Consider the following 56,494-nt stretch of genomic DNA (forward strand, 5'->3'; position numbering starts at 1 on the left):
AGCAGGCGCACCGTCTCACCACCGGAGAGGGTGTCGGTGTTCTTCATCCGCTCCTCACCGGAGAAGAGCATCCGGCCGAGCACGCCGGAAATCTCCTCGTTGGTGAGCTTGTCGTGCAGGTCGCGCAGCCAGCCGAAGCAGGTGGTGCCCTTGCGCACGACGCCGTGGTGGTCCTGCGGCAGGTAGCCGACGGTGGCCTGGTGGCCCCAGCCAATCTTGCCCGCGTCCGGCTCCAGCTGGCCGGCGAGCATCCTCACCAGGGTGGACTTGCCCACGCCGTTGCGGCCGATGACGCAGACGCGCTCGCCCTTGCACACCAGCGCGTTGAAGGGGCGGATGACAGGCGTGCCATCGAAGGACTTGCTGATGCCCTCCACCATGAGCGTCTGCTTGCCGCTGACGACCTTCTGGTCGAAGCGGATGAACGGGCGCGCGATGTTGGAGCGCTTGAGGTCATCCGACTTCAGCTTGTCGATCTGCTTGATGCGGCTCTGCACCTGCGAGGCGCGGGTGCCGGCGTGGAAGCGCGCCACGAAGTCCTGGAGCTGGAGGATCTTCTTCTTCTTCTCCTCCGTCTCGGACTCCACGCGCGTGCGCAGCTGGGACTTCTGCCGCACCATGTCGTCGTAGCCACCGTTGTACTGGATGATGGCCTCGTAATCGATGTCTGCGATGTGCGTGCAGATGGAGTTGAGGAAGTGCCGGTCGTGGCTGATGGTGATGAGCACGCCCTCGTACTCGTGCAGGAAGTTCTCCAGCCAGCGGATGGAGTCGATATCGAGGTTGTTCGTGGGCTCGTCGAGCAGCAGCCCCTCGGGCTTGCCGAACAGCGCCTGGGCGAGCAGCACGCGCAGCTTGAGGCCGCCGGTGAGCTGCCGCATGGGGCCCTCATGGAAGGCCTCCTCGATGCCGAGGCCCGCCAGCAGCGTGGCCGCGTCGCTCTCCGCCGAGTAGCCATCCTCCTCGGCGATGACGCCTTCCAGCTCGCCCAGCCGGTTGCCGTCCTCATCGGTGATGTCCGACTTGGCCAGGAGCTTGTTCTTCTCCGACATGGCCGCCCACAGGGGCAGGTTGCCCATGAGCACCACGTCGAGGACGCGGTCCTCCTCGTAGCGGAAGTGGTCCTGGCGGAGGATGCCCAGCTTGCGCGGCCGGACGATGTTGCCCATGTCGGCTTCCTCGTCTCCGGCGAGGATCTTCATGAACGTGGACTTGCCAGCGCCGTTGGGGCCGGTCAGGCCGTAGCGGCGGCCCGGGGAGAAGGTGACGTTGACCTCCTCGAAAAGCTTCTTGGGCCCGTAGGCCTTGGAGACGTTGATGACGTTGAACATGGCGGGCGCGTTGTAGCGGAATTGACGCGGAGCGGCCAAGGAAGCGTGGAATCGCATTCCATCCGTCTCGCGGTGACCGCATTGAACGCCCGGCAGACAACGAAAAATGCCCTGAAATGGCGGGCTCTTGTGGCTCTGCCCGGCCGGCCGGTGGGGGGACGGGCAACACGGGTGGACCGTGGGGCCGGGATGACGGGTATAAGCCCCCGCCCATGGCCGTTCGTTTCGAGCTCGTCACCACCGACCCCACCGGCGCTCGCGCCGGAGTGCTTCACACCCGGCGCGGAGCCTTCCCCACGCCCATGTTCATGCCGGTGGCCACGCACGCCGCCTTCCGGCATCTGGCCATGGAGGAGGTGAAGGAGACGGGGGCCAGCATCCTGCTGGCGAACACCTACCACCTGATGCTCCGGCCGGGCGCGGAGGTCTTCAAGCGCTTTGGTGGCATCCATCCCTTCATGCAGTGGGATGGGGGCGTGCTGACCGACTCGGGCGGCTTTCAAATCTTCTCCCTGCCGGAGGACCGGCTCATCACGGAGAAGGGCGCGCACTTCCGCAGCTTCTACGACAACAGCCGGCAGCTGCTCAGCCCCGAGTCGAGCATCGCCATGCAGCAGGCCATCAACTCCGAAATCATGATGGTGTTGGACGTGTGCATCGACTCGCGCACGGACGAGGCGGGCACGCGCGACGCGATGGAGCGCACGCACCGGTGGGCGGTGCGCAGCCTGGCGGCGAAGGACAAGGTGGACACGGGGCAGGCGATGTTCGGCATCGTCCAGGGCGGCGTCTTCCCGAACCTGCGCGACGAGAGCGCGGAGTTCCTGACGAAGCTGCCCTTCGACGGGTTCGCCATTGGCGGACTGGCGGTGGGCGAGACGAAGGCGGAGCGCGAGTCGATGACGTTGCGCACCACCGCGTCGCTGCCGACGGACAAGCCGCGCTACCTGATGGGCGTGGGCACGCCGACGGACCTCATCGAGGCGGTGCTGCGCGGCGTGGACATGTTCGACTGCATCATCCCCACGAAGATGGCGCAGCAGGGCTACGCGTACACCTTCCAGGGCCTGGTGCGCATCACCCGCAACGTGTTCCGGCTGGCGGACGAGCCGCTCGACGTCGAGTGTGAATGCTACGTGTGCAAGCGCTACACGCGCGGCTATCTCCACCACCTGATGCGCGGCAAGCACCACCTGGGCTCGCGCTTCCTTTCGGTGCACAACGTGTGGCACTACCAGCGGCTGATGGGCCGCATCCGCGCGGGGATTCTGTCCGGCACCTACGAGCAGGTGGCGCGCGAGCTGAAGGTGGCCATCGCCACGCCCAAGGACCTGAAGGAAGGGGCGAGCGCGAACGAGGTGACGTTGAAGGAGGTCGGGTGAGCGACGAGGGCAACCCGCGCGACGGGGACTTCGAGCTCGTCACGCTGCGCAACGGGTCGCGCGCGGTGCGGCACCTGGGCCATGGCGAGGTGATGCACCCCTCGGTGGGCCCGTGGAAGGAGGCCCTGGGCCTCTACGTGGAGCAGCCCCGGCTCGGGGAGCGGCTCTCCCAGGAGGGCCCTCCGCTCGTCATCCACGACGTGGGCCTGGGGGCCGCCACCAACGCGGTGGCGGCGCTGACGTGCGCGCGGGAGCTGGGGGCCGCTCGTCGCCGGACGCTGGAGGTCATCAGCTTCGAGGTGGACCTGGCGCCGCTGCGGCTGGCATTGGCGGACGCGGCGGGCTTCCCGTTCCTGCAGCCGTTTCGCGAGGCGGCGGAAACGCTGATGCGCGACGGTGTCTGGGAAGAGGCGGGCCTGCGCTGGCGGCTGCACCTGGGGGACGCGGTGCCGTACCTGGACGGGGCGCTGCCGGTGGCGGACCTGGTGTATTTCGATCCGTTCTCCCCCGCGTCGAACCCGGACATGTGGACCGAGGGCGTGCTCGCGCGCGTGCGTCGCCACTGCCGCGAGGACGGGGAGGGCGCGCTGCTGTTGACCTACAGCGCGGCGACGCCCACGCGGGTGACGCTGCTTCTCGCGGGCTTCTTCGTGGGCGCGGGCGCGTCCACGGGGACGAAGGGCGAGACGACGGTGGCCTCCACGCGACGTGAATCGCTGGCGGCTCCGCTCGGCACGCGGTGGCTGGAGCGCTGGACGCGCTCATCGTCCCGCGCGCCGCATGGGGCGACGTTGACGCCCGAGGTCGAGGCCCGCGTGCTGGCCCATCCGCAGTGGCGTTGAAGCCATCCACGGGTGATGGGGCCTCCGGCCGTCACGGGACGGCGGGTCGCCCTGACTGGAAGTGCCTTGCACCCGGTCTGCTCGTCCGGGGCGCGAGACAGCGGGCGCGGTTCGCGGTATCCGGAAGGGGCCATGAGCGAGGCCCTTCAACTGGATGACTGGGGCGGCACCGGCCCCGTGTTGCACCTGGCGCATGCCAACGGCTTTCCGCCGGGCACCTACCGCAAGCTCATCGAAGTCTTGAAGACGCGCTACCACGTCGTCACGGTGCGGAGCCGCTGCCTCGTCCCGGGCTCGGACCCCCTGTCCATGCGGACGTGGAACGACATGGCGGACGAGCTGGCCCAGGCTCTTCGAGCCGCCGGACTGAAGGACGTCATCGGCGTGGGCCACAGCATGGGCGGTGTGGCGACGCTGCTGGCGTCCGTGAAGGAGCCGGGCCTCTTTCGCGCCATCGTCACGTTGGACCCTGTGTTGTTCTCGGGGATGCGCAAGCTGGTGCTCGACGTGCTGACGCTGCTGGGCCAGCGAAGTCGAGTGCCTCCCGCGAGTCTGGCGCGCCGTCGTCGCGAGCACTGGCGCTCTCGCGAGGAGGCCGCCGCGAGCTATGGCAAGAAGCCCCTGTTCCAGAGCTTCGACCCGGACTGCTTCCAGGACTACCTCACGTATGGACTCACGGAGGCGGCGGAGGGCGGCTTCAAGCTGACCATCCCTCGCGCCTGGGAGGCCCGCGTCTTCGAGACGACGCCGGAGGGCCTGTGGAGCTCGCTGCGCTCCATCTCAGTGCCCACCCTCATCGTGCGAGGCCGTGACACCCGGACGCTCGCGGCTTCGGCCTTTGCTCACGCTCGGAAGGTCGTTCCGGGGGCCCAGCTCGAGGAGTTCCCCGGCGGGCACCTGTTTCCGCTGGAGGACCCGGAGGGGTGTGCCCGCCGCATCCTCGCGTTCCTCGACACACTGGAGGCGCCCGCCAAGGAAGTCCGGCAGGCGCGCTGACACAGGGAGTGCCCAGGCCCGTGAGGCCCTTGGTGCTCACCGCGCCGTGTCGTCCACCACCGAAGGCGCCGCCGTGGGCTCGGGGGTGGGAACCGCATCCGGCGCCGTGGGTGGCAGCGCGGCCTCCCTCGCGAGGAGCGCCTCGAAGGCATCGACCATGGGGCTCGCGGTGGTGCCGTCCACGACGCGTCGCCACTTTCCACCGGGGTCGCGGTGGGAATACCCACCCCAGAGAATCTTGCCTCGCAGGCCGAGGAAGACCTCGTCGTTGGCGAAGCTCTTGTCCGCTTCCGCCTCCATCAGCTCCAGCAGCCGGATGCGGTCTCCATCGCTTACCTTCTTGAGGCGGTTGGACTTCGCGGAGATGACCCGGATGAAGTGCTCCTTCACGGAGGCGGAGCGGGCGGAGACCGACATCGACTGGTGGCCCATCGCCTCCACCTCGGACTGAATCGTCGCCTCCACGGCCAGGTCCTCGGCCTGGGCCTCGAAGCGCTGGTCGAAGCCGTGCCTGCCTGGCTGCTGCTCCTGGGCGGAGCTGCTCGACTCTCCCGAGACGAGGGCGACCGCGGTGCTGACCAGGGGGGCTCCGACGCAGCAGAACGTCAGCGCGGCGATGGGAAAGAGTCCGCCCATGCGGTGCATCAGCGGCGCCACGGGTACGGGGCCGACCTGCTGCTCCGGCACCTCCGTGTGCAGGTTGCAGCGTCCGCAGACGCGCGTGTACTTCGTTCCCAGCGAGAAGAGGGGGAACCAGAAGACGTGAATCACCCGGTAGTGACGCTGGAGCCGTTGGGCCGTCTCCTGGTGGCAGTCGGGGCAGGGTGCACGTTGCTCGCCGAGCTCCTGCTGCTTCGGCGTACTCCCAGAGATGATGAACATGCACGGCTCCGCGAAGATGAAGGGCGGCTGAATACCCCAGCGATGACAGCAGCGTCCACCGTGACAGCCTGTCTCGGACACACCATTGTTCCGTGACAATCCAGGCTTTCCCTTACGGCCGTGACACCGCGGGCTCGCCTCCTGAGGTTGTCTCAAATGCTGTCGATGCGCATGGCCATCGCCGCACCCAGACTGGCTGGCGAGCATCGCGCAACCTCTGTCTCTACCTTCGAGGCGTACCGTGAATCGGAGCGCCATCTTGTCCTCGACTGACTCCCACCATGGATTTCCCAGACCAGGACCTCCCACCCTCGCACCTGGGAGCCTCATGGACTCCGTCTTCTTCCTCACGGAGGAAGACTGGCGCTTGGAGTGTGGATCGGAGGCCTGTGACTACGTCGTCATCGGCAGCGGTCCCTGTGGACTGGCTTTCGCCGAACGAACCCTCCGGCATGACCCGCATGGTCGCATCCTGATGCTCGAGCAGGGGCCTTTCTTCCTGCCTGACCATGTGCAGAACCTGCCCATTCCCTATCAGCAGGTCCGAGGACAGTTGGTTGAAACCTATCCCTGGACCCTGTCCGCGCGGACCGTGGCTCAGCCGCCCGGGAATATCGGCTTCCAGCATGGGATGGTGTCGTTCTTCGGCGGTCGCAGCACCATGTGGAGCAGCTGGAGCCCTCGCCCCCTTCGCTCGGAGCTCGCCTCCTGGCCCGCTGAGACGGTTCGTGCCATCGAGGCGAACCTGACCGACGCGGAGCGGCTCCTCCACGTCGTTCCCGCGGACCAGCTCGACTCCGACCTGGAGCCGGCGACGCGGGAGAAGCTGTCCAGGCATCGGCCCACCTATGGCGTCATGCAGCGGGAGCTTCAGTCCCTGCTCGCCGCGCGCCTGGACCGCGTTGATTCCGCGACCCGTGTCCTCCCTGCTCCGCTCTCGGTCAACACCAGTGACCAGGAGGACCTCGACTTCGCGAAGTTCTCCACGCCCGCCCCCCTGCTCGAAATCGCCAGCCATCAGGCGAAGCTCTCCGAGACGGGCGAGGGCAGTCCGCTGAAGATCATGACGGACTGCACTGTCACACGCGTGCGACAGCAGGACGGTGTGGCGACGGCGCTCGAGACGTCGCGAGGCCTGCTCCGCCTGGGCCACGCGAAGGTCATCCTCGCGATGGGCACCTTGCCGCCCACCACCTTGATCATGAACTCGTTCCCCCAGGTCCGGAGCGCGGGCGTGCGCTACTCGGCGCACTTCGTCTCCTTCGTGCTCGCCCGGATGCTCCGCGAGGACTTCGCCTTCGCCGACAGCCTGGAGGAGATGGAGCTCGCCGCTCACTACCTGGCCGGCGTGGACGAACAGACGGGCATGCAGTACCACATCCAGCTCTCGGCGCTCTCCGACCGGGAACCCGTGCGCAACTCCCCCAGGGCGGCCAAGTACATGCCCGACTTGATTGCGACGGCGTCGGCTCGACAGTTGACCGGCTCCCAGGACCACATCGTCTTCACCTGCGCGGCGTTGGGCGAGCTGGACTACCGGAACCGTGAGAACTGGCTGCGCCACGACAAGCAGGCGGAGCCCCCCGACAACGTAACGCTCCAGATCCTGGCCAATGACACCGACCACGCGACCTGGGACACGATGGACGAAGCGGCCTTCCAGCTCGTGGAGCGCGTCCTGTCGCCCCGGGGCGCGGCGGGAGTGGAGTACTGGAATGGAACGCCGAGCGACGGCGACTGGGCCCGTGGCCGCCCCGCCCTCGAGCATCGCCGGATGCCCGGCCTGGTGCATGAGGCTTCCACCCTGTGGATGGGTGAAGACGAGGAGGCCGTGGTGGACCCGGACTACCGTCCCCGTGGCGTCTCCAATGTCTACGTCACGGGCGGAGGACTCTGGCCGACAGGCGGCTCCTGGAATCCCACCCTGACGATGGTGGCCCTGGCCCAGGACCTCGCGGACCGGCTCGCCGCGCTTCGCCTGGGCCGCCACCGTGCCGTGGGCCGCACTGTCGACTGCTCTGAGCCACGATTCCGCCGGTAGGCGCAGGTCAGGCGTTGGCGCCGCCTTGGGGCGCCCCGCGCGGCAGGTAGTGCGCGATGACGGGGGGATGGTCGGAGGCCTGGGTGCTGCGGTCCACCTCCATGAGGATGGGTTCCAGTCCGGGGCTCGCGTAGAGGTTGTCGAAGCGCTTGCCGGGGATCACCAGCCTTCCGTTCGTGTCCGCCAACGATGCGAGCGTGGCACTGTCCGCGATGTCCCGCAGGTGCCGCCAGTGACCGCTCTGGGGGCCCACGGCGCCGGAGTGCAGCTCGGCGATGGCCTGCCGAGGGGTCATCACCAGGTCACCCTCCAGGCGCGTGCGAGGGTCGCTGGTGTGGGCCAGGGTCTCCGGCAGCTCCTGCTCCATCATCTGGAGTTCGCGCAGCAGGCGAGGATCCACGATGGTGCCCACGTTCACGCCTCCTACGGTGGACTCCGGGTTGCCGTACCTGGGCGCCGCGCGCTCCGCCGTTGCACTGCCTCGGCAGGTCCGCAGGGACTCCATGAGCTCCCACGCGTGGCCCTTGATGAGCGAGGTGTCCGCGTTGAAGTCGCCCAGCACCACGGCGAGGGGCCACTCTCTCCGGCGCAGCAGCAAGTTGAGCTGATGGAGGTCCCGCGTGTTGATGCCCGAGTCCGCCAGCGCATGGTGCACGTTGTAGAAGAGCACGGGCACTCCCCACACCTCCGCTCGCATCCACAGCACACCGCGGTCCTCGAGCAGGTCGCCCGGCTTGCCCTGTCGTGAGATGGCGTCGCGGCGCTCCTCGTCGGTCACCGTGTACGTGAAGTGGGCCGCGTCTCGCAGGGGATGATGACTGAGGTACGCCTTGCCGTTGATGCGCCGGCTGCCATGGCAGTCATCCTGGCCGAAGTAGGCCAGGTGGAATCCGAAGCGCGACGCCAGCAGCGTGGCGATGGAGAGGTTGGCTTCTTGAAGGCCGATGATGTCTGGCATCCGGCCCGTTTCTTCCAGTCGAGCGAAGTAGTCCAGCAGCGCCTGGCGGCGCAGTCCACCGAGCAGGATGTTGAAGCTCATCACGGTCAGTCGGGTGCCTCGGACCTTGCTCGGCGCGGGATGAAGGATGACGAAGGTGCGCCCATCCCCCAGCGGTTGCTCCACGGCCACGACAGGCAGTGCGGCGAAGCCGGGAAGCAGGACTCCAGAGGCACGGCTGGGTGTTTGCGACGGCGAGGATTTCGTCATGGGGAGGACTCCTTGAATGTGGAGATGGCTGCCCACGGGGTCCACCGGCACGGCTGGGGACGGGCGCCGGAGCGGGTGGCTGCACGCACGGGCTCCTTCGTGAGGAGGGGCCAGGGAGGCAGGCGGTCGCGACCGATGGCGCTCCCTCCGTCGGTACTTATCGTTGCTCCGTTGCGGGAGCGCGCTTCTTGCCGCTTCCTTCAGGGAGACACCCATGAAAGCAGTCGTGCTGAAGGCGTATGGGGACGTGGACAACCTCGTCGTGCAGGAGCTGCCCGAGCCGAAGGTGGGCCCGGGAGAGGTGAAGGTGCGCGTCACCGCCGCGAGCATCAACCCGGTGGACTGGAAGATCCGTCGGGGCGACATGAAGGACGTGATGCCGGTGAAGTTCCCCACCGTCCTGGGGAGAGACGTCTCCGGTGAGGTCGTCGAGGTGGGGCCAGGCGTGAAGGACTTCAAGCAGGGTGACCGGGTGATGGGCCTGGTGTCCGCGGGCTATGCGCAGACGGTGGTCGCCCCCGCTGACGTATGGGCCAAGGTGCCCGACTCGCTGGAGCTGAAGGACGCCGCCGCGCTGCCGCTGGTGACGCTGACGGGCGTGCAGATGATTGAAGAGCAGCTGAAGCCCGCCAAGGGGACCACGGTGCTCATCACCGGCGCGGTGGGTGCGGTGGGTCGCGCCGCCCTGTTCGCGGCGAAGGCGCGAGGCGTGAAGGTCTGGGCCGGCGTGCGGGCCGCGCAGGTGGAAGAGGCGCGGAAGCTCGGCGCGGATGGCGTCGTCGCGCTGGATGATCCGAGCGACGTCGCGAAGCTGCCCACGCTGGACGCCGTGGCGGACACGGTGGGCGGCGAGGCCGTGACGGCGGTGCTGGACAAGGTGAAGCGCGGCGGACTCGTGTGCAGCGTGGTGGGAGAGCCGAAGGGGGCGAAGGAGAAGGGCCTCCAGGTGAGCAGCTTCCTCTCGCACCCGGACGGCCGCCGGCTCGCGCAGCTGGGAGAGAGCGTTGCGAAGGGCGAGCTGCACATCCCCATCGGCAAGACCTTCAAGCTGGATGAGGCGAAGGAAGCCCAGAAGCACGCCGAGAAGGGTGGCGCGGGCAAGGTCCTGCTCGTCAACTGAGCCGAGCCCGCGGAGCGTCAGCCCGGGCGTCTCACGTGCCCGGGCCTGACGCTCCTCCGGCCCCTACAGTTCGTTGAAGATGAGCAGGCCTCGCGACGAGTCGGCGACGTACACGTAGCCGTCGCCGGGGATGCGGACGCCGAAGGCGCCCTCGAAGATGCTGTCACCCCGGAACGGGTCGCTCTCGCGGAAGGTGTGGTGGTGCGCCACCTGTCTGGGTTTGGTGGGGTTGGACACGTCCAGCACGCGCAGCCCTTCGTGGTACCAGGCCACGTAGAGGAGGTTTCCGCGCAGGATGAGGTTGTGCATGGACGTGATGCGGCGCATGCGGAACTCGCCAATCTTCACGATGCGGGACGGGTTGGTGACGTCCAGCACGCGCACGTGAGAGGCGTTGAACTCGCCACCCTCGAAGGCGATGGTCTTTCCGCCGAAGGTGCCCACCGCGCTGTGGTGCGCGTATTCGTCCATGGTGCGTTCGTAGCGGCCCAGGCGGCTGACGTTGTCCAGGTCGGTGACGTCCACCACCGAGTAGCCGCCGAAGGAGCTGCTGATGTACAGGCGGTTCTCGTACGCGAAGGCATCATGCGGACCGCCCAGCTCCGCGTCCTCGGGCAGGGAGATGATGGTGCGCAGGATGGGATTGAGGGGCTCCGTCAAATCATAGACGTGGGTGCCGGTATTGGGGACCATGGCGTAGAGCCGGTCATTGTCGACGAGCACCGTGTGCGCGCCGAAGTCCCCCGTCGGCAGGCTCTTCACGAACGTGGGGAGGGCGGGGTTGGAGATGTCGTAGACGATGGGGCCCGTGCCGTTGCTGGCCACGTAGAGGGCATCGCCCTTGGCCCAGACCCCGTTCCAGGAGTTGTCCTCGGGCAGGGTGATGGACGCCGTGACGACGGGGGTGGTGGGGTTCCTCACGTCGATGACGGTGAGCCCGCCGGCCCGGCCCTTGTCCGGCAGGGAGACGACGTAGGCGTGGCCCTTGGCGACGTAGAGGTCCGCGGGCAGCCCCACCGGAACGAAGCGCTCGGAGACGAGCTGGAGGCCACCCGAGGACTCGGGCTCCCCGGTCGACAGGGCGACCCGGTGTGCCTCGAAGGTGCCCTTGAGGCTGAGCCTCCCCCGCCGGCAGTAGGCGAAGCAGCCGGTGATGACGTTCGGCGAGGGCGCCTTGCAGCCCTGCACGGCGACGGTGAGGTCCGAGCGGGGCAGGTGGCCGGTGATGGAGAAGCGCCCTCCCTGGGTCTCCTTGCGCCGGAGGGGCTGGTCGAACATCGTGCCGCCGTCCTCATTGAGCAGGAAGCCGATGGGGAGGCTGGTGATGCGCACGCCGCCGTCGTCGAAGTGTCGCTCGCCTCGGCCGTCGGCCAGGTAGATGCCCTCCGGTGGAATGGAGGAGAGGGCCTGCGAATCACACTGTGACAGGTCGAAGTGCGACAGGTCCTCGCAGGCTCCCTCCTGCGCGTAGACCGCGCTGGAGGAGCAGGGGGCGAGCGAGCCTGGATCCTCCCAGTCCCCATGGTCCTCAAGCTCCGTGTACGTCCCATCCCAGACATAGGGCCCCGCGTCGGGAGTCGAAGGGGAGGGGGAGTCCTCGCAACCGGAGAGGAGCTGGAGGAGGACGATGGCCAGCGGCGCCCGGAGCGAGCGAAGGGTGACTGTCATGGGGGACCTTTCGAGGTGAGCACCCCGCGAAATTCGCGGGGCACCCATTCAGACAGCTCAGGGTCCCAAGTCCCTCACTCCGGCGGGAATACTTGCGCCGTGACATGCACCCGCGCGGCTGTGTTCAGCCGCGTTGACATGGCTTCGCGCGTCACACTCCCCATCAGCGGTCGGCGATGTCCGTGCCCTGCAGATACTCAGACACCTCGACAATCGCTTCCGCCGTCCAGCCCCTGTTGGCGCCCTTGCCGGACGTATCGCAGTCGCCGTCGGTGTGGACGCCCAGCACGTGTCCCTGGCGGGTGAGTATGCCAGCGCCTGAAGTCCCGACCAGCGTGTCCAGGTCCTTGTAGTAGACAAGCCGGTTGCACGAGTCGAGGTAGCTGCCCTCGGCGATAGCCTTGGGTCGGCCTCGGGGGTGCTGGATGATGGCCAGCCGCTCGCTGCTTCGGGTCGTCAACAGCAGCGGGGGAATGGCGGCGGGGAGCACATCGAGCCGGATGAGCGCGTAGTCAGGCTCCATCGACTGCTCGATGACGGTGCCCTCGACGATGAACTCCTCCCCGTCCGGCTGGTCCTCGTAGTTGAAGACCGCCAGCGACCGGTCCCCGAGTCCCACGCAGTGCCCCGCGGTGAGCACCACCGGCCCCGCGCTCGCGGCGATCAACGTTCCGGTGCAACGTCCGTCGAGCAGGACGACCGCGTCCTCGGTGCCCGGGAGATCGGAGAACTCGCCCCGGTAGCTGTTGATGGGCGTGAGGTCGCTCGTCGGCCCGCACTGCGTGAAGCCGCTCACCTTCGCTTCCGTCGGCTCCTCGCACACGGCGGGCTCCACCTCGGGCGCCGGCTTGCTCCCACAGGCGGCCAGGCTCAGGAGCAGGGGGCCCGTCAACAGCGAGCGCCACATCATCGAACGGGGTGGTCCACGCCTCATCGCCCGGTCGAGGTCGTTCAGCGCGGTGATGCCTCTGCGGGTGGACTCGCCCGTCTCCGTCAACATCGCGTGGTGCCTCGTGCCTTGAGGGGGCCCCCGACGCGCCTTCATGGGCACCTCGGGCGGATCCTGGACTTCTTAGAATGTTTGAGTTGCAGGGTCAATGAACGCAGACTCAGGGCTCATCCACTGAGGGAGCGTCATGCGGTGTCTTGGCATTGCGAGAGAGGTCTGCACCCGGGCCCTCCTGCGAAACGTGAATGGGGCCGTTGTCGTCGGATGTCTCACCGCTGTGCTGACCGCCCTCCCGGCTCGTGCGTCCTCCGAGGACGACCTGGAGGTCTATTCGTGGCCGGTCCTCCTGCTCATCATGTTGGAGGTCTTCTGGCCGGTGTTGCTGGCGGCGGTGGTCTTCGTCGTGGCGGCCGTGGTGCTGTGGCGGGTGTTGCGTCGCCGCGAGAGCCGACGTGCTCCGTCGCGAGCGCGTGTCGTGCGCCCGTCGAAGTGACGAAGACCTGGGGGGCTGGACGGCTCGCTCGATAGCGGTTCGACAGGCCCGAGTTCATCCAGGCGCTCGGAGCCCATGCCGCTGGGCTCCGAGCGCTTTCTCCTACGAGACTACAGTCGAGGCAGACACGCCAGGCCGGGGACCGGCCCGTAGATGTTCGAGCCGGACTGCATCGCGATGTAGCTGTTGACGCCATAGCCAAACGGGCTCGTGTCGCCATAGCAGGTCCGGTAGTGGTAGGTGCCGAAGAGCGGACCGAAGCCAATCATGAAGCTGCTTCCGTCCAACGTGACGTTCAGGTGGTTCGCGCCCGGCGACGCGTTCAGGTAGCCGCTGAGCTGCCAGCTCACGACGAAGGGGCCCTGGAGTTGGTTGCAATCGGACCGGATGAGGCCGTCCTGACACCTGAAGTAGTCCCTGCGGTAGGCAGGGCCGAAGCCGATCCGCGTATAGGCGGTGAAGGCATTGAGGGAGATCTCGATGGCGGAGCTACCGGTGTCGCCCTCCCAGTAGCCCACCAGATGCGCCTTGCTGAAGAAGGGCCCCTCTTCTGACTGGGCAAAGGCGTCCTGGGGCACGGCGATGAGGCACACGAGACCGAGCAACAGCGCGGCGGAACGACTGTTCATCGTGACACTCCTGTGTGGGTGCGAGGCCCGTCGACGAGCCCCAGAGTCATACGCACGGGCCAGGAAAAATTGAGAAGGCGACATCGTTATGTCCTGGGTGTTTGTGATTGAATCCTGCTGGAACCTCTCTTCGTGTAAAAATGCACGAAGCCCTGCCCCTCGAGGTCAGCGTCCGTCGTCGGCGTGACCCGGAGAGAGTGTTCCTGTCGTCTTGGAATGGGAGAAAGGGAGCGGGTCACCGTCGAAAAGTGCCTCCTGGGGCAATCTCAGTGCGAAACAGGGAACTCCAGGAGATGGCATCGGTTAGGGTTCGCCACCTTCAAGAAAGGACTCTCACCAGGCCTTTCGCCGGTGAGTACCCCCCTATGAGCAAGCTTTCTCTATTCGTTGTCACGGTGGCGCTGGGCCTGAGTGCGTGCAAGGACGACGAGGATCCGCCCGTCGAGCGGCCCGCCGAGGACCTGACCCAGGAGCACATGGAGTCCCTGCGCGCGAACCCCACCGCGCTCGCCGCCTTCCTGCGCGACATGCCCAAGGGCGGTGACCTGCACAGCCACACCTCCGGCGCCATCACCACGGAGAAGCTCATCCAGTGGGGCGCCGAGGACGGCGCCTGCGTCAACCCCACCACCTATGTGGCGAGCAATCCCTGTGAGCAGGGCGCCACGCCCCTGTCCAACACCGGGACGGACCGCGCCCTCTATACAGCGGTGATGGGTGCCTGGTCCATGGAGGGGTTCTCCGGCCCCCTGCTCGCCGCGCATCAGCACTTCTTCGATGCCTTCGGCAAGTACGGCGCGGTGCAGACCGACGCGCGCAATGACGACAGCTACGCGGACATCATCTCCCGCGCCGGCCAGCACAATCAGGTGTACGTGGAGCTGATGCAGGGCTTCGGCGCCAGCACCGGCGGCAGGCTCGCCGTGCCGCTGTTCTCCGCCACGGATGTCTGGGATGCCCCGACGCTGCTGGCGAAGCGCGAGCTGCTCATCGCCCTGCCGGACTTCCAGGCGGCCCTGGAGCGTCAGGCCAGCAGCATCGCCAGCACCCTGAGCGGCAGCCGGCAGCTGCTCCAGTGCGGCACGCCCCAGGCGGACCCGGGCTGTGGCGTGGAGGTGCGCCTGCTCGTCTCCGCCAACCGCACGGCGGAGCGGGCCAACGTCTTCGGCCAGTGGGTGTATGCCTTCGAGCTGGCCCAGCGCGTGCCGGAGATCGTCGGCGTCAACCTGGTGTCACCCGAGGAGCACCCGAACTCGCTCGCCTACTACAACGACGAGATGTTCGCCCTGGGCACGTTGGATGACCACAACGACAAGACGGCCGGCCGCAAGGAGGTCCACGTCTCCCTGCACGCGGGCGAGCTGATTCCGGAGGTGCTCAAGCCCGAGGACCAGGGCCACCTGCGCTTCCACATCCGCAACGCCGTCAAGCTGGCCCACGCGGAGCGAATCGGCCACGGCGTGGACGTGCTGGACGAGACGGACGGGGAGGGCGTCGAGGCGCTCCTGCGCGACATGCACGAGGCGGGCGTCCTGGTGGAGATCTGCCTGTCCTCCAACAACGTCCTGCTCGGCATCAAGGGCACCGACCACCCCCTCTCCACGTACCTCGTGGAGAAGGTGCCGGTGACGCTGGCGACCGACGACTCCGGCATCCTCCGCGGAGACATCACCCAGGAGTACATCGCCGCCGCCACCGTCCAGGGGCTCGACTACAAGACGCTCAAGCAGCTGGCGCGCGCCAGCATGGAGCACGCCTTCGTGGAGGGAGACAGCCTCTGGGCCCAGCGCGATGACTTCTCCAAGCGCGTCCCGGCCTGTGCCCAGGACGTGGCTGGCGCGGCCAGTCCGTCCTCCACCTGCCAGGGCTACCTCGGCACGCACAAGCGCGCCGCGCTGCAGTGGCGGCTGGAGGGGCAGCTCGCCACCTTCGAGGACCGCTTCGCGAACTGAGCGAAGCGCCCCCGGTTGACGGCTGTCGAGGAGTCCCGGCTCGAACGTGCGGGACTCCTCGACGCACCACCGTCACGAAGCACGCGAGGCCGTGCCCCGTGCGAGTCAGTGGCTGACTTCGTTCAGCCGGATGCCGTGCTTCTTCGCGTAGGCCTTCTGGGCCTTGTCCAGCTCGTCCATCCGCGTGGAGATCTCCAGGGCATCGCGGTCGAGCTGCGCGCCCAGCGGCTCGAGCTGCGCGTCGGTGAAGCCGTCCGGCAGGGCCGCGACCTGCTGCATCGTCGCGAAGAACGCGATGTGGCTGTTCAGGCAGTCAATGAGCCGGGCCTGCAGCTCGGTGGCGTCCTCGGGGATGGGGTACTTCTGCGTGGCCGCCAGGTGGCTCGACACCAGCCCGTGGAGCTTGCTCAGCTCCGTCTTGTAGCGCCCCATGTTCTTGCGGCTCTGGAGGTCCTTGGAGAACCCCTCGGCGCGCTTGCCGGTCAGCCAGGGCTCCGACGTGGACATCGTGACGTTCCACATGGAGACACTCGCGTCCATGTACTCCTCGGCGTTCATCTTGTCGCGCCCCCCGGAGGTACAGGCGCTGACGAACAGGACGAGCAGGGACGTGAGACACAGGCGCTTCATGAGGGGCTCCAGGAGAAGGACGAAGTGAAGACGTCCGCTATCACAGGTGGCTCTCCGCGCGAGCCCGAAGCCACCTGCGCCCCTCAGCCGAGATGTCTGTGAATTCGCCGGACTTCGGGGAGTCCGGCTCAGCCGGTGAAGTCCTCGGGCTCGAGGAAGGTCAAGGTGTCGATGCCCGCCTCTTCAATCGCGCGGCGGAGCGTGTCGTGAATCACGATGACATTCACTGCCTCCTCCAAGCGGAACAACAGGGCTCCGCCCGGGTCGGCCTTCGGACGCTTGCCCACCAGATTGAAGGCGACGAAGTCGGCGTGCTCCGTGTCCGTCACGGGGTCTCTCAGGATGGCGGGGTAGGTGGCGAGGTTGTCCACTCCCGCCTGAGTCAGCACCGCATGCAGGCGATGGGACATCACGCAGAGGGGCGTCAGCCACAAATCTCCCAGCACCCACCCGTCCTCATCCGTTCCGCGCAGCTCCAGGGGGATGGGCGTGGGCGGGGGGGAAGTGAAGGCCACTCCGGTCATCCAGCTGCGCAAGGGCTGGTCGCGCTTGTAGTGAAGCCGGGCGCGGGTGCCCTCCTCGGGATCCTCCACGCGCAGGACGAAATAGAGGGGCGACATGCGTGCCGTTCCTTCCTGTGCGGTGGGGCTCACCGCTCGCAGCGCAGCGCCACCGCGTGCGGGTTGTCCAGATAGTCCTGCCAGAATTCCCGGCCGTATCGGGCGATTCCCTCGGGGGAGCACTCGGGGCGCGTCCAGGTGAGAGTGTGGAAGCCCGCCTCGCGGAGGGCCTGCTCGTACGTGGCCCGGCTCCAGTAGGAGAAGTGGATGGTGAAGGGCGTCTGCGTGTGCAGCTCCGCGGAGATCTTCTGTCCGTCTCGTGGCGACTCGGAGAAGTCCAGCATGGTGATGCCGTAGCGCGTGCTGTTGGGGCCCTTCGCGCTGAACTCCGGGTTGAAGGAGTAGGTGACGAAGCTGCCCCCCGGCTTCAGGTGGGAATGGATGTTCCGGCACATGCGCAGCATGTGCTCGGGAGAGTTCGCGTAGTGCAGCAGATAGACGGCCGTCACCAGGTCGAAGGTGCCCAGCGGGGGCAGGTCGGCGACGTCGCAGACGTGGTACTCGATGCCTTGCGGTCTCTCCTCTTCCTGTCGCCGCGCGACGCGAATCATCTCCTCGGAGATGTCGACGCCGACCACGCGCCGGGCGCCTCGCGCCTGGAGCTGTCGCGTGTAGAGCCCGTCGCCACAGGCCAGGTCCAGGACGTCCTTCCCCACCACCGAGCCCAGCACCTTGAAGAAGGTGCAGCCCTCGATGTACTCCGAGCGCACCGGCAGCACGTCCCAGTCCGCGATCTTCTCTCCAATCTGGTCATACTGCGCCGACATAGCCCACGACCTTTCCGGGTGGCGTTCGAGCCGTGCATCGTGTCACCGCACCCCGCACCCCGTCGATGTGGAAGGCCTTTCCCGGACGCGGTGAGGGGAATTCCCCGCGACTTTCGTTGATGAGCCGAGGCCGGAGAACGCACGACGGACCGTGTGCGCCCCTCCCGCTGTGACAGGCCCACCAACGACACCCCGCACGGGGGGGAGAGCAGGACCATGAAGCTCCGGAAGCAAACCAGGCAGTGGACGAGCGCGACCCTCACGGGGGCGTTGCTCCTGCCCGCGGCGGCGCTGGCGAATGAGACGCATGTCTACGGCATCGCGAACTTCAACGGCGCGGCGAGCGGGCAGTGCAGCGCCGAATCGCACTCCGTCCACACGAAGACGGCGGGGGAGTTCGCCAGCTACTTCACCTCGCTCGTGAACGCGGGACAGTGGACGGACGTCCGCACGCTCAACAACACCAGCGCGCGCGCGGACCTCTGGACGGATGCGTCGAAGGGGAGCGCGGCGAACGCGAAGGACACCCAGGCCAACGCGGGCGTGGACGACGCGGATGTCCTCTTCGTCCACACGCATGGCGGCCACAACGAGTCGGCCCTCCAGAGCTGGCTGGTGATGGGGAGCAACGCGGACTCGTGCTCGGCCATCACCGATGTCCACATGAGCCTGGGCAACGGGAAGCTGAACATCGCCGTCGTCAAGGCCTGCCAGTCCGGCGACTACCAGGTCTGGAAGCAGGGCGGCTACCGCACCTCGCTCGTGACGAGCACCAGTCAATTCACCATGTGGAACGCCTTCCACGGCAACTCGTCGTGCGGCAACTTCGTGAAGCGCTACGTGAAGCGCTACGTGGCCCACTCCAAGACGACGGGCGTGGGGGAGAACTGGATCGACGAGGCGTACGACCGGGACATCGGCAAGGACAACGACGACTGCCCCGTGTCCATCGTCTTCGGCGACACGAAGGCGAAGCGGGTCGCGATGTTCGAGTCGGGGGGCTGGAAGGACCGCCACAACACCGGCGCCAAGGTCGCCTCCTCCATCTTCTACGTGGGCGGTTGTGACCCCTCCGGCGGCCAGAAGCTGCCGGATTGACCACCGCCCCTTTCGACCCTGTTCAGAGAGAACGAAACGCCATGAAGACCCAACTCATCCGCTTCCTGACCGCCCTTCCACTCACCGCCATGCTCGGCTGTGACAGCGCCGTCCCCGTCGTCGAGCCCGTGGACACCGAGACGCAGGCTGCATCCGCCACGACCACGGGCTTCGTCTTCGACACCACGCTCATCGCCACGCCGCCCACCGGAGGCATCCCCACCGACCTGCTCCCTCGCACCGCGTTCAATGACTCGGTGCTGCAGGGTGCCCTGGTTGGCACGACCGAGACCTTCACCACGACGGCGCAGCTCGGCTCTCGCCGGGACCTCGAGTCGAGCACCTGGACGCTGGAGAACGACGCGTCCGAGGGGCAGGTGCTGGTGATGAACAAGCTCGGCAGCGGCCCCGCCGTGGAGCAGGTGCCCGCGGTGATGCAGCGCACCGCCATCGCCCGGCTGCAGCGCTGGGGCATCCCTACTTCGGAGATAGGGCCGGTGCTCCAGGTGAAGTCCTATCTGGAGACGGAGCAGCCCGGCGTCGCCGCGGTGCCGGAGCTCCACCGCTACAAGACCTTCGTGATGCGCGCCATCAACGGCATCCGCGTGGAGGGTCACCGCGCGGTGGTGTCCCATGGCGTGGATGGCACCTTCCAGCGCGCGCTCATCTCCTGGCCGCCCCTGGCCCGGACCGGCCACCTGCTGCGCACGCGGCTGAGCACGGCGGACATCCAGGAGCGCGCCCGCGCGGCCCTGGTGGCCGAGGGCGAGACCACGGGCGCCGTGCGGCTCTACTGGAAGTACGTGCCCACCCAGCTCGCCACGGGTGAATGGGCGCTGACGCTGGAGGTGGGCGCGTCGATGGCCGCCGGCACTGGCACCACGCACACCGAGGAGCCGCGCATCGTCGACGTGGATGTGAGCCCGGTGCAGTAGTCGCGGGGCGCTGGACCCGGGGGCTTTCCCCCGGGTCCCTGCAAACCCTGGCATGGGCGACGTCTTGCGTTGGCGGGAGAAATGCCAGGGATTGTCCGTGGGAAATAACGCTGTGCGCAGGCCCTCTCCTGGACCAATGGCGGCACCCCCCTGGCGTTCATCGAGGTGAAGCTGCCCTGAGGCGCTGACGTGACGCACCCACGGGGCGCTTCCCCGGAGCGCCTCGTGGTCTCACCCGCGTGACTGCACCACCACCAGCGCGATGGCCAGCAGCGGCAGCGCACCCTGGACGAGGCTGGCCTTGAGGAAGTGGCGGTTGCTCGACACGAGCACCAGCGCCGCCAGCACCATGCACGCGCAGCCGAACACGACGGCCGCCACACCGGAGGCGACCGCGTCCGTGTGCACCAGCACCACTCCCACCAGCACGCCCAGCGCGAGGAACAGGTTGTAGAAGCCCTGGTTCAGCGCCATCGGCTTCACCACGTCCGCGTCCGCCTGCGACTTCAGCCCGAAGCGCTTCCACACCTTCGGCTTCGAGAAGACGACGCTCTCCATCACGAAGAACAACACGTGGATGAGCGCTGCGATGACCGCGAAGACCTGCGCCAGTGACGACATGATGACTCCCCTCCGGGATTCCGGTATTCTGGACCAATCGGTTCCGAATTCATATTGAAACGGTCGGTCCAGAATTGTCAAGGAGGGTGACGTGGCGCGGACGCGTGCGTTCGACGAGACGGAGGCGGTGCGCAAGGCGCTGGGGGTGTTCTGGTCTCGGGGCTACGAGGCCACGTCGTTGGCGGACCTGGAGTCCGCCACGGGGCTGAACCGCTCCAGCCTGTACCAGGCGTTCGAGAGCAAGCGGGCGCTGTTCGCGCGGGCGGTGGCGCTGTACCTCCAGGAGGTGATTGCGCCCCGGCTGACCGTGTTCGCCACGAGCCCCGCGGGGCTCGCGCAGGTGACGACGTACTTCGAGTCGCTCGCGACGACGATGGGCACCGCGCCGCCGACGCTGACGCGGCGGGGGTGCCTGCTCGTCAACACGGCCACGGAGCTGGCCCCGCATGACGCCGAGGCCCATCGCGCGGTGGAGGACTACCGGGCCCTCTTGCATGGGCACCTGACGAAGTCCCTCGACGCGGCGGCACGGGCGGGCGTGATTCCCAGGAAGACGGTGGCCCGGCGCGTGGAACTGCTGGTGGGGTCCGTCATCGGCGTGCTCGTCACCGCGCGGGTGGACCCCTCGGCCGCGGCGAAGCTCGCGCGCGCGGCGGCGAGCGAAGTGGAGGCCTGGTCCGAGGGGTAGGGCGCATGCGCGGTGTCCGCCTGCCGGCCAGGCGGCGGTGGGCCCAGGTGACCAGGCCTCGTGAAATGCCGTGGCCGCGCGTGGCCCCGCGTGGTAGCCAGCCGGCAGCCACTTGACGCTCCGATGGCGGTCCGACGTTTCGTCGTGACCGTAGGGTGTCCTCGGGTGGCTTTTGCTCGAATGGCGCCGCCCGAGCCTCGACCACGTCGTTGCTGGAGGCCCGCATGCCCGCATCCGAAACTCCCGTCCTGGAGTTCGTCCTCACGAACTACAAGAACTTCAACGCCCGCGCGACGCGCGATGCGCTCCTGTCGTACTGGGAGCACGTCGCGAAGGGCGGCCGCATGTTCTGGAGCGTCGCGGGCGCGATGTCTTCGGCGCAGCTCGGCATCACCCTCGCGCCCGCCATCCGGGCGGGGCTGATTCATGGCCTGTCGGTGACGGGCGCCAACCTGGAGGAGTCGCTCTTCCGGCTCGTCGCGCACTCGGCGTACAAGGACTTCCCCGAGTATCGCTACTTCACCAAGCAGGACGACACGCGAATCCTCGAGCAGCGGATGCGGCGAGTCACGGACACGAGCATCCCGGAGGACGAGGCGTTCCGCGCGGTGGAGAAGCTCGTCGTCCCGATGTGGAAGCGCGCGACGGAGCGCGGCGAGCGGCGCTTCTGGCACGAGTACTTCTACGAGTTCATCCAGGCCATCGACCCCTCGGTGTTCGAGGGTGACCCGGAGGCCTGCTGGCTGCTGGAGGCGGCGCGGCGCAAGCTGCCCATCGTCGTTCCGGGCTACGAGGACTCGACGTTCGGCAACATCTTCGCTTCCTACGTGAAGATGGGCGAGTGCAGCGCGAGCATCGTCAAGTCCGGCATCGAGTACATGGCCGACTTCTATGACCGCTACGAAGAGCTCTCCTCGGGCCACGGGGTGGGCTTCTTCCAGATTGGCGGCGGTATCGCCGGCGACTTCCCCATCTGCGTCGTCCCCTCGACGAAGTACGATTTGCAGAAGCCCGTGAAGCCGTGGGCGTACTTCTGCCAGATCAGCGACTCGACGACGTCCTATGGCTCGTACTCGGGGGCCACGCCCAACGAGAAAATCACCTGGGACAAGCTGACGGAGACGACGCCGATGTTCGTCATCGAGTCGGATGCCACCATCGTCGCCCCGCTGATTCTCAGCGCGTTGCTCGAGTGCAAGAGCCACCCGGATGCGGCGGCGGCAATCATTGCCAGGCACCGGGGCTGAAAAACGACGAAACCCCTGGTCCCATCTCGGGGCCAGGGGCTTCTGGGAGCGCTTCCGTGTAGCGAGCGCTACTCGATGGGCATGAAGACCTTGAAGCCCGTGCGACCGCTGTTGGTCGTGTTGCGCTCGATGAAGTCGCTCGCGGAGGAGTGGCCATCGCCGAGGGTGACGGCCGTGTGGCCGTAGATGCTGCCCAGCCGCGAGGAGGTGCTCTCCCACGTGAGGACGAGGCCCGGAATCTTCAGCGCCTCCTCCAGCGTCATGTCCACCTGCTTGAACTTGTCGCGAGGCAGGTTGTTGTCAATCTGGTTGCCGTTGCCCGACACGCCAATGCCCAGCGCGTTGCTGATGGCCCGGCTCACGCCCGTGGCGCAGAGGCCCTGGCTGTTGTAGCCGCCCATGCCCATCGCCGCCGCGCGGGCCGCCTCCGCCAGACGCTGCATCTTGTTCGACGCGTTGCTGGGGCCCACTCCCGTCGGACCGCCCACGTCCGTCCCGCCACGCACACCCCGGTTCTTCCCGCCCGCGTCGAACGTGTCGCGCGTGGAGTGCCCGATGCTCAGGTTGTTGCCCGTGTAGATGAGGTTCGGGTTCGAGATGTTGTTGTCGCGCGCCAGCTTCTCGACCGTGGTGCCGAAGCGGGCCGCGAGGCCGGAGAGGGTGTCGCCAGAACGGATGCGGTAGTTGGACATGGTGGCTCCTGCGACAATTCTCGGGAGTTCCATGAATGAGTTGCGAGGCACTTCCTCGATTCTTGGTATTTTTATGAGGCTGTAAGATTCCGGCCGTGTCCCGGCACCAGCGCCCACGAAAAAAGGCCCTGCCGGGTAGGCAGGGCCTTCTCATTTCAGCACCTTAGCTGCGCCCTGCGCGGTGCGTCACTCCGAGTAGTCGTACTGGGCCACCTGCCGCCAGTTGCGGTTGTAGGTGCGGTTCCGGGTGAACCAGCCGCTGTGGCAGCTGCCGGTGTTGGTGGCGTAGTAGCCGTAGACGAAGCCGTTGTGGAACTTGGCCGACAGCGTGGGCGTGCCGGGGTTCTCGCAGGGCTGGGTGACGCGGACCCACTGGTAGGCGGCCTCGGCGTAGACCTCTTCCTGGCCCTCGAAGTCATAGAGGGAGTGGACGCGGGTGTTGGCGATGGGGCCGAGCTGGGCGGCCTGCTGGGCGTCGGTCTTCGCGAGCAGGGCCTGGATGTCGGCCAGCGTCGCGGCCTCGGAGGTGAGGGTTCCGGTGAGGCGGTGCACGGCGCCGTCCGTGTCGGAGAGCGCGGCGCGGATGGCGGCGATGCCCGCCGAGCCCTGATAGACGGAAGTGGCACCCCACGTGAAGCTCAGGGCGGTCCCCGCGGTGTAGGCGCTGAGCGCGCAGGAGCCATTGGCGGCCGCGGGCGTCACGAGGATGACCTTGCGGAGCCGGTGCTCGGGGTTCAAGAGCGCGATGCACTCGTTGCCAGCGACGCCGTCGTAGTTACCAGCCGGGCGTACCGACTCGACGATGTTGTAGACGCGGAAGTTGGGGTCAGTGACCTCCTGCTCGGAGGCCTGGAGAATTTCAGTGTCCGTGTCCGTCTCGGGACCGAGACAGCCGGCAAGGAGGGAAGACGCGAGGACGAAGGAAGAAAGGCGGAGTGAGATTCGCATGGCGAAGCAGGATAGCACGCCTGGTTTGAATGTATTCCAATCATTTCTTCGAGATGTCGCTGATACATATCCGACACATTTGATGGGTCGGACAGGCGTCTCGTGGAGGGCCCTCTAATAGGTAGCGGTCGCCGACAGGCTCGAAAGAATGCTCACCTGTGAGGGACCGCCGAAGACCGAGGCTGGCACTCCGAGTACACCTCGGTCCAGGAGTTCATCGAAGGAGCACCGCGAGGTGGCGAGGTATCCGACGCATGGTGAGACACGGAGCTCGGGCCGACTGGCGGTGAACGCATCCAGGGCGCGTGCGCGCTCGGCCAGGAGTTCGCTGACCTGTCGAGGTCGCGCCGCGTGCTCCGTGAGGGCCGCGTAGCCGATGCGCAGCTTCCGTTCGTCTTTCGGCAGCGGCGCGAAGACGGCGCGTGCGTCCTGGCGCCAGCGCGAAGGGGTGATGCACAGCCCCACGTGGTCGGGGATGAGCCAGCCCTTCGAGAGCGAGGCGAGGACGAACGCGAGGTCCTCGTGGATGAGCCGCTGCGTCCACGCCGTGGGAGGTGTCGCGTAGGCGGAGTCGATGAGCAGCACCCGTCTGTCGGGCTCGGCGCGAACCCAGCGCTCCACGCGCTCGGCTTCTTCGCTTCGCGGCGCGTGTCCCCAGGGCTTGAGCGGCTCGCAGAGGAGGAGCGCGTCGAGTGCGTCGAGTGCGGGCAGCCCCTCGCGCGCCGGGAATCGAACGACGTCGACCCCTGCTTCCTCGGCGAGCTGGAGGTACACCGGATACACGTCGTCGGGGACTCCGACGCGGGCGTTGCGTGAGGCCAGCCAGCCGAACAACGCGCGCAAGGAGCGACGCACGCCGTGACTGACCTGCGTCCGGGACTTGAGCTGAGCCTCCAGCCCGAGGTGCGCGAGGAATCGCTCGGCGACGTGACACCGATACGGTGCTTCGGGATGCGCCGAGGGCTCGATGGCGGCGAACGTCGGCGCGAGGCTGCGATAGACGTTGAGCTCCGCCAGGTCGACGAGCTCGGGGCGCTTGACGCGCCACGCATCACGCAGCGCCAGGAAGGCGTCATGCCTCATCGGCGCAGCTCCGAGGCCGGGTCTTCCAGCGAGGCCAGGCAGGTTCCATCGCTCATGAGGTTCCACGAGCGCACCAGCCGGTGCGTTCGCTCCCAGCCGACGGAGGGCTCGGTGTAGGCCGCGACGCGCAGCGCGCGACCGGCGACCTCTCCCTCGAACACGGGGCTGCCCCACGGCAACTCGGTGACCTTCGTGAAGCCCCCTGCCTCCATCGCGCGGAGCACCACCTGGAGCGGCACCTGATTCGCCTCGCAGTACCGATTCACGGCGCCAGGCGCCCAGGCGTTCTCGGAGAGGCTGGAGACGTAGAGTTCCTTGAAGCAGACCTCGTGGAACCCTTCGCGCGCGCTGCGCTCCAGGTAGGCGTGGACCTTGGCCACGTCATCGACTCCGCCGCGCTGAAGCACGCAGATGGCCCGGCTGCGAAGGCCAAAGTCCCGCGCGAGCGCACCGGAGTCGACGGACAGGCCCATGATGCGCGCGTCGTCATCCCGGGTGACGCCGTGACGACTGACGGCCAGTGTGGCGAGGCCCGCGTCCCGCAAGGCGTGCAGCTGCTCGGCGTCGAGGCGCGCGCCGTTGGTGATCAACAGCGTCTTGGCGAAGCGCTCGGCGAGGCCCCGGACCAGCGCGCGCAGCTGGCTCGGAGGCAGCAGGGTGGGCTCGCCACCTCCGGTGATGACGGCGCGCTCCGCCCCGCGTGAGCGCGCGAGGTCCGCCCAGTGCAGTTGCTCCTCGAGCGAGACACTCCGCTGCCGCGCGAGGTCGGAGGCGCTGGCCTTCGAGAAGCAGAACGCGCACTTCGCCTGACAGGCCTTCGCCACGGGCAGCACCGAGAAGGTGCGAGGCCGACAGTGCTCCCAGGGAGCCAGGCCCGAGTCCTGGAGCAGGAAGGCCTGGGCGGTGACCTCCTCGTGGAGGGTGGGCCGCAGCGTGCCAGCGTCGTCGACCCAGGCGACACCGCTCAGCGGCACGTCCGGTGATGGCCAGCGCCAGCCGATACCGGTGCCCGTGGTGTTGTTGGGGCGCATCGCCTGCGCACCCGAGGTGGGCAGCCGTGCGCGCAACGCGACGACGCGGTCCTTCGCGCGACCGAGCTTCGCCACCAGTCGCCGTGCCTTGTCGAGCCCAGGGGTCCAGGGCTCGTCTTCCCGCAGCATGTAGAACGCGTCGGGGAAGGTGGACTCGGCGATGGACGTCTTCGAGTACCGCATGCGGTAGCGGTCGAATCCACGCAGCCAGTTCGAAAGCGGGATGAAGGCGACGAAGGCGGTATCCATGACGGAGCCAGTGTCGCAAGACTCTGGCTTCGTGTCAATATTACACCTAGCTCGGAGGTGGAGCCCGGCTCAGTGCCGCGCCTTCTTCTGTCCCGCGTTGGTGGCATCCGCCAGGAGGCACATCACCGAGTAGAGGTTCATCGTGTAGAGGTTGTTCTCCGGCTCCAGGTCCGCCGCCTTCTGGAACAGCGCCGTCGCGCGCTGGTAGTCGCGGTGGTGGTTCACGATGATCATCCCCAGCCGGTTGTAGAGCGGCGCGGGGGAGGGCAGCATTCCGATACCCCGCTCCAACAGCTCGACGGCCTCCGCCCACCGGCCTTCCTGCTCCATCCGGATGACGCGCTGGAGCAGGTCCTCGTTCGCATCCTCCGCGCGAGGGACTGGCGCCCGAGTCACCGGCCGAGGTGGCGCCGCCGCTGCTTCCGAAGTGCCTTCCCGGGTAGGAGTGGCTCGCGCCGTGGGGGGAGGTATCTCGTAGAGCTTCGTGACGCCCCGCTCTTCCAGGGACGCGAAGAGCGCGCGCAGCTCCACCTCCGCGAGCTGGGTGATGAGCGACAGGTCCGCCACGGACGTGTGTCCATCCACCAGCGACAGCACATACGCCTCGAACGGGCTGAGCCTCAGGTTCGCGATGTTCAGCCCTCCCACGATGAAGGGCCGTGCGTTGGCTCCCCCCGTGGTGGCCTCGAACGGCGAGGCGCGGGTGGCCTCCGACTGGGGGGCCCGGGGTGTCCCGGAGGTGCCATTGCGCTCGGGTTGGGTCAGCAGGGCGCGCACCAGGGACACGTTGTCGCGGGGAGGCAGGTCCTCGACGTGGCGCACCAGCAGCAGCTCGCAGCGCGGGCACTGGAAGTCGTTGGGGAGCGTCGGCGCGCCACAGTGGGGACAGGCGTCGTCTTCCGGTGGGTGCTCGAAGGCGTCGGCCACCGCGTAGTAGTGCTTGCGGATGGCCGCGCGGATGGACCTGCGAATCGCGACAAAGGGCAGCACCTGCGTGACGCCCACCGTGCGAGCAATCTCGTCCAGCGCGCGCTGACGCTGGGGCTCCGCGATGGCCACGCTGAGCACCCCCTGCGTCAGCCGCAGCGGCATGAAGTCGAAGCCCTCCGCCAGCCGCACCGGCACTTGCTCCAGCAGGGCGGGGCCCACCGTCGCCTGGGCCAGCTTCTCCGTGGAGACGAAGCGCGTCTGGAGCTCCCGCGCCAACATGCGCAGGATGGGCGTCTCGTCCACGCCCAGCCGCACCAGGCACTCACCCAGCTTCTGCCCGGTCTCCTGCTGATGGGCGAGCGCCCGGGACAACAGCTCCGGCGTCAGCACGCCCTCCAGCACCAGCCGCTCCCCGAATCTCCGCGTCATCCGCTGATTCAAGGCGGTGTCGCGCCTCCACGTCCACTGGAAGCAAACGCCAGGTCTCCTTGGGGCGGCCCGCGGATGGCCCGGCGCAGGACTCAGTGAATCATGACTCACCCTTCAACTTGAGGGCGCCCTGTGGTTCCGTGTGTTGTCGTCGACGACACGCGGTCCGCCGCTCAGAGCCGATAGCCGCCGGTGATTTCGATGCGCTGGCCGGTGACCCAGCCCGTCTCGGGGGAGAGCAGCGTGGCGATGACGCCCGCGACGTCGTCGGGTTGGCCGACGCGCCCGAGGGGCGTCTCCGCCGCGACGACCTTTTGGAGCGAGGGGTCGTGCATGGCGCCGCCTCCGAAGTCCGTGGCGATTCCTCCCGGCGCCACGACGTTCACCGTGATGCGGCGCGGGCCGAGTTCGACGGCGAGCGCCCGGGTGAGCACCTCGACGGCGCCCTTGACCGCGGCGTAGGTCGAGAAGCCCGGGTACACGTAGCGCGCGAGCCCCGTCGACATGTTGATGATGCGCCCGCCGTCGACCAGCAGCGGCAGGAGCTTCTGCGTCAGGAAGAACGTCCCCTTGAAGTGCACGGCGACCAGCTCGTCGAAGGTGGCCTCGGACGTCTCGATGAAGGGCGAGTAGCCGCCGATGCCCGCGTTGTTGACCAGGTAGTCGAAGCGCTCGCGCGCCCAGGTCTGCTTCAGCGCCTCGCGGACCTCGGCGGCGAACGCCTCGAAGGTGCCTGCCTTGCCGACGTCGAGCTGAAGGGCGACGGCATTGCGTCCCTTGGCCCGGATGGCCGTGACGACGGCGTTCGCCTCGTCGCGACCCGTGCGCCAGGTGACGATGACGTCCACCCCTCGGTCAGCGAGGGCCAGCGCCGTGCTCCGGCCAAGGCCTCGGCTTGCTCCGGTGATGAGGGCAATGGGGGCTGGGGAGGGCTTCGTGCCAACGGACATGGGAATTCCTTTCGGGCATCGCGTGATTTCTGGCACGAATTGTCCCTACGCTCCCTGGTCGCGACTACAGACTTGTTCCCCCCATACGGATGTCTTCGTTTCCTAGTCACCTGGAGGTAACCATGCCGATCATGAAGGAACTCCCGCTGGTGCCGGCGGAGCGCGCGCTGAAGGTGATCGGCGGACGCTGGAAGATCTTCGTCCTGTACTTCCTCTTCGAGGGCCCCAAGCGGCTCTCGGAGTTGCGGCGTGTGATTCCGGGCGTGAGCCAGAAGGTCCTGGTGCAGCAGCTCCGGGAGATGGAGACGCACGGACTCGTGAGCCGCGAGGTGTTCGCCGAGGTGCCGCCGCGCGTCGTCTACACGGCCACCGCGCTCGGGCTCAGTCTTCGCGCGATTGTGGCCTCGCTCTGCGACTGGGGCCGTCGTCACGCCGCCGAGCTCCGCGCCCTCGACGAGCCCGTGGCGTCCACCCCGGTGCGCTCCCGCAAGCCGGGGCTTCACACTCGCGCGAGCGCGGACCCGAGGATGCGGCCCCCGGCCTGAGCGGGACACCGTGACAGATGGGCTTCACCCCGGCGGATGACCTGCTTGAGACGTGTCGAGCAGGGGCGGAGCCTGGGGCCACCAGCAACAACAGGGGAAGCAGCCATCGCGGGCGCACGGTGCGTCTGGTGCCTGGACGAGGGGACGTGGAGGACCTGGGAGTACCAGGGCGGGCCGGAGCGGGGGTCGGTGCGCGATAGTCTGGGATTGCTGATTATCGACTCCGTCGACACTGCATCGCGTCGTCACACGGAGTGGATGCGTGTTTCAGAAATTGAGACGGTGATACGTGTGAGGAGCAGGCGGGCGGGGTGGTGTAGACCCGTTTGCAGAGGTGTCGTCGACGCATGAGCATCGGTGTCTCCATGGCCCGGTCTCATGTCTCGCAGCGCTCGTCATCGGTGTTTCATGTCTCGCATCGAGGGCCCGGCCGATGGCTGTCGAGCCTGGCCCGTGTGCTGCTCGTGCTGGTGGCGTGGAGCTCCGACGTGCGGGCGCAGGTGCGCGGAGGCGGGGAGGAGCTGCGGGAGGGGTGGCTCTACCGCTGGGGAGACTCACCGCTGGGGCCGGATGGAGTGCCCGTCTGGGCGCGAGAAGCGGAGACGCGCGACTGGCAGCCCATGCAGGCGCTGCGGACGCCACCGGGGCGGGAGAAGCACACGCTGATGTGGGTGAGCATTCATCCCGGGGCTATGGTGTCTGCTTCAAACCCCGAGTTCGGGCACGGCACTTGAGCCAGGCAACAGGAGACTGAAGATGACATCCAGCCGTCGGACGAAGATCGCGGTGATTGGCAGTGGGTTGATGGGAACGGCGCTGGCGCGAGCCTTTGCCGTTGCGGGTCATGAGGTCGCGGTCTGGAACAGGACGTCAAGCAAGGCCAGGGCGGTGGGCGGTGGCACCCTCGCGTTCGAGTCGCTGAGCGAGGCTGTCGCGGGGCGCGAGCTGGTGGTCGTCTCGCTGTCCAACTACGCGGCCAGTTCGGAGCTGTTCGCCTCGAAGGACGTCGCGTCGGCGCTCGCCGGGACGACGCTGGTGCAGCTCACCAGCGGCTCGCCCGCGGACGCGCGGGGCGGATTGGAGTGGGCGAGGACCCACGGCGTGGACTACCTGGATGCGGCCATCCTCGCCTATCCAGCCTTCGTGGCCACCGACTACGCCACGGTCTTCTACGCCGGCGCTCGCGCGGTCTTCGACCGGCACCAGGCGACGCTCCAGGCGCTGGCCAGGAACTCCGTCTTCGTGGACGAGAAGATTGGCTCCGCGGCGACGCTCGACTGCGCGATTCTGGAGGCCTACTACGGAGGCTCCCTGGCGGTCCTCCACGCCGCGGCGATGTGCAAGGCGGAGGGACTCGACCCCAAGGCGTTCTTCGCGCAAAAGAACTCCTTCCTGGGGCTCATCTCCGTCACGGCTGACGCCGCGCAGGACATGATTGCGCGCGACGACTTCGCGGGGGCTCAGTGCAGCCTGAACACCCATGTCGCGGCCATCGAGCACATCGTCCGGCTGAGCGGGGACGCGCGCATCAGCACGCGCTTCCCTCGGGAGTTGCTGGAGAACTACCGGCGAGCCGTCGGCGCGGGCCTGGGAGACCAGGAGTTGCCCGCCGTGTTCCGGACGTTGGAAGAATAGGGCCGCGCTAGAGCGCCGAACAGGTTAGGTCACGCCGCGAGCTGGAAGCGCGCGGCGACCTCAAGGTTTTGGACGACCGAGAGTCGCCTGAGGTCAAAGAGGTTGCGGCGCGTGCCTCGGTAACGGGCCTTCGGACCCTGGCGGTTGGCGAGATGAGCCAGGCGATGCTCGACGCCGACCCGCTCGCGGAGTTGTGCGCGGCCCGCGCGCGACTGCAGAAGTGAGCGAAGGCGATGCTGGAGCCGCTCGTCATCGCCCATCGTGACGCTGCGCCCCTTACCGGATGCGGCCTGGGTACAACTGGGGCGCAGCTTGCACGGTCCGCAGGCTTCCGGGTCGAAGTGCACGACGGCGCCGGGCTCGAAGGGCTCCACCTCACCCGCGGGGCACGTGAGGGTACCGTCGCGGATGTTCACTTTGAAGTCGCGCTTGCCGAACAGTCCCGGCTTCGCGCTGGCTCCTCGCCACGGCCGGCAGACGAGGTCGCCGCCGCTGGCCAGCACGTCCTCGGCCATCGTGCTGTTGAGGTATGCCCTGTCGACGAGCAGAACGTCGGGATAGAGGTCCTGGTGGGCCATGTCTTCCTGCAGTGCGTCCGTCGCCTCGTCTTCGGGGCGGTTGGCGGGTGACACGGCGCAGGCCACCACGAGCTCGGTGTCGAGGTCGATGCCGACGTGCTGCTTGTAGCCATTGAAGCGCTTGCTCTTGCTCTTACGCCCGTGGCGCATGTCGGCGTCCTCGATGGAGATGCGCCTGTCGGCTGCCACGCCTTGTCGAATCTGAACGCCTCCTTCGGGGCGAGGCTCGAGGTCCTGTTCGCGCACCTGCGCGAGCGCTTCGATGTAACGCGTCAGCGGCGCCTCGACGCACGACTTCGACTGCTTCGCCACCCAGGCCATGAGGCGGTCGAGTTGTCGGCACAGGCGATTGAGTGCGTCGAGCTTCGCGTCGGGCGCACTCCAGTCGATGTCGAGGCCGGCCTTGATGCTGCTGGCCCTCAGCAACGGCGCATCGGCCTGCTGACACACCTCCTCGACGTCAGTGCCGAGCGCGAGCGCCATGCACTCGGCCACCTTGCGGCCTGCGTGGCCGAGCAGGTTGATGGTGTCCTCAACCCGCCCGGCTCCCTCTAAAGGGCGGCTGTCGACCCCCACTCGCAACGTCTTCGGCGTCTTTTTCGAATCGAACCCCTTCGTCCGCTTCGCCACCTCGACGGTGTGCTCGAGCAGCCGACGGTCCATCTCGTGCGCGATGAGGCGCTCGCGGAACTGCTGCAGCCCGCCCTGCGAAAACGCGGGCGCGTCTTCTTCATCATCGAGCGTTCCGAGAACCAACCGCCAGCAGCGGTCGCTCGCCGACAGACGCACCGCTTCCGCATCGGAAGTCTGCAGGTAGGCCTGTAGCAACAGGCCCATGCACATCAGCGCAGGCGGCTGCGCGGCTTCACCCTGGCCCGTCTGTCGATACATCGACTCCAACTCGGCCTGAAAAGCGTCGTCGAACAACTCGTGCCGGTGCTCGCGCAGAAAGACGAAGAGCTTCCGACTCTTGCCGGCGAGCTTCAGGAGCTTCTGCTCGCGGGCACTGCACTCCATCGTGGGCTTCCATCGGTCCAAGTGGCACCTCCGTGAGGAGGTGACCTGAGCACTCGGCGACAGCCCGCGTCGACCGTGCTCGTAAGCGATCGATTTTCCTCGGGCTGATTCCTGATCGGCGCTCTAGAAGTCCCGAATCGAATCCATCACGGAGACCAGCGCCTCTCGGTCCAGGAGCGCGGCGGAGGCACCTGCGGTGGACCGGAGCTTCTCGTCCACCGCGTCGAAGATGCCCATCAGCGCGACATAGATGTGCTCACGCTCCTCGGTGTAGATGAAGGTACCGCGGGCATCCAGCTTGTTGAAGCCCTCGGTGTACGTCGTGACGATGGGCGTGAGCGCGGACACGAGGGCGGAGCTGTTCTGCTCTTCCGCGGCCTTGAGCGAGGCGGCCCGTGCCTGTCGATACAGCGTCGCGGCCTTCTTGGCCTGGGCCGGAGTGATGTTGTCGGCCCCGTCCCAGATGCGAAAGGGATTGTCCAGGTTCTCCGCCAGCCATTCGGCCTTGCGCGGCTGCCGCACGGACAGGTCCAGCCCGTCGCGCGCGGCGGCCTTGTAGGCCTTCTTCACCTCGGCGGCGAGCTCGGCGGGGATGCTCGTCAACCACAACCTCCCCAGGTTCGGAAGCTGCTCCGGGCCCGGGAACTCGTCGGGCGCGATTCCAAACATGTCACTCAGCGTCAGCGTGCGCAGGGCGGGGAGCGCCGCCAGCCCGGCGGTGTTCCTCAGGTAGCCGGGGGCGCCCCAGATGCGCAGCTCCGTCAAGTTGGGAAAGCGCTTCACGAGGTCAAGGGCATCCACGTCCCGGGCGGAGTTCACATTCAGGTGGCCCAGGGCGTCCAGTCCGGACCAGGCCATGGCCGGATTGTTCGTGATGAGGGTCAGCCAGCGTCCATCGGCCTCGGCGTGGATCTTCAGCTCCGGGCTGGCCTGGCCGACCAGGGACAGGTGCTCCAGCCCTTCGTTCAGGAAGAGCTCGTGGACGCCTGTCACCTCCAGGATGAGCCGCGACAGATTGGCGCCCCGCAGGTCGACGCGGCGCTCGCCGTGGTTCTCCACGTCCGACTCATAGACAAAGGGGCGTCGGCGGATGAAGTCGAACAGGCCTGGGATGGGGGCGTCGGCGTTGACGGACGTCAGGATGGGAAGTGCCTCGAACACCTTCAGGTCGGGCGCCGCCGCGAGCCGGTCCGTGTCGAGCCGCTGCGTCGAGCGGCGCACCTCGACTTCGCCCAGCTTGAACGCCACGCTCTTGTCGGGGTTGGCGTCCATCTGCTTGAAGAGGTCGCGCTCGGCCTGGGGGATGGCTTCCCAGCGCCGCTGGCTGTAGGTGGCGCTGCCGGAGGGCCAGCCGCTGTAGCTCTTGACGTCCTCGACGACGAGGGGCGGCCGGTGGCCCACGCGCGTGTAGCCGCGAGGCACCTCGGCGGACACCCAGACGTGGACGCGGTGGTCCTTCCAGAAGAAGAAGTTGAAGTTGGCGGGCGCCATGGCCGCCACCGCCGAGGCATCGGGCAGGGCGGGGCCCACCCAGTCCAGGGCCAGCACGCAGGCCAGCTCGTTCTTCCCTTCGACCTTCAGGGCCGTCACCTGGACAGCGGTGTAGGCGTCGAGCCGAGGGGTGTAGACGGCGAAGATGTCTCCAGGCGTGGGCTTCATGTTCGAGCGGTCCGTAGGCGGTGTGAGCAGGGACCCAGTCTAGGCCACGGTGCCCAGGTTGCCCTCACGGAACGCTCAGGGCTGGCCCGGGACTCAGGCCAGCCGAGAGGTGTTCGCGTGTGCGGCTCAGCCCAGCTTGCCGCGGAAGCCGATGGGGCCCTCACCGTTGTAGGTCATGGTCCCCGTCAGCGTCTGGCCGGCATCACTGGAGGTGACGTCGAGGGTGACGACGTTCTGCCCCTGCCGGAAGCCGATGACCCAGAGCCCGCCGGGGTGCCAGGGCGCGGACGCGCCGCCCCACTGGTTCTCCACCGTGTACGTATCCGCCCCGGACAGGGTGCCACGGAAGCCAATGGGGCCCTCACCGTTGTAGGTCATGGTCCCCGCGAGCGTCTTGCCGCCGTCGCCTGACTTGATGCTGACGCCGACGACGTTCTGGCCCTTCCGGGCTCCGAAGACCCAGAGGCCGCCGGCGTTCCAGGGCGCGGACGCGCCGCCCCACTGGTTCTCCACGGTGTAGGCCCCGCCATTGGTCTGCTCGCTCTTGAAGCCGATGGGCCCCTCGCCCGCATACGTCATGGTCCCCGCCAGGTTCTGCCCGCCATCGCTGGAGGTGATGTCGATGGCGACGACGTTCTGGTTCTGCCGGAAGCCGAGGACGAAGGTGCCGCCAGCGTTCCAGGGCGCGGTGGGGCCGCCCCACTGGTTCTCCACCGTGTAGTTGTTGGCGCCGGACAGCTTGCCGCGGAAGCCGATGGGCCCCTCGCCCACATACGTCATGGTCCCCGTCAGCGTCTGCCCGCCGTCGCTGGAGGTGACGCTGAGGGCGATGACGTTCTGGTTCGCGCGGCTGCCAATCACCCAGAGGCCGCTCGGATTCCAAGGAGCAGACGAACCACCCCATTGGTTCTGGACGTTATAGGTAGACATTTCTGGCATTCCTTTGCTTGTGGTTGGACGCATGGGAACGGCGGACTGGAGCAGGGCGGAGCTGGCCCGCTCCGCGCCACCCATAAGCAGACTTCATGCCTGTGTCTTTGTGAAGAGGTCCCCTGGGAAGACTGTCTTTGTGGCTGTCGGGCGGCCGACTTTGCGTCTGGGAATGACGCTCATGCGTTCGTCAGGGACGCAGGGGGCCATGTATGGGATTCCATCTAGCACCCCGGTCTTGGGAGGGATGTCTGGACCCGCGACCTCCATCGGGTCCAGTGTTCCCGTCGGCGCTCAGCAGCCGTAGAGGTATTTCAACGCGAGGATGTCGGTGCTGGTGAACTCACCGGTCGCGCTCGGCGGATAGCAGGCGTTCATGAGCGACGCTCCCGGCGCTGACGTGCTGGGCGTCCCGGGGATGAGGATGGCTCCCACGCCAGCGGAGCCTTCGCTGCCACCGGTGCCGCAGCTGTGGGCCTGGTTGAAGAAGTCCGAGTGGCGCAGCCCCAGCGCATGACCGAGCTCGTGGGTGATGACGTGCTCGACCACGTCCACGGTGGCGGTGTTCAGCCCGGTGCCGACGCGGATGGTGTTGTAGGGCCTGCCACCCGAGGGAAACCCCGACGAGGCGCCGGTACCGGCCATGGTCGTCAGGGAGATGTTCGCGTTGCAGCTCGCGCTCGGGCCTCTCACCATGGAGAAGCAGAGCCCCAGGACGTTGTAGTTGACGATGGCCAGGTCCAGGCCCTGGCTGAGCCGGGAGTAGGTGTTGAACGTGGCGGTGGGATTGAGGCAGATCCTCGTCACCGCGCCGGTGTTGACCAGGTTGGTCGTCCGATATTGCTCCGCGCTCCCCTCGGTCTGGAGCAGCTCTCGCGAGGCCGGGAGGCTCACGTGGGCGTCGCCCCCCACATAGACGTCATCCTCGACGACCTGGATGTCGCGGGCTGGAAACCCGGCCTCGACGAGGTTGGAGACGATCTCCTCGCTCTCCCCCCGCGAGTCATCTCCACAGCCGGCCAACAGCGCGCCACAGCCCACCACGAGAACTGCTGCTCTCTTGAACATGGTCGTTTCCCCTCGGGTACCGGAACGGTTCTTCCCACGCCCCCGGAATGGGGGCGCCCGAGGGCAACAAATCATGTGAAATCAGGATTAATCAACAATCCGGGGTTTCGGGACGTGAGCGCGCTACACCCCTGGCCGTGAGGCTGCGCGCGGCCCCGCCTTGCGTTGGCGGGTGAAGCGCTCGCGCAGAAGCTGGATGAAGTGGGTCAGCGGCGCGGGGCGCTGGCGGGACGCGCGAGTGACGGCGCTCCAGCGGCGGCGGATTCCTCCGGGGGTGAGTCGGACGGTCTTCAGCCCGTGGCGCTGTGCCGGCATCATCCATTCGGGCAGCGCCGTCACGCCGACACCGCCTCGCACCAGCTCGATCAGCGCCTCGGTGAGGGGCACGGGGGAGACTCGCTGCGGCTCCAGGCCCGCGGGCCAGAACACGCGCGTGAAGATGTCGAGCTGCTCCCTGGGCGCGGCATAGGTGAGCAGGTGCTCCGTCACCAGGTCTCGCGCCGTGACGTGCCCTCGGCGCGCCAGCGCGTGGTCCTCGGGGACCACCAGCATGAGCTCGTCCGCGAAGAGCGCGGTCTGCGCCAGACGGGCCTGCCGGGGCACGTCCGTGGTCAACGCGAGGTCCAGCTCGCCATTCAGCAGAGCACCCAACGGCTGCCGCGTGGCCTCCAGGACGATGCGCAGCTCGACGCGCGGATGCTCGGCCTGCCACCGCCCCAGGATGGGCGGCAGCCAGCCGTACACCGTGTAGCAGCCCGTGCTGAGCCGGAGCAGGTCGTCCTGCGGGTGCGCGCGGCAGATGGCCTCCGCCTGGGCCACCTCGCTCAGGACCCTCCGCGCGGAGAGGAGCAGCTTCTCGCCCGAGCCGGTCAACAGGAGGCGTCGCTGGCGTCGCTGGAAGAGCTGCACGCCCAGGCGCTCCTCGGCGTCTCGGAGCTGGTGGCTGAGCGCCGAGGACGTGAGGTGGAGCTGCTGGCTCGCCGAGGCCAGGCTCCCCGTGTCGGCGACCGCGGCGATCAGCTTGAAGTGACGAAGCTCGAGCATGCCGGTCAGCTTCACATGAACGCGGTTCAGCATCATCGTGAAATCGTTTCGCTGCACTCATGGCTCAGGCCTCCTTACCGTGGGTGACCCCATGCAAGGAGGGCGGACGGATGCCCCACACCGAGCGCTTCACGAGGACGCAAACCCCCGTCGTATCCCCCTGGTCGTCCGTGCGGATCGACGACGTCGAACCGGTCGTCATCGGCCCTGGCTGCCTGCGAAGGGATCTGCCAAGCACGCGTGACGTGCGGGTGTGGGTCGTGGACATGGCTCCTGGGAGTCAGTGGCCCTGGGTGGATGTCCACGACACGGGGGAGGAGGTCTTCGTGGTGAGCGGGGAACTCATCGAAGGGGAGCAGCGCCTGGGGCCGGGCACCTACCTGTTCTTCCCGCCAGGGAGCCAGCACCAGCCTCGGACCGAGACCGGCGTGCGCCTCTTCGGCATCAATCTCGTGGCCTCCTCGGTGGCGCGATGAGCCGAGACGCCACGCCTGACTCCTCCGCGTTGACGCGGGGACCTTCGGACCTCGAGCGCGGGGACCTGCTGGCTCGGCCCTCGCGGACGGGCCGTCGGGACTTCCTGCGCGCGGCGGTCGCGCTCTCCGCGGGCGCTGTGCTGTCCTCCCCCGGGACGGGACGTGCGACGAAGCCTGTCGACAGCGCGACGCTTCGCGCCCAGCGCCTGGCCTGGGCCGGAGTGCGGCTGCGGCTCGGACAGGACACGCTGTTCCTGGACCCGTTGAGTGACTCCTCCGTGTGGGGGGCCGCGCTGAAGGACCCGCTCGTCCCGCTGGACGTGAGCGAAGGCGGACGGTACGTGCTGGTGACGCATCGACATCCCGACCACTTCGACCGGATGGCCGTCCGCCAGGCGCTGGGGGACACCGGCACGCTGGTGTGCTCTCCGGACATGGCCGCCGCTGCCGCCGCGTCGGGCTTCCGCGTGCGGTCCGCTCCACTCTACGAGCCGATTCTGCTCAATGACTTCACCGCCACCGCTGTTCCCGCGGCGGATGGTTATGGCGATCCGCAGGTGTCGTGGATCGTCTCCGGCGGAGGTCGCCGCATCATCCACTGCGGCGACACGCTGTGGCACGGGTCCTGGTGGCACATCGGGCGTCAGTTCGGTCCCTTTGATGCGGCCTTCCTGCCCATCAACGGGGCGCGCTTCGGCTGGCGCAAGCCCGTGAGCGACGTGCACGCCGTGCTGACTCCGGAGCAGGCGGTCGCCGCGGCCGTGGTGCTGGGCGCGCGGCTCCTCGTGCCCATCCACTACGGCATCGCGCCCTCCGCGGACTACCAGGAGGTTCCGGGCGCGGAAGCGCTGCTGCTGGCCACGGCGCGCAAGCGGAAGGTGAACGTGGAGCTGGCGCGTCCAGGGGAGTGGCTGACCTGGCAGGCCAGGAGCTGAGTCTCAGCGTGTGGGTTCCTGTTCAGCCACCGACCTCATCTAATCGAGGCCTTCGCTCCTGCTGTTGACTCGACAGGCGCTCCTGTCATCCCGACAACCGCCCCTCGGAAAAGACCTTGCTCCACCCGCGTGCGTGAACTCGATGCTTCACGTCCTCAGATTCATGTGCGCACGTCATGCAGGCGTGTCGTCGCGAAAGGTGGCGGGTTTCATGGTTTCGATTCGTACGGGTGCTCTTGCCTGCATCGTCGTGCTCGGCTTCGTCGCTGCTTGTGGGAAGGACCCCACTCCCCCTCCCGTCGAGACACCCGACGCGTCCGTCGAGACACCCGACGCGTCCGTTCCGGAGCAATGCGACGGCGGTGGTGTCGTGCTGTGCGGCGGGTCCTGCGTGAACACCCAGGTCGACCCGGCCCACTGCGGCGCTTGCGGCAATGCCTGCGTGACCGGCGAGGTCTGTGAGGGGGGCGCCTGCATCCTGCGCTGTCAGATTGGCGGCCAGCAGGTGGCCTCCGGGACAGTGAACGCGGCGAACTCATGCGAACAGTGCGTGCCAGAGGTCTCCGCGACCACCTGGACGCAACGGGCGGACGGGACGCAGTGCGGCGCGGGGCAGGTGTGCTCAGCGGGCGTGTGCGGTCCGAAGTGCTTCATCGACGGCACCCTCCATGACGAAGGCGCGCCGAACCCGGCGAACGCTTGCGAGACGTGCCAGCCGGCGACGTCGACGACGCAGTGGTTGGCCCGCAGGAGCATTCCACTGCTGGTCGGCGGTGAAGACATCGCGGCGCAAGGTTGGGCGGTGGTCAGCCAGGCGCCGAACACGCTCACGTACGGCGCGGACTACGTGCGCCTCGCGACGTCGACGAACAGCGGCGGGAGGACCAGCGGGCAGTTGCTCCTCACGCGGGCGAATGCGTTCGACGGAACGAAACCCTTCAAGCTCGAGGTGACGCTGCAAGTCGAGTCGGCGAACCCCCACAACTCGCTCGACAGCGGCGCCGCCATCCTGGGGAGCTTCACGTCGCCGTTCGGCAACAGCACGGACCGGGCGCAGATGATCTACCTCGACAGCGCGGCGATTGGCTGGGCGGACGACACGCAGTCCGCGGCGTTCGCGGTGATCAGCGGCGGGTATCACGTCTACGAGCTGGCGGTGGATGCGGCGAAGGTCGCCACGGTGAGCATCGACGGCGTCGCGAAGCTCACGAGGAACAACTTCACGACGACCGGCGGCATCGCCATCGGCGACCAGACCAACGACCCGAGCGTCGATGGCGTGATGCGCATCAAGTCCGTCGAGCTGCTCTGTCCCTGAAGCTGACGACCAGGACCTCGACCTGGAGGTCTTGAAGGGTTCAGGCGGCAGCGGCGATTGCCGCCTGAACCCCGGGGGCGCACCCGAGAGGCGCTACAGCCCGACGTAGGTGAGCGGCAAGAGGCCATTCACCGCCCAGATATCTCCGCACCAGCCGCCGCCGGTGAGGTCTACCCTCTTGCTGTCGCTGCTGTAGGTCGCGGAGCCGCCGGCCTGCCAGCCCCTGACAGCGAACGCATTCGGCGCGACGGAGAACGGCGTACCGTTCAAGTCGACGTTCCCGGTCCCCGCCGCGTTCCATGGGCCCATGCAGGCGCCCGCGAAGCCGTAGGGAACCGACGTCACTCCCCAGGTGGTGATCTGCCCCGTCGAGCTCGCGAACGTGAGGTCATCTGTCTTCAGATAGGTCAGCCGAGGCGTCTGGATGCGCACCTTGCTGAAGGTGGTGACCACGTCGGTGCCCGCGATGGCGCCCCCTGCCTGCTGTCTTGAATAGTTGCTGCCGGACCCCGAAACGACGAGGGGCAGGTATTCCTTGGGCTCTGGGGTCTGCATTCCAAGGCAGTAGGCGGAGTAGGGCTGGTGGTTGTCATTGTTTGCATGGAGCGTGTACACGCCGTCCTCGGCCCCGGGAAGCATCGCCCGATACTGCGCGCAGGTGACCACCGTCGCGAGCATGAGCCGTAGCTGGGTGGGGTGACGGGGGCCGAAGTGACCGCAATACCCGCCCCCTCGGATGGAGATCCGCTGGTCGCCGTGGGAGAAGTCCACGGACCCGTTGAAGCGCCAGCCTTGCCCCGCGATTTCACTCGGGACGAGCGCGAACTGGGTTCCGGTGAGGTCGATGGAGGCCATGCCGCCCTGGCTGTATTCGCCGTTGCAGTCGGCCGCGAGCGCGAAGCCCATGGATGTGGAGGCGGTGCTGCTGCCTCCGATATGAGCCGAACCCGTGCTGAGGCTGAAGGTGGTGTCGTTCCAGTCGACCAGAAGTGAGTCCGGGTGGAATCGAAGCCGGTAGAAGGAGGTCTTGAGCCCGGTGGGCGAGGTGTTCCCCGCGCCATAGGACGAGTAGTTGGAGGTGCCCCATCCGTACCGCAGCGTCAGGTATTCGGCTGGGGTGGTGGCCATGTTGTGGCAATAGATGTCGACGAGCTGCCCGCTCACCTGGAGCAGATACTCCCCATTGCCTTGCGTCGGGTCGAGCGCGCGCGCCTCGGCGCAGCTCTTCGGGACGGCGCTGAAGGGGCCGGTCAAGCCGATCCACTCGAGCTGAAGGCGTGGGGCCCCGGCCATTCCGTTCCATCCAAGGGGCCCGGTCCATCCGCAATTGCCGCCGCCCTTGAGGTCCACATTCTGATGCCGTCCGTAGGCGTCAATCTGCCCGGCGGGCTGAAAGCCCGCGGTGGCGAACTGATTGCCGGCGACCGCGAAGGGCGTGCCAGAAAGGTCGACGTTGGCGAAGCCTGTCATCGAACTCCCGCCGAGGCAGTCGGCCGCGACGCCATAGCCCAGCGCGCTGTAGTAGGTATTGCCACCCATCCAGAGCACGCCGGTGCTGGTGGCGAAGGTGAAGTCATTCACGTCGACGAGCAGCGTCTCGGTATCGAGGCGGATCCTCTGGAAGGTGGTCGCGAGCGTGTTGGCGCCCCGGGAGACGTTGCTGCCTGGCAAGGTCCGCCGGAGCGTGAGGTATTCGCGCGGCGTGCCTGACATGCCGTGGCAATAGATGGACATGGCGCGGCCACTGACAGTGACCGTGTACTCACCATCCGTGAGGCTCCCCTGGTTCCTCAGGAGCTGGCAGGGTGGGGTGGCCAACGCCACTCGCACCACTTCGGCGGGCGCCTCGACTTGTGCGCCAGCCTCCTCCGGCGTCAGGGGTCCGCCACAGCCAATGGCGAACACGACCAGCACTAACGGAGACACCACTCCGAACAGTTTCATTCCTTGACCCTCTCCATGCATGACGTGCCTGGCGTGCGGTGCGCCGAATCAGTCAGCACCACCCGACTTCGAGTGTCAAGAATGGGTCATACCGATTGTGCGTGTGTCATTCGGGACGGCTTCATTCCGGTGCCTCCCGGGGCGACTTCGACTCCTGCGCTCCGTCGGTCGCTCCAGAGGTCACCGAGGCGCGGTGTCACCTGCGTTGCCCAGGGGCTCGCGCTGTTGCTTCACGCGTCGGGCGTGCTCCTGCCGGAGGACACAGACATGGCAGACGCCCGCGATGAGCAGCAGGCCCCAGGTCAATGGGGGCTCACGCGTCATGCCCAGGACGACCACCGACAGGCCCAGCAGCCACGGTGCCCAGACAGCCTCGCCCTCCCTGTACCGCACATAGACGCGTGCGGGGAGCAGGAGCAGCACACAAGGCACGAGGAAGCGGGGCCACTCGTCGGGTGGCCTGTGCAACATGAACCCGAAGGAGAGGGCCGCGTAGCAAGCCCACTCCACCAGCACGAGCCCCGTGCGCCACGCCAGCAGCCCGCGCTCTGACGGGGCCAACCCGCGCGGCTGGGAGTGCCCCATTCGCGAGTCCTCCTCTGCCCTGAGTACAAGCAGCCTCGCGCGACGCGAGCGCACCTGGGTCGCGACGGCCATGAGTCCCACCGCGGCCGTGCTCCCCATGACCATGAAGTCCGCGAGGGCAGGGGAGCGTGCGTTCGGCGCGAGCACTGTGACCCGAGGACCCGAGGGACGGGGGGAGGTCTGGTCGAGCCGGACCGCGAGGGTGTGAGCCATCATCGCCGCGAGCGCGACGAAGACACCCAGGATGATGGGAACTTCACGAGGCGCGGCCACGTCGACAGTGCAGGAGAGAGCGGTCCCCCGTGTCAAGTCACTCTCCCAGAAGTGTGCCGCGCACGAGCGAGCTCACTCGCGAGGCATGGCCGTGCCGGGCGGAGTTCAGCGAGGTGGTGTCGCGACTACTCTGTATCCCTGCCCGTCAACAGATACTCCAGTCGGTCACTTTCGGCTGCGACATGACGCAGGACGAGCTGGAATTCTTCGGCGGTGAGGCCGGCCTTGGGAATCCAACCTTCCGCGTAGACTCGGCCCCGTGTGTCGAGCCGGAATCCGACGAGCTGGGCGGCGCGATTGTAGCGCCAGAGGCGGAGCGGGAGGTCCTGGACGTCCCGGACCGTCGCCGCGCGAGCGACGACGGCGTGGAACTCGAAGACGTCTTCCGTCTCATGGATGCGGACGCGGTGGCTGCGCTCGTTCTCGAAGCGGACGATGACGTCGTCCCCGTCGATGGTGACGCGTGAGCCGCGACAGAGTGTGCGCCAATCAGAGCCCATCGCCGCCCTCGTCTCGGAGGTCGGCCTCGAAGGCATCAAGCCGTGCATCGCGTCCATCGTCGAAGTGTTCCTGCTCCATCCGGTCGGCCTGCTCGGTCACCCGTCGCACGAGGAGTCGAACGCGGATTGTGTCATGCACATGGGAGCCTAGCACCACGTCATCCTCTATGGTCAGGTCATAGAGGCGCTCTTCCTTCGTTAGAATCGCGCCGATGCGAGATGGCACGCGCGCGCCCCGTGTGGCGATGGGCTCGGGATCCTCATCCGGCGCGGTGCGACCAATGGGGCTGATGCATCGGACCACGGGGTGACCCTGCTCGGATCTGAGCACCAGCGTGAAGGGCTGGATGCGATTGTTCGGGAGCGTCACTGTTCCAAGGAGTGCACCCTTGGGCGGGTGCGGTGCCCAGTCGATGTGCGGACCCAGGGCCGAGCTGTGCCTCAGTTGCTCGAACCGCTCCCTCACCCGGGCTCCGAAGGAGTCCTCGACCGCCAGGGCCGTCTTGGTGCCCCGGGTGGCCCATTCCGGGACTGGAAATGCGCTTTTGAGCGGGCCGATGAACCGGTCGACCTGTTTTCGTGCTGCCACCATCTCCCGTTGCAGATCGATGCGACGCTGCTCCAGCAAGGGGACGCTCAATCCTTCATGCATCAATCGGAGGAAGGTGCTCATTCGATCCAACACCCGCTGCACTTGGAGTACTTCCACTGTGTCCTGGAGATGGGGGATGAAGACCTGGAGCCAATCCTCACCCCCTGGCTCGCCACTGAACGAGGAAAGCCTGCGGTCTGACTGGGAGCGGACCCGGTCGATACGGCCGACGCGCTGTTCCATCGCCGAGGGTGTCCAGGAGATGCCGTAGTGGTGAATGGAGGAACAGAAGGTATGCAGGTCCTCACCTTCCTGCAGCAGGTCGGTGGTGACGAGGACGAATGGGTAGCCCGGCATCCGGAACTGGCGAACCAGTGTCTGGTTGACCTGTCCTGCCATACCTCCGGTGGGTTGTTGCTGGCGCAACAGGCTCGCCAAATAACGCGCGGACTCACTGAGCGGTGCGGTCCGAGCATCCGGAGCGTTCACATCGAGAATCAGGTCGAGGTTCTCGGCGATTTCGGTCAGCTCGTCGACAGCTCCCCAGGGGCGTGGCTGCGGCGTGCGAAGCTGGGCTTCGAGGAGGTCCATGTACTCGCGGAGAAGTCGCTCGCCTCCTGCCTCCATCTCGCGGTCGTCGGATTCGGCGGCGGCGCCACGCCTGATTGTCAGGATGGTGCGCCCCGCCATCGACGCGACGTAGAGGTCGATGAACGCATGTCCAAGCCGCGCCGCGACGGCTAGCAGCTCGGCGCGCAGTACCTGTCCCCGGAACTGGCTTCGGAATGCCTCGGCTGATTCCGCGAGGAGAGGGGCTTGAGGCCAAATCCGTGCCCGAAGCCCGGCCCGCTCAGGACGGCGCAATTCGCTGAAAAACGTGGTGCGCTCCAGTGCGGAGGAAAGCTCCAGTGGGGCCTCGGCGGCGGGTTCGCGAGACACCGAGGCCATGAACCGTTCCTCCCAGATGACGCCCGCGTGAATGGCAAGCATTCCCGTTCCACTGTCGCGGAGTAGTTCGAGCGCGGCAGCCTGTGCCGCCTCCATGCGGCTGGCTCGCGTGACGACCTTGGCTCTGCGGCTCAAATACCTCGCGGCGCGTTGGCGAAGCTTGTCGCTGGTCTCCGCGACGGAGAGATGGAGGGTCGCGGCGAGCGAGGCCAATACGTTTCCAGACTCCGTGCCCAACAGCGCCATTACATGGTTGTCGGCGAAGAAGGTCGAATAGGCGCCACTGCCCTTGATGAAGCGAGACTGGATGTTCGCTCCACTGAGGACACCCTTGGGTCCATCCCCCCGGAAAAACCAGGCGAAGAAGGTGTCGGTGCCTCCTCGGTCATCCACTTCTATATCGGTCCCGACGACGTCGAGCGGAGTGGGGACGGACCCTCGTTGTATCCACTCCGCCGCTCCCTTCTCATTCCGGTACAGGGCGACGACGTCATCGAAGGGGGCTCGCAGCGCGTCGGGTATTCGCTCACGCAGGTGGGGAATCAGCCAATCGTCATACCGCTCGTCGAGCTTGCGCTTCAGCTCTTTCACCGACGCGACGCGCCGGACAAACACGAGCGCCTTCTTTCCCGTCACCCAGGAGGAGGCGAGGCTGTCGACGACGGTGTCCATCTTGGGATGGGGCATTTCTCGCCCGAACTTCGACCGGTAGCTTCGCGCGAGTCGGTTCAGGTCGTGGACGTCGATTCCCTCGCGCTCGATTGTCTGGTCTGACTGCTCCGCATCGTCGAAGACGCTCGCTTCGTTGTCGTCGCGCTTCAGTTGGGCGGTTTCCAGGAAACTCTCGAATGAAGCGAGCATGCCGATCTGGAATGAGCGATTGAACTGCTTGCCGCTCAGCAGCTCACTCACCTTTTTCTGTACGAGAGCCACGATCAGCCGCTGCCGGTCGTCGGACACGGTAATGGGCTCGTCGTGTTGACGAACACCTCCGGACCGCCATTCGCGCCGATACATGTTCTTCGTGTGCTCCTTCCCCGCGATTTGAATCGACGTTACACGCCGTACCAGGAAGTGGGCCGCGACCTCCTTCTTTCGCTCTTCCGGGATCGTGTCGTCGCGTAGCTCGCGGAATCCTCCCGCGAGCCCAAACAGGTCGAGCTGGTTCCAGACGTGCTTGTACGTCTCCTCCAAGGGAGTGGCTGACAGGAAGAGCACATGCCCTGCGCGTGAGCCGTAACCCGGGAAGAGGCGAGGGTCGGGGGTATCCTCTGGGGAGTGTCGACCGAAGGCTTCGGCCATGACCTGGTTGCGAGAGGAGCCCGAGGTGCTGAAGCCATGCTTGAGGTTGTGCGCCTCGTCGACGATGACGAGGTCGAACTTCGGCAGCGCGCAGCACAGGGCCCTCGCGAAGTTCCGCTTGAAGACCTCTTTCTTGTTGCGCAGGTCGAACGCCTCTTCGCCGAGCCAGGGCAGGTGGCGCCGCAGCCCATCGCGAAGCCCCATCCAGCCTTCGCCTGTATTTCCCAAGGCAAGGCTGAAGCTGGACATCCGGACGAAGAAATCTCGATTGGGGTCGATGCTCGTCTCGTGAACCAGTTCGAGCAGGTTGCCGCAGGACACGAGTGGCCGCGCGGGCCGGCCGTCGAGTGCGCGCATCCGGAGGTCATCGAACCGCACATTGTGGGCGGCGAAGTTCGTCAGTTCCTTCTGCCACTTGCGCTGGATATTCTCGCGAGGAGTGATGACCAGCACCCGGAAGCTGGGGTCGAAGTGTCGGAACAGCGCGAGGGCCCCCAGGGCGACGTACGTCTTGCCCATCCCCACCTCGTCGGCGAGATAGGCGATGCGGTGCTTGCGGAGGATGTTGTGAATGGCCACGGCCCCGCGGAGTTGTTCTTCTGCGCGGTGTCCGGCTCCCATCCGCTTGCCGAAATCGAGCAGTGCCCGGGCGGTGTCGAGGTCAATCATGGCTGCTCCTTCTCGGGAAGGGCTTCTGCCCGCTGGAGGAACCACCGCTCGAACCAGTCGAGGAAGGCCGGCATCTCCGAATGCCCGGTGGCAAGAGCATCACGTAATGAAGCAGCGTCGCCGAGGTGTGTCTCAATCCGTCTGACGTCCTCGCGATGATCTGCCCAATAGTCGGGATACGCCCGACCGATCTCGCGTAGGAGTTGCTTCGCGCAGAGCGTGACGACGTAGTGCTCGACGCGCTCTCCGTTGCCCGAATGGGCATCCTTCAGCACCCGCTCCAACAGGCTGCCCAGAGAGTCGTACTTCTTGCCGAACAGACGGTAGTCGGCTTCGCGAGTCCTGGCGTCCGCGAGTGCCTGGCGAACGTGTTGGTCGAGGCTTTCGAAGGCGTGGAAGATGCCCGCGAAGCGGTCGAACAGTGTCGTCTCGAAGGGAAGTGGCGCCAGCTTCGCGAGCAGGGGGTCGTCGTCGCCCAGGATGTTCGCGCGTGCCTCGATGAAGGCCGCGCGCTGTTCGACAGTGAGTAGCGCCCAGTATCGCAGGATGTCCGCGGCGCTCAGGTCGAGCAGCACGGAGGGACGAGCAAACATACCCTCCTCCTGAACCAGGAGGAACCCGGGTTTGGAGTCCGGGCCAACGATCTCCAGGAGTGAGGTGGCGTGGAGGGTGGTTTCGAGTCGCTGGCATTGCTCCGCGTTGAGTGGCACCCACGTTCGTGGCGAGAGGTCCGAAATTTCCAGCACGGTGATGCCGCCATGCCTCGCGAGTAGAGGAGGAGCGGTGGTGGAGTCATCCCAGAAAGCGCTGCCCGTATGGGTATCCCAGCGGAATCGAAGCATGAGCCGCGTGCCGCCGTCCGTCGCGGAGCCTTCGGTCTCTTCACGGGGCAGGAAGGCGAGAGGTCGTCGTGTCTCGGCCCCCATCCACCAGTCTGGTCGCGCGCCTGACGTCGCCTCGACGAGAAACCCTGTCTCCCAATTTCCTCCCCGGCCCGCAACGCGACAGCCAGCCGTCGTCAGGTTGGCGGAACCTACGAAAAGAATCTCCCGTCCGCCTCGTTTGTTCTGGAAGAACCGATAGACCTTGGCGTGGACCGTGCGGTGTTTGGAGTCTTCGGCCCTGCCCAGTCGGAGCAGCTCCCCTGGCAGGGCCCCCCAGGCCACTCCGGGCTGGGCTTGCATCCAGGCGAACAACTCTTCGGAGCACAGGGCCTCACCTTTGTCGTTCCGGGGAAGAAATACACGCGCTTCCTGGATTTGGAAGCGTTCGAGCAGCTCCGTGAGCGGGGCCGACGTGCCGCCCCCGTCAAAGTAGGGGGAAATCACCTCGAGGCAGAGACCGTGCAGGGCCTTGCCCGAGGCCTCTTCAAGAAAGTCCGGCAGGGATGCTTCGCCGTCGTGGAACTGGGAAAGCAGCTTGCCGTCCACGGAGCGATTCTCGCGCTGGGTCGTGCCGCGCAGGAACGCACGGATGTCGCGCGCGGCGCCGTGGTGGGCCCGAAGCTCGTCGTTCGCGCGCCGGCCTTCGGCGGCGCCGACGAGGGCATCGAGGTATCGCAGGAGGGCGTCGCGCAGGGACGTATGCGCTCCTTCGCCAATCTCCTCCACGTGGGCGACCTCGACGTTCTCCCACCAGCCGGCTCGTGTGAGATTGGCGGATGCGCACGCGCAGAGCAGGGCTCGGTCCCGCTTCCCGTCCTCTGCGGGCTTGGCGTCCTCGACGAGCACCAGGACATTCTTGGGATGGAAGATACCTGTGGCGTGCCGAATCGGGATGCGGCGGGTGTCGAGCTTCGCGGCGCCACCCTCGGGTACCAGCCCGTGCTGGTCGTAGTAGACCGTGATGCTCCCCGGCAGCGCACGCAGTGCTTCCTCCAACTGGACGAGCTTGATGGCCGGGGCATGGCTGAGGGGAATGTCGAAGAAGACGGGCAGGACCTCGGACTCGAAGAATCCTGGCTCGAAGCGGAAGGTCGTGAAGATTGCGGAGACGAGCCGGCGCTCCTTCATGCGCTCTTGGAAGTGCTCGGACAGGACCGCGCGGGGAATCTCGCTCATCGCGTGCCTCGAAGGTCGGCTGCGACGATTCTCAGCGATTCGATGAAGTAGGCATGCCGCCAGTAGATTGGCAGTGCCTTCGCGGGAGGAAGTCGGCTCAGTTGTTCATCGCGGAAGCGCACGTGCAGCTTTCCGTCCTGAAGGGTGACCCACGCCGCCGCCGAGCGTGCATTCATCACGGCCTCGTTCTGCGCGAGGACCAAGTGGATGGCCTCCTCATAGTGGCCCCCATGAAAAGCCTCCGCGAGCTGAAGCCAGCGCGCTCCAGAGTTTGTTTCGTCGCTTCTTGCGCGCAGCTCGGGCTCCAGCGCTTGTGTCGCTCTGAGGTCAATCGTGCCACGGGGGGCCGTTCCCCAGTGCTGGCGGACGCCTTTCGCGATGGTGGAAGGGGACTGGCCATTACATCCCATCACGTGCTCGAAGAAGGCCACCGCCGGGGCGATGAGCAGCTCCGCGATGCGAATCCTCTCAAGGCGATGTGCCAGCTGGCTCCCCAGCTCCCCGCGCTTCTCCGCACGGTGTGCCAGTTTCTCGAGGCTCCTTGGCGTGAGGGTCCAGTCCTCCTCGTCCAGTGTCTCCGTAAGCAACTCGGCGAACAGTCTTTGCTTGCCCTGGGTCCCGCGCGTGGGTTCGAGGTCCGCCGGACCACCGTGGAGGAGGTGCTCCCGGTAGAGCGCTCGTTCGCCAGCGCGGACCTTGTTCAGGATTCCGGCGACGCCCCTGATGACGGCGGCGTCACGTGAGTTGTCGCGAAGGTCGAGGGGGTGGTCCTTGGCCCGCAGGCGGTCAATGATGCCACGCGCCGTGCGAGCACCCTGCTGTTCGAGCTGTGGTAGCAGGTGTTTCTCCACCGTGATGCGGGTCTCCTCCGAGAGCCGTGTCGGGTCCCCCTGGACGAGGCCGGAGGCCCTGGCTGGCACCGTGTAGAGGCCCCAGAGACCGTAGATTTTTTGGTTGCTGAGAATCTGAGCCGCTGCGTCGATGCCCAGGCGGATGCGGTCACCATCCGCCAGGCGCTTCGCCACTCGCTCGGTGCCTCGATAACCATGATCTCCGTTGACGTGAGTGCGTGCATACGCCGCGAGCTGTTCCCACTTCAGGAACGTTGCGAGGTTGCCTTCGGTGCCGCCCTCGTCGGAAACCCGCTCGGCGAAATAGTGCCCGAGTAGAAGCACCGTGAAGTCTCTCACCGAGTTGCTCACTGTCGTCAGGTTGGCGACGACGTGACGTCCGAGACGAGACCAGATGGCCTGGACTCCGAGCGGGTCTCGTGAGCCCTTGATGGCCGCGCGTGAGTCGAGTTGTGTCAGGAAAGGGATTGTGAGCATGACCTGGAGGTTCCCGCCAGCGTAACGCGAGTCTGGCCGCTCGACATCGAGTCAGACCATACCCATGGAGAGGGATGTCCAAGGCGCATGCCGCTCCTGTCGTCATTGACTCAGGGCGCATACTTGATGCAGTCAATCTCCACGAACAGGATGGGGGAGGGAAGGGCGGACACCGCACGCCTTCCATTCTGCTTCGCTGCTGCCTTCGCCGCAGGGGCTCGCGAAGGCCGCGACAGCAGCGCGAGGGGCCTCATTGCGCCACGTCCTTCGAGTCGAGGGGTCGCGCGGCCACGGCCTCGATTTCCAGCAACCATGCCGGGTCGTAGATGCCTGAGATGATGCTGCGGCGCTCCGAGGGTTGGCGTGCCCTGCTCACCTGCGCTTGAGGAGTCACCGAGGCGCGGAGCCGCCCGTGTCGGACACCCGCGCGTCAGGGACTGTGATTGACCGATGGGGGACAGTGCGTGGAAAATCGCAATTGCTGTCGTGCGGGACGTCCATCTAAAGCCTGTGTGCGCCCCAGGGTCGGGGCGTGGTTCCCCTCGCAAAAGGAGCTCCGATGAAAACGCTGAGGAATGCCCTGCTGACGCTCACCGCTACCGTCACCCTGGTCCCCGCGGCGGCCGTGGCCCTGCCGCCACCCTGTGCTGAGATCTGCTTCGAGCCGGACAGCTGTCGCGAGGCTTGCTCCATTGGAGTTTTCCTCTCGACCTGCCGCCGCGCTGGCTACTGCGAAGAGGTCGACGAGGCCGAAGAGCTCATGAGCTCCGTGTCGCGACAGGACGCCTGGGGCGAGGAGGAGACCGCTCCAGTCTGCGACGAGGCTCGGCAGCGCGAGGCCGTCGAGGGCTGAGTGCCGTCGGAGACGCCCGACGCCCATGGGCGAGCCTCCAATTGCCCGAAGGCATCCAGGCGCTCCGTGAACCCGCGCGGTTCACGGAGCGGTGGGAGCAGGTTCAAGAGGCCGCGGACAGATAGTCCTCCAGCCTCGACGTCTCGGTGTTCATCAAGGACTTCGCGAACAGATAGAAGCGATACGCGTCCCGGAAATTCGAACCGAGGCCGAACGAAACACGGACCGCTCCGCAGAGCCCCTTGTTGAGGATCTCCTCGTCGAAGGTCTTGCAGTCGAAGATCTTCTGCGTCTTGTCGAGCTCGCAGTGCTCCGCGCCGGCCGTCGTGTAGGTCGCATGCTGCACTGCCCCCAGATTGCAGAAGCAGCCATTGCGAATGCTGATGCCGAAGGACTCGGCGGCTCGCTTGACCTGGGCATGCGGGAAGACCGCGTTGTAGCAGTCGAACAAGTTCAACATGACCGTCGCGCCCTTGTCTTCCGGCGCGGGGCCATAGACTCGACAGAGGGGGCCCTTGGCCTTGATTTCGTGCTGGAGCGACTGCAGCTGCGTCTCGAGCCAGCGGGCCAGCGCATTCGCTCGATCGCCGAGGTTGTTGACTCCAATCCTGGAGATGAACTCGAAGCCATAGGCGATGGCGTGGAAGGCTGCGTAATTGGGGGTGCCGACCTCGAATTGCCTCCCCTGGTCATGGTGCAACAGCCGGTCCGTGGGAGACCATGGTCCGGAGTAGTAACACACCGCTCCACCGGCGAAGGACGGCGGGGTCAGCTTGCGAAGAGAAGACCTCTTCGCGATGAGACAGCCGGCCCCGGTCGGATAGCCAAATATCTTGTAGAGCGATACGGGGACGAAGTCCGGTTGATATGCGTCGAAATCGAACTCCGACAGGGGGACGAACGCCGCCGCGTCGCACAGGACCATGGCTCCATGCGCTTGAGCGATCTTGATCCACTTCAAATCATGCTTCGCGCCTGTTGCGTTGGACTGGGCGGGAAACGCGAAGAGGTGGGTGTGGCCGCGGTCGAGCTTCTCGAGCGAGCGCTGCAGCGAGCTCTCGATGAGCAGCAGGTCTTTGTTCAGGGGCACGTACTTGACCGAGGCGCCCTTGGACCTGGCGTACTCCCTGATGCCGTGGATTGAAGTGTGGTTGTCCTTGGCGAGGAGGAACTCCGAGCCGTTCTCGAAGGGGAACGACTCTGCCACCAGCCTGATGGCGCCGCTGGCGTTCGGGGTGAAGACGATCTCGTACTCCTCCGGCGAACAGCGGAAGAACCGGTAGATCTCCGCTCGGGCCTTCTCGTACGCCGCTTCGGTGGTCTTCGAGCCGGTGTGCGGATTGCCAAGGATTGTATGCTTCAGGACCTGATAGTCATACTCAATGAGGCTCTCAGGCGGGAGCGCACCGCCCACATGATCCAGATAGGTCTCCATCTGCGCGTCCAGGCGTGAGAACTCATTGCGTCTCAGCGCTTCGACTTCGTCATCGGGATACGCAGGATGAGCGGCCAGGAAGGCCGACTTCATGGCTTGATAGTCCCGCCGGGACTGCGCCTCCACGCGCGGGAGCAACCGATCACCTCGACTCTCGACGAGTTCTGGCGCCATCTTGCGAAACGAATCCAGTCCATCGAAGTCCGGCAGGGCGCCGACGGCGACGGTCTCCTTGCAGGTCTGGTCGACCGCACCGCGCAGGAGCCAGGCCTTGACCTGGTAGTTCTGGTCAGGAACCCGCGAACGAAGCTCCCGGAGAATCGTATCGAGATACGCCTCCCGGGTGAGGGTGTCACATTGGTTGAACTCTTCCAGCAGGATACAGGTGTTGAAGATGAATTCTCGCGTGTCCTCCTCGTCCAGGAAGAACGACAAGGGACACGAGGTCGCAACCTCGGGGACGCCCCTGGCGAGCCCCTCCAGGGAGAATGCGTTCGTGATGGCCGTATGATCACTCAGGCTGAGCGCCCTGTCCAAGATGGCCGAGGGAGCGCCAAACAGCTTCTGGGACTGCTCCCGCGTCAGGCCGAACAGTTCGTTGTAGTGGAAGACCGTGCCGTAGATCTTCCCTCCTGGACGGAGCACCCTCTTGAACTCTCTCGCCACCTTGGTCTTGTCAGGTGGGAACATCAGGCCAAATCCACAGACGATGATGTCGAAGCTGTCGTTGCCAAACGGCAGGTCCGCCATGTCGACGTCGGCGTGGAACTCGACGTTCTGCTTGAGCTCGTCGCCCACCACGGTCTTGCACACGTCGATGGCTATCTTGGAGAGGTCCGTCGCGACCAGTCGCAGGTTCAGCGGCTTGGCCAGGTCTTCGTAGAGATGCGTCGTGATCCGGCCCGTCCCACAGGCGACCTCGAGGATGCTCGTGACGGGCGCTTCCGGCCGGATATCCTTTCGGATCTCCCGTACGAGGAGCTCACCATAAGGTTTGAACAGCTTGGGCCCCAGTACGCGCTCATAGAACTCCATGAACGTGCTCAGGGTCCACTTACGCTCCGACACCGTTTTGCAGTGTTGCTGGGCAGTGCTGTTCATTTGTGGGCTCTCAATGGGCAGATGAGGCGTAGGTGTGGCGAGTCTGTCTTGTAGTTCGATCCCCCGCGCGGCGGGGGACTGGTGTGCCTGTCTGGGTTGGGTACCCTTTAGAGTTGTTGAACATTCCTCGAATGGCAAGGCGCCTTGTGAATAGAGGGCGGTGCGGGCCAGGGTGCGGGGTGTCTGTATTCCCGTGCGGGCTGGAATGCCTTGCTCCGCTGTGACGAATACGTACTCATGTTGCGCATCGCGCAACATCAGCGACGCGACCTCGCTCTTCCAGTCGCCGAAGTCGAACCACGTCGCCGCGCCTTTGCGGTCCACTTGGAGACGAGTTGGTCAGGAACACCGCGCCCGTGTTGTGTTCAGGCAATCACAGCACTTCGGGCCGGCTTGAGTGGCCAGCGGGCCTTGGCGTCGTGCGCGGCCCAGGCCGCCGCGATGGCCGTATCCACGGACCGGGCCCCGGTATCGACCCGCGTGATGCGCGAGTCTCCTTCGGGCGCGGTCAGCATCACCGAGGCTTTTGGGGGCTGGGGCGACGTCGACCGAGCCCGGCATCCAGACCCTCACCGTCTCCGGGCCGCGCGTGGTTGGGCGGCGAGGAGTGAGGGCCGACGAGGAGGGGCGACCTGGCCTGGAACTGCGGTAGGATGAGGTTCGCCGTGGTCGGGCGTAAGGAGCAACACCGTGCCCAAGGGTCAAGAGAAGGCGAAGAAGGACAACAAGCCGAAGCTGACGACGAAGGAGAAGCAGAAGAAGAAGAAGGAGAAGGAAGAAAAGAAGAAGTAGCTGGGAAGGACCTCTGGGCCGCGCGCGAATCAGCAGCGCCGCCGTGGTCCCTGGTCCAGAGGCTCGACGTCGGACCTTCGGAGTCGTGGGAGCAGCCCTCGGAGCAAGGGGGGCCTCCCTCGACTCCGGGCTTCGGGAGGGGAGCATGCACCGGTCCTCGATGGTGGCCGTCATCCTCGGTGTGCTCGCCATCGGCTGCGCGGGCGCGCTCCTCTTCTTCGGGACTCCTGTCCCCGAGCCGGCCGCGCCCTCGGTGCGCGCGTCCTCGCCCCGGATGACGCTCGGCGAGCGGCAGGCACCCCAGGGGCTGTCTTCCGTCGCCCGGGTGGTGGGCCGGGTGCTCGCTTCGACAGGCCAGCCCATCGCGAGCGCGGAGGTGCGGTTGCGGCCGTGGGAGGAAGGCGGCACCTCGGAACACGCCGTCACCCACGCGGATGGGCGCTTCCTGCTCGAGACGATGGCGCCGGGCCCTCGCATCTTCTCGGTGACCGCCGTCGGCTATCTGGACATCCGGGCCCAGTCCCACGAGGTGCCACGGGAGGGTATGACGCTGGACTTCACGCTCGCGCCGGCGGTCCTCCTGGAGGGCATTGTCGTCGACGAGGCGGGCACTCCCCTGGCGGAGGCCGAGGTGGCCGCGATGACGCCACCCTGGAAACTGACGGACCCATCGCGGCCTTCCGACGAGTCGATCGCCGCGGAGCAGGCGGGCGGGACGACCCAGCGGCTGGGGACGTACGAGTCGGCCCGCTTCGAGACGGTGACCGACGAGGACGGGCGCTTCATCCTCAAGCTGCCGAAGGGAGGGCTCCATGACCTGGTCGCCGCCGCGGCAGGCTTCGTCTTCACGCGTGTGGAGGTCGAGGCGCCAGCCAAGGACCTTCGACTGGTGCTGCGCGCGGGCGGGCAGGTGGTGGGCACCGTGGTGAGCGCCAGCGGTGAGCCGCTCCAGGAGGTGGAGCTCTCGCTGACCCCGGACGGAGTGCAGTCCCCAGATACGAGCAGTGCGAGCGATGAACAAGGGCGCTTCAGCATGCGCGCCGTGACGCCCGGTCGGTACACGCTCAAGGCGGCCTTCGCCACCGGAGGCCCTCATCGTGCCTCGCAGGTCGTCCAGGTGCGGCCCCAGGAGAAAACGACGGTGGCCCTGCGGATGGACACCGGGCGCTCCGTGTCCGGCACCGTCGTGGACGCGGCAGGACGGCCCCTGTCCGACGCCGAGGTGAAGGCCCACTCCCACCGGGACACCTACGCCGCGTTGGAGAAGCAGGAGCGAGGCATCAAGGTGTGGGACTCCGTCGTGAGGACGGACTCCGAGGGCCGCTTCACGGTCGCCCACCTGCTGCCGGGCAAGAGCGTCCTCGCCGTCGAGAAACCAGGCTACGTCGTGCACGAGGGCACGCGCGAGGCAGAGGACTCGCTCGAGACTGTCTTCGAGACGGTCGTCACCGCTGGCGCGACGGACGTGAAGGTGGTGCTGCGCTATCTGGGCAGTTTCCGCGGAAGGCTCCGGCGCCCGGACGGCACGCCCATCACCCGCTTCTTCATCAACGACTCGGGATTTCGAGCCGAGGACGGCGCCTTCGTGTTCCCCATCGAAGAGCCGGACCTGATGTGGCTGACGCTCGAGGAGCCAGCCCACTCGCGCACGGTCCGCGAGGTTCGGGTGGTGCCCGGCCAGGACGTGGACCTGGGTGACCTCATCCTCGGACCGGGGCGGCGGTTGCGCGGGCGGGTGCTGGACGCGACCACCTCCGCCCCCGTCGGGAGTGCCACGGTGAGAGTCCGACTCACGCCGCCGTCCCCCGTCCCCGGGGCAGAGGGACGATGGGTTCCCGCGCTGGCGAGCACGTTGACGAACCCGTCGGGTGTCTTCGAACTCGAGCCGGTGGAGTCGGGCCTGCTTTCCCTGAGCGTCCATCATCCCGGCTACCTGCCGCTTCAGCAGAGGGTGGGCTCGGGTGACGAGCCGCTGGAGCTGAGGCTCTCGTCGGGCGCGCGGCTGGAGGGCACCGTGAAGGACCGCGAGGGGAAGCCCGCGACCGGCGCGCTCTTGAAGCTCGTCCCCGTGGCAAACCATCGGGGCTCCGCCCGGGTCATCTTGATCTCCGAGGATGGGACCTTCGCGGTGGGAGGACTCGCGCCTGGGGAGTACGTCGTCACCATTCGTTCCAGCTACGACTCCCTGGGCAATCCCTGGTCGGAGACCCTGGTGCACTCCGAGGAGCTGGTGGTTCCCGAGGTGGGCGTCCTGACGCGAGATATCCAGCCCATCTGGAGACCCCTCTCGTATCTCATTGAGTGAGGGCCTTCCCGAAGGCCGCTCGCGACGCCGTCCACGGCGTGGGGTGCCGAGCCCATGCGGGCCACCCGGAGCAAGGCGTCCCAAGCCTCCGGGATGGCGCGGTGGAGGCCTGGAGGCCGCGTCCCGAGGATGAGGAGCGGGAATGCCCATCGGGGGGCAGCCCGCCCGCCTCACTTGGGAAGGCGCGTCGCC

General features: G+C 66.9%; 48 protein-coding genes. 19 read left to right on the forward strand and 29 right to left on the reverse strand.

All coding sequences use genetic code 11. From position 1 onward, the window contains the following. Window positions 1-1,331: ABC-F family ATP-binding cassette domain-containing protein (locus ACN469_RS17515; RefSeq protein ID WP_498769451.1), on the reverse strand; the 1,331-nt coding region annotated here is incomplete at its 3' end. Window positions 1,332-1,543: 212 nt separating this feature from the next. Here ACN469_RS17515 and tgt point away from each other — a divergent pair. The 3 genes from tgt to ACN469_RS17530 all read left to right on the forward strand — a co-directional run bounded on the left by tgt (window position 1,544) and on the right by ACN469_RS17530 (window position 4,551). Continuing rightward, window positions 1,544-2,713 carry a tRNA guanosine(34) transglycosylase Tgt gene (tgt, locus tag ACN469_RS17520; RefSeq protein ID WP_498769352.1) on the forward strand — a complete coding sequence of 390 codons (1,170 nt, stop codon included), beginning with the start codon at window positions 1,544-1,546 and terminating at the stop codon, window positions 2,711-2,713. Further along, window positions 2,710-3,555 carry an MnmC family methyltransferase gene (locus ACN469_RS17525; protein WP_498769354.1) on the forward strand — a complete coding sequence of 282 codons (846 nt, stop codon included), beginning with the start codon at window positions 2,710-2,712 and terminating at the stop codon, window positions 3,553-3,555. The genes tgt and ACN469_RS17525 overlap by 4 nt, the downstream gene beginning before the upstream one ends. A gap of 132 nt (window positions 3,556-3,687) precedes the next feature. Further along, window positions 3,688-4,551 carry an alpha/beta fold hydrolase gene (locus tag ACN469_RS17530; RefSeq protein WP_498769356.1) on the forward strand — a complete coding sequence of 288 codons (864 nt, stop codon included), beginning with the start codon at window positions 3,688-3,690 and terminating at the stop codon, window positions 4,549-4,551. A gap of 36 nt (window positions 4,552-4,587) precedes the next feature. On the opposite strand, the gene ACN469_RS17535 is transcribed toward ACN469_RS17530, so the two are convergent. Continuing rightward, window positions 4,588-5,433, reverse strand: a complete 846-nt coding sequence (locus ACN469_RS17535; RefSeq protein WP_498769358.1) for a hypothetical protein — start codon at window positions 5,431-5,433, stop codon at window positions 4,588-4,590. Between the two features lie 328 nt (window positions 5,434-5,761). Between ACN469_RS17535 and ACN469_RS17540 the strand changes: the two genes are divergently transcribed. Continuing rightward, window positions 5,762-7,474, forward strand: coding sequence for a GMC oxidoreductase (locus tag ACN469_RS17540; RefSeq protein WP_498769360.1), 1,713 nt, complete (start codon window positions 5,762-5,764; stop codon window positions 7,472-7,474). Window positions 7,475-7,481: 7 nt separating this feature from the next. Here ACN469_RS17540 and ACN469_RS17545 read toward each other — a convergent pair whose 3' ends face one another. Next, window positions 7,482-8,681, reverse strand: a complete 1,200-nt coding sequence (locus tag ACN469_RS17545; RefSeq protein ID WP_498769362.1) for an endonuclease/exonuclease/phosphatase family protein — start codon at window positions 8,679-8,681, stop codon at window positions 7,482-7,484. A gap of 214 nt (window positions 8,682-8,895) precedes the next feature. Here ACN469_RS17545 and ACN469_RS17550 point away from each other — a divergent pair, with 214 nt between their 5' ends. Further along, window positions 8,896-9,801, forward strand: coding sequence for an NADP-dependent oxidoreductase (locus tag ACN469_RS17550; RefSeq protein ID WP_498769364.1), 906 nt, complete (start codon window positions 8,896-8,898; stop codon window positions 9,799-9,801). A 63-nt stretch (window positions 9,802-9,864) separates the two neighbouring features. Here the strand turns inward: ACN469_RS17550 and ACN469_RS17555 are convergent, their stop codons facing one another. Continuing rightward, entirely contained in the window at window positions 9,865-11,469 is a 1,605-nt protein-coding gene (locus ACN469_RS17555; protein ID WP_498769365.1) for an LVIVD repeat-containing protein, read from the reverse strand. Between the two features lie 163 nt (window positions 11,470-11,632). Further along, on the reverse strand, window positions 11,633-12,469 hold the full coding sequence (locus tag ACN469_RS17560) for a trypsin-like serine peptidase (protein ID WP_498769367.1): 837 nt from the start codon (window positions 12,467-12,469) through the stop codon (window positions 11,633-11,635). Window positions 12,470-12,695: 226 nt separating this feature from the next. On the opposite strand from ACN469_RS17560, the gene ACN469_RS17565 reads away from it, so the two are divergent. Continuing rightward, window positions 12,696-12,911, forward strand: a complete 216-nt coding sequence (locus ACN469_RS17565; protein WP_498769369.1) for a hypothetical protein — start codon at window positions 12,696-12,698, stop codon at window positions 12,909-12,911. A 110-nt stretch (window positions 12,912-13,021) separates the two neighbouring features. On the opposite strand, the gene ACN469_RS17570 is transcribed toward ACN469_RS17565, so the two are convergent. Next, window positions 13,022-13,540, reverse strand: a complete 519-nt coding sequence (locus ACN469_RS17570) for a hypothetical protein (RefSeq protein ID WP_498769371.1) — start codon at window positions 13,538-13,540, stop codon at window positions 13,022-13,024. A gap of 365 nt (window positions 13,541-13,905) precedes the next feature. Between ACN469_RS17570 and ACN469_RS17575 the strand changes: the two genes are divergently transcribed. Next, window positions 13,906-15,492, forward strand: a complete 1,587-nt coding sequence (locus ACN469_RS17575; protein ID WP_498769373.1) for an adenosine deaminase — start codon at window positions 13,906-13,908, stop codon at window positions 15,490-15,492. A 105-nt stretch (window positions 15,493-15,597) separates the two neighbouring features. Here the strand turns inward: ACN469_RS17575 and ACN469_RS17580 are convergent, their stop codons facing one another. The 3 genes from ACN469_RS17580 to ACN469_RS17590 all read right to left on the reverse strand — a co-directional run bounded on the left by ACN469_RS17580 (window position 15,598) and on the right by ACN469_RS17590 (window position 17,509). Next, the gene (locus ACN469_RS17580) at window positions 15,598-16,122 is read right to left on the reverse strand and encodes a hypothetical protein (protein ID WP_498769375.1); all 525 of its coding nucleotides are present in this window, start codon (window positions 16,120-16,122) and stop codon (window positions 15,598-15,600) included. A 128-nt stretch (window positions 16,123-16,250) separates the two neighbouring features. Further along, window positions 16,251-16,742 (reverse strand): hypothetical protein, encoded by a 492-nt coding sequence (locus tag ACN469_RS17585; RefSeq protein WP_498769377.1) that lies wholly within the window; start codon window positions 16,740-16,742, stop codon window positions 16,251-16,253. A 29-nt stretch (window positions 16,743-16,771) separates the two neighbouring features. After that, a complete protein-coding gene (locus tag ACN469_RS17590; RefSeq protein WP_498769378.1) occupies window positions 16,772-17,509 on the reverse strand; it encodes a class I SAM-dependent methyltransferase in 738 nt (245 codons plus the stop codon). A gap of 216 nt (window positions 17,510-17,725) precedes the next feature. Between ACN469_RS17590 and ACN469_RS17595 the strand changes: the two genes are divergently transcribed. Next, window positions 17,726-18,607, forward strand: coding sequence for a hypothetical protein (locus ACN469_RS17595; protein ID WP_498769379.1), 882 nt, complete (start codon window positions 17,726-17,728; stop codon window positions 18,605-18,607). A gap of 41 nt (window positions 18,608-18,648) precedes the next feature. Further along, window positions 18,649-19,542 (forward strand): hypothetical protein, encoded by an 894-nt coding sequence (locus ACN469_RS17600; protein WP_498769381.1) that lies wholly within the window; start codon window positions 18,649-18,651, stop codon window positions 19,540-19,542. Window positions 19,543-19,773: 231 nt separating this feature from the next. Here ACN469_RS17600 and ACN469_RS17605 read toward each other — a convergent pair whose 3' ends face one another. Next, a complete protein-coding gene (locus tag ACN469_RS17605; protein ID WP_498769383.1) occupies window positions 19,774-20,163 on the reverse strand; it encodes a DUF1304 domain-containing protein in 390 nt (129 codons plus the stop codon). 91 nt (window positions 20,164-20,254) lie between these two features. Between ACN469_RS17605 and ACN469_RS17610 the strand changes: the two genes are divergently transcribed. Together ACN469_RS17610 and ACN469_RS17615 are read left to right on the forward strand one after the other, a co-directional pair. Next, window positions 20,255-20,851, forward strand: a complete 597-nt coding sequence (locus ACN469_RS17610; protein WP_498769385.1) for a TetR/AcrR family transcriptional regulator — start codon at window positions 20,255-20,257, stop codon at window positions 20,849-20,851. Between the two features lie 224 nt (window positions 20,852-21,075). Beyond that, window positions 21,076-22,098 (forward strand): deoxyhypusine synthase family protein, encoded by a 1,023-nt coding sequence (locus tag ACN469_RS17615; RefSeq protein ID WP_498769387.1) that lies wholly within the window; start codon window positions 21,076-21,078, stop codon window positions 22,096-22,098. A 68-nt stretch (window positions 22,099-22,166) separates the two neighbouring features. Here ACN469_RS17615 and ACN469_RS17620 read toward each other — a convergent pair whose 3' ends face one another. From ACN469_RS17620 to ACN469_RS17645, 6 genes are all read right to left on the reverse strand, one after another. Next, entirely contained in the window at window positions 22,167-22,790 is a 624-nt protein-coding gene (locus ACN469_RS17620) for a LysM peptidoglycan-binding domain-containing protein (RefSeq protein WP_498769389.1), read from the reverse strand. Window positions 22,791-22,976: 186 nt separating this feature from the next. Further along, window positions 22,977-23,738, reverse strand: coding sequence for a hypothetical protein (locus tag ACN469_RS17625; RefSeq protein ID WP_498769391.1), 762 nt, complete (start codon window positions 23,736-23,738; stop codon window positions 22,977-22,979). 114 nt (window positions 23,739-23,852) lie between these two features. Next, complete coding sequence (locus tag ACN469_RS17630) at window positions 23,853-24,821, reverse strand: aminotransferase class I/II-fold pyridoxal phosphate-dependent enzyme (RefSeq protein ID WP_498769393.1); 969 nt, start codon at window positions 24,819-24,821, stop codon at window positions 23,853-23,855. Beyond that, window positions 24,818-26,101, reverse strand: coding sequence for a radical SAM protein (locus ACN469_RS17635; protein ID WP_498769394.1), 1,284 nt, complete (start codon window positions 26,099-26,101; stop codon window positions 24,818-24,820). The genes ACN469_RS17630 and ACN469_RS17635 overlap by 4 nt, the downstream gene beginning before the upstream one ends. A gap of 69 nt (window positions 26,102-26,170) precedes the next feature. Further along, window positions 26,171-27,460 (reverse strand): GspE/PulE/PilB domain-containing protein, encoded by a 1,290-nt coding sequence (locus ACN469_RS17640; protein WP_498769396.1) that lies wholly within the window; start codon window positions 27,458-27,460, stop codon window positions 26,171-26,173. 173 nt (window positions 27,461-27,633) lie between these two features. Next, complete coding sequence (locus tag ACN469_RS17645) at window positions 27,634-28,410, reverse strand: SDR family NAD(P)-dependent oxidoreductase (protein WP_498769398.1); 777 nt, start codon at window positions 28,408-28,410, stop codon at window positions 27,634-27,636. 122 nt (window positions 28,411-28,532) lie between these two features. Here ACN469_RS17645 and ACN469_RS17650 point away from each other — a divergent pair, with 122 nt between their 5' ends. From ACN469_RS17650 to ACN469_RS17660, 3 genes are all read left to right on the forward strand, one after another. Continuing rightward, a complete protein-coding gene (locus ACN469_RS17650) occupies window positions 28,533-28,955 on the forward strand; it encodes a winged helix-turn-helix transcriptional regulator (protein WP_498769400.1) in 423 nt (140 codons plus the stop codon). Between the two features lie 347 nt (window positions 28,956-29,302). Then, window positions 29,303-29,689, forward strand: coding sequence for a hypothetical protein (locus tag ACN469_RS17655; protein WP_498769401.1), 387 nt, complete (start codon window positions 29,303-29,305; stop codon window positions 29,687-29,689). A gap of 22 nt (window positions 29,690-29,711) precedes the next feature. Then, complete coding sequence (locus ACN469_RS17660) at window positions 29,712-30,590, forward strand: NAD(P)-dependent oxidoreductase (protein WP_498769403.1); 879 nt, start codon at window positions 29,712-29,714, stop codon at window positions 30,588-30,590. Window positions 30,591-30,619: 29 nt separating this feature from the next. Here ACN469_RS17660 and ACN469_RS17665 read toward each other — a convergent pair whose 3' ends face one another. The 5 genes from ACN469_RS17665 to ACN469_RS17685 form a co-directional block, all read right to left on the reverse strand. Next, window positions 30,620-32,206, reverse strand: a complete 1,587-nt coding sequence (locus ACN469_RS17665; protein WP_498765577.1) for an IS1182 family transposase — start codon at window positions 32,204-32,206, stop codon at window positions 30,620-30,622. 102 nt (window positions 32,207-32,308) lie between these two features. Beyond that, entirely contained in the window at window positions 32,309-33,844 is a 1,536-nt protein-coding gene (locus ACN469_RS17670; RefSeq protein WP_498769405.1) for a gliding motility protein, read from the reverse strand. A gap of 126 nt (window positions 33,845-33,970) precedes the next feature. After that, window positions 33,971-34,774 carry a lectin OAA family protein gene (locus tag ACN469_RS17675; RefSeq protein WP_498769406.1) on the reverse strand — a complete coding sequence of 268 codons (804 nt, stop codon included), beginning with the start codon at window positions 34,772-34,774 and terminating at the stop codon, window positions 33,971-33,973. A 294-nt stretch (window positions 34,775-35,068) separates the two neighbouring features. Continuing rightward, a complete protein-coding gene (locus ACN469_RS17680; protein ID WP_498769408.1) occupies window positions 35,069-35,842 on the reverse strand; it encodes a zinc-dependent metalloprotease in 774 nt (257 codons plus the stop codon). Between the two features lie 123 nt (window positions 35,843-35,965). Then, complete coding sequence (locus ACN469_RS17685; RefSeq protein ID WP_498769409.1) at window positions 35,966-36,943, reverse strand: LysR substrate-binding domain-containing protein; 978 nt, start codon at window positions 36,941-36,943, stop codon at window positions 35,966-35,968. Window positions 36,944-36,996: 53 nt separating this feature from the next. Here ACN469_RS17685 and ACN469_RS17690 point away from each other — a divergent pair, with 53 nt between their 5' ends. The 3 genes from ACN469_RS17690 (at window position 36,997) to ACN469_RS17700 (ending at window position 39,615) form a co-directional block, all read left to right on the forward strand. After that, a complete protein-coding gene (locus tag ACN469_RS17690) occupies window positions 36,997-37,362 on the forward strand; it encodes a cupin domain-containing protein (RefSeq protein WP_498769410.1) in 366 nt (121 codons plus the stop codon). Then, window positions 37,359-38,297: an MBL fold metallo-hydrolase gene (locus ACN469_RS17695; protein WP_498769412.1), complete on the forward strand. Its 939-nt coding sequence runs from the start codon at window positions 37,359-37,361 to the stop codon at window positions 38,295-38,297. The genes ACN469_RS17690 and ACN469_RS17695 overlap by 4 nt, the downstream gene beginning before the upstream one ends. A gap of 211 nt (window positions 38,298-38,508) precedes the next feature. Continuing rightward, entirely contained in the window at window positions 38,509-39,615 is a 1,107-nt protein-coding gene (locus ACN469_RS17700) for a hypothetical protein (protein ID WP_498769414.1), read from the forward strand. Between the two features lie 93 nt (window positions 39,616-39,708). Here the strand turns inward: ACN469_RS17700 and ACN469_RS17705 are convergent, their stop codons facing one another. The 7 genes from ACN469_RS17705 to ACN469_RS17735 all read right to left on the reverse strand — a co-directional run bounded on the left by ACN469_RS17705 (window position 39,709) and on the right by ACN469_RS17735 (window position 50,192). Then, the gene (locus ACN469_RS17705; RefSeq protein WP_498769416.1) at window positions 39,709-41,559 is read right to left on the reverse strand and encodes a GON domain-containing protein; all 1,851 of its coding nucleotides are present in this window, start codon (window positions 41,557-41,559) and stop codon (window positions 39,709-39,711) included. A gap of 180 nt (window positions 41,560-41,739) precedes the next feature. Next, complete coding sequence (locus tag ACN469_RS17710; RefSeq protein WP_498769418.1) at window positions 41,740-42,453, reverse strand: hypothetical protein; 714 nt, start codon at window positions 42,451-42,453, stop codon at window positions 41,740-41,742. 89 nt (window positions 42,454-42,542) lie between these two features. Beyond that, window positions 42,543-42,917, reverse strand: a complete 375-nt coding sequence (locus tag ACN469_RS17715; RefSeq protein WP_498769420.1) for a hypothetical protein — start codon at window positions 42,915-42,917, stop codon at window positions 42,543-42,545. Then, window positions 42,907-46,428: a DEAD/DEAH box helicase family protein gene (locus tag ACN469_RS17720; RefSeq protein ID WP_498769422.1), complete on the reverse strand. Its 3,522-nt coding sequence runs from the start codon at window positions 46,426-46,428 to the stop codon at window positions 42,907-42,909. The genes ACN469_RS17715 and ACN469_RS17720 overlap by 11 nt, the downstream gene beginning before the upstream one ends. Then, on the reverse strand, window positions 46,425-48,488 hold the full coding sequence (locus ACN469_RS17725) for a phospholipase D family protein (RefSeq protein WP_498769423.1): 2,064 nt from the start codon (window positions 48,486-48,488) through the stop codon (window positions 46,425-46,427). The genes ACN469_RS17720 and ACN469_RS17725 overlap by 4 nt, the downstream gene beginning before the upstream one ends. Beyond that, a complete protein-coding gene (locus ACN469_RS17730) occupies window positions 48,485-49,816 on the reverse strand; it encodes a hypothetical protein (protein ID WP_498769425.1) in 1,332 nt (443 codons plus the stop codon). Before ACN469_RS17730 ends, ACN469_RS17725 begins: the two co-directional genes overlap by 4 nt. Before the next feature lie 250 nt (window positions 49,817-50,066). Further along, a complete protein-coding gene (locus tag ACN469_RS17735; protein WP_498769427.1) occupies window positions 50,067-50,192 on the reverse strand; it encodes a hypothetical protein in 126 nt (41 codons plus the stop codon). A 183-nt stretch (window positions 50,193-50,375) separates the two neighbouring features. Between ACN469_RS17735 and ACN469_RS17740 the strand changes: the two genes are divergently transcribed. Next, a complete protein-coding gene (locus ACN469_RS17740) occupies window positions 50,376-50,669 on the forward strand; it encodes a hypothetical protein (RefSeq protein WP_498769429.1) in 294 nt (97 codons plus the stop codon). A 103-nt stretch (window positions 50,670-50,772) separates the two neighbouring features. Here the strand turns inward: ACN469_RS17740 and ACN469_RS17745 are convergent, their stop codons facing one another. Beyond that, window positions 50,773-53,529: an aminotransferase class V-fold PLP-dependent enzyme gene (locus ACN469_RS17745; RefSeq protein ID WP_498769431.1), complete on the reverse strand. Its 2,757-nt coding sequence runs from the start codon at window positions 53,527-53,529 to the stop codon at window positions 50,773-50,775. A 613-nt stretch (window positions 53,530-54,142) separates the two neighbouring features. Here ACN469_RS17745 and ACN469_RS17750 point away from each other — a divergent pair. Beyond that, the gene (locus ACN469_RS17750) at window positions 54,143-56,302 is read left to right on the forward strand and encodes a carboxypeptidase regulatory-like domain-containing protein (protein WP_498769433.1); all 2,160 of its coding nucleotides are present in this window, start codon (window positions 54,143-54,145) and stop codon (window positions 56,300-56,302) included. Window positions 56,303-56,494 lie beyond the last annotated feature (192 nt).

Origin of the sequence: Corallococcus terminator (assembly GCF_049194865.1) — a bacterium.
GTDB lineage: Bacteria > Myxococcota > Myxococcia > Myxococcales > Myxococcaceae > Myxococcus > Myxococcus terminator_A.

Bases quoted from the DNA above. Each gene is read 5' to 3' on its own strand.
- ACN469_RS17590 (WP_498769378.1), bottom strand. From the start codon at position 17,509: ATGTCGGCGCAGTATGACCAGATTGGAGAGAAGATCGCGGACTGGGAC.
- ACN469_RS17690 (WP_498769410.1), top strand. From the start codon at position 36,997: ATGCCCCACACCGAGCGCTTCACGAGGACGCAAACCCCCGTCGTATCC.
- ACN469_RS17660 (WP_498769403.1), top strand. From the start codon at position 29,712: ATGACATCCAGCCGTCGGACGAAGATCGCGGTGATTGGCAGTGGGTTG.
- ACN469_RS17645 (WP_498769398.1), bottom strand. From the start codon at position 28,410: ATGTCCGTTGGCACGAAGCCCTCCCCAGCCCCCATTGCCCTCATCACC.
- ACN469_RS17570 (WP_498769371.1), bottom strand. From the start codon at position 13,540: ATGAACAGTCGTTCCGCCGCGCTGTTGCTCGGTCTCGTGTGCCTCATC.
- tgt (WP_498769352.1), top strand. From the start codon at position 1,544: ATGGCCGTTCGTTTCGAGCTCGTCACCACCGACCCCACCGGCGCTCGC.
- ACN469_RS17740 (WP_498769429.1), top strand. From the start codon at position 50,376: ATGAAAACGCTGAGGAATGCCCTGCTGACGCTCACCGCTACCGTCACC.
- ACN469_RS17535 (WP_498769358.1), bottom strand. From the start codon at position 5,433: ATGTTCATCATCTCTGGGAGTACGCCGAAGCAGCAGGAGCTCGGCGAG.
- ACN469_RS17625 (WP_498769391.1), bottom strand. From the start codon at position 23,738: ATGCGAATCTCACTCCGCCTTTCTTCCTTCGTCCTCGCGTCTTCCCTC.
- ACN469_RS17680 (WP_498769408.1), bottom strand. From the start codon at position 35,842: ATGTTCAAGAGAGCAGCAGTTCTCGTGGTGGGCTGTGGCGCGCTGTTG.
- ACN469_RS17650 (WP_498769400.1), top strand. From the start codon at position 28,533: ATGCCGATCATGAAGGAACTCCCGCTGGTGCCGGCGGAGCGCGCGCTG.
- ACN469_RS17630 (WP_498769393.1), bottom strand. From the start codon at position 24,821: ATGAGGCATGACGCCTTCCTGGCGCTGCGTGATGCGTGGCGCGTCAAG.
- ACN469_RS17715 (WP_498769420.1), bottom strand. From the start codon at position 42,917: ATGGGCTCTGATTGGCGCACACTCTGTCGCGGCTCACGCGTCACCATC.
- ACN469_RS17725 (WP_498769423.1), bottom strand. From the start codon at position 48,488: ATGAGCGAGATTCCCCGCGCGGTCCTGTCCGAGCACTTCCAAGAGCGC.
- ACN469_RS17585 (WP_498769377.1), bottom strand. From the start codon at position 16,742: ATGTCGCCCCTCTATTTCGTCCTGCGCGTGGAGGATCCCGAGGAGGGC.
- ACN469_RS17580 (WP_498769375.1), bottom strand. From the start codon at position 16,122: ATGAAGCGCCTGTGTCTCACGTCCCTGCTCGTCCTGTTCGTCAGCGCC.
- ACN469_RS17730 (WP_498769425.1), bottom strand. From the start codon at position 49,816: ATGCTCACAATCCCTTTCCTGACACAACTCGACTCACGCGCGGCCATC.
- ACN469_RS17620 (WP_498769389.1), bottom strand. From the start codon at position 22,790: ATGTCCAACTACCGCATCCGTTCTGGCGACACCCTCTCCGGCCTCGCG.
- ACN469_RS17640 (WP_498769396.1), bottom strand. From the start codon at position 27,460: ATGACGCGGAGATTCGGGGAGCGGCTGGTGCTGGAGGGCGTGCTGACG.
- ACN469_RS17655 (WP_498769401.1), top strand. From the start codon at position 29,303: ATGAGCATCGGTGTCTCCATGGCCCGGTCTCATGTCTCGCAGCGCTCG.
- ACN469_RS17575 (WP_498769373.1), top strand. From the start codon at position 13,906: ATGAGCAAGCTTTCTCTATTCGTTGTCACGGTGGCGCTGGGCCTGAGT.
- ACN469_RS17600 (WP_498769381.1), top strand. From the start codon at position 18,649: ATGAAGACCCAACTCATCCGCTTCCTGACCGCCCTTCCACTCACCGCC.
- ACN469_RS17595 (WP_498769379.1), top strand. From the start codon at position 17,726: ATGAAGCTCCGGAAGCAAACCAGGCAGTGGACGAGCGCGACCCTCACG.
- ACN469_RS17720 (WP_498769422.1), bottom strand. From the start codon at position 46,428: ATGATTGACCTCGACACCGCCCGGGCACTGCTCGATTTCGGCAAGCGG.
- ACN469_RS17695 (WP_498769412.1), top strand. From the start codon at position 37,359: ATGAGCCGAGACGCCACGCCTGACTCCTCCGCGTTGACGCGGGGACCT.
- ACN469_RS17550 (WP_498769364.1), top strand. From the start codon at position 8,896: ATGAAAGCAGTCGTGCTGAAGGCGTATGGGGACGTGGACAACCTCGTC.
- ACN469_RS17635 (WP_498769394.1), bottom strand. From the start codon at position 26,101: ATGGATACCGCCTTCGTCGCCTTCATCCCGCTTTCGAACTGGCTGCGT.
- ACN469_RS17545 (WP_498769362.1), bottom strand. From the start codon at position 8,681: ATGACGAAATCCTCGCCGTCGCAAACACCCAGCCGTGCCTCTGGAGTC.
- ACN469_RS17605 (WP_498769383.1), bottom strand. From the start codon at position 20,163: ATGTCGTCACTGGCGCAGGTCTTCGCGGTCATCGCAGCGCTCATCCAC.
- ACN469_RS17540 (WP_498769360.1), top strand. From the start codon at position 5,762: ATGGACTCCGTCTTCTTCCTCACGGAGGAAGACTGGCGCTTGGAGTGT.
- ACN469_RS17560 (WP_498769367.1), bottom strand. From the start codon at position 12,469: ATGTTGACGGAGACGGGCGAGTCCACCCGCAGAGGCATCACCGCGCTG.
- ACN469_RS17615 (WP_498769387.1), top strand. From the start codon at position 21,076: ATGCCCGCATCCGAAACTCCCGTCCTGGAGTTCGTCCTCACGAACTAC.
- ACN469_RS17530 (WP_498769356.1), top strand. From the start codon at position 3,688: ATGAGCGAGGCCCTTCAACTGGATGACTGGGGCGGCACCGGCCCCGTG.
- ACN469_RS17670 (WP_498769405.1), bottom strand. From the start codon at position 33,844: ATGAAGCCCACGCCTGGAGACATCTTCGCCGTCTACACCCCTCGGCTC.
- ACN469_RS17700 (WP_498769414.1), top strand. From the start codon at position 38,509: ATGGTTTCGATTCGTACGGGTGCTCTTGCCTGCATCGTCGTGCTCGGC.
- ACN469_RS17555 (WP_498769365.1), bottom strand. From the start codon at position 11,469: ATGACAGTCACCCTTCGCTCGCTCCGGGCGCCGCTGGCCATCGTCCTC.
- ACN469_RS17705 (WP_498769416.1), bottom strand. From the start codon at position 41,559: ATGAAACTGTTCGGAGTGGTGTCTCCGTTAGTGCTGGTCGTGTTCGCC.
- ACN469_RS17750 (WP_498769433.1), top strand. From the start codon at position 54,143: ATGCACCGGTCCTCGATGGTGGCCGTCATCCTCGGTGTGCTCGCCATC.
- ACN469_RS17675 (WP_498769406.1), bottom strand. From the start codon at position 34,774: ATGTCTACCTATAACGTCCAGAACCAATGGGGTGGTTCGTCTGCTCCT.